The 57,671-nt window shown below is 43.5% G+C and carries 38 protein-coding genes (1 of these 38 running past the window's edge); 19 read left to right on the top strand and 19 right to left on the bottom strand.

Annotated features, from left to right (window positions below):
* The 4 genes in view from lptC to ACQK2H_RS00175 are tightly spaced (at most 31 nt apart) and all read right to left on the bottom strand, a layout consistent with a single transcriptional unit that may run on beyond the window.
* A protein-coding gene (lptC, locus tag ACQK2H_RS00190; protein WP_425389453.1) for an LPS export ABC transporter periplasmic protein LptC crosses the window boundary here: on the bottom strand, positions 1–187 show its 5' portion. Its footprint begins 404 nt before the window's first position; only the first 187 of its 591 coding nucleotides appear in the window; it begins with the start codon at positions 185–187; its stop codon lies beyond the left edge, outside the window.
* 31 nt (positions 188–218) lie between these two features.
* Positions 219–1,535, bottom strand: a complete 1,317-nt coding sequence (locus tag ACQK2H_RS00185) for a hypothetical protein (protein WP_425389452.1) — start codon at positions 1,533–1,535, stop codon at positions 219–221.
* A gap of 13 nt (positions 1,536–1,548) precedes the next feature.
* On the bottom strand, positions 1,549–2,793 hold the full coding sequence (locus ACQK2H_RS00180) for a hypothetical protein (protein WP_425389451.1): 1,245 nt from the start codon (positions 2,791–2,793) through the stop codon (positions 1,549–1,551).
* A 2-nt stretch (positions 2,794–2,795) separates the two neighbouring features.
* Positions 2,796–3,509 (bottom strand): type III pantothenate kinase, encoded by a 714-nt coding sequence (locus ACQK2H_RS00175; protein WP_425389450.1) that lies wholly within the window; start codon positions 3,507–3,509, stop codon positions 2,796–2,798.
* Positions 3,510–3,521: 12 nt separating this feature from the next.
* Between ACQK2H_RS00175 and ACQK2H_RS00170 the strand changes: the two genes are divergently transcribed.
* From ACQK2H_RS00170 to ACQK2H_RS00155, 4 genes are all read left to right on the top strand, one after another.
* Positions 3,522–4,556 (top strand): anhydro-N-acetylmuramic acid kinase, encoded by a 1,035-nt coding sequence (locus ACQK2H_RS00170; protein ID WP_425389449.1) that lies wholly within the window; start codon positions 3,522–3,524, stop codon positions 4,554–4,556.
* A 39-nt stretch (positions 4,557–4,595) separates the two neighbouring features.
* Positions 4,596–5,828, top strand: coding sequence for a Glu/Leu/Phe/Val dehydrogenase dimerization domain-containing protein (locus ACQK2H_RS00165; protein ID WP_425389448.1), 1,233 nt, complete (start codon positions 4,596–4,598; stop codon positions 5,826–5,828).
* Between the two features lie 64 nt (positions 5,829–5,892).
* Entirely contained in the window at positions 5,893–7,377 is a 1,485-nt protein-coding gene (locus tag ACQK2H_RS00160; RefSeq protein ID WP_425389447.1) for a sodium:proton antiporter, read from the top strand.
* A 92-nt stretch (positions 7,378–7,469) separates the two neighbouring features.
* Positions 7,470–8,456 (top strand): TerC family protein, encoded by a 987-nt coding sequence (locus tag ACQK2H_RS00155; protein ID WP_425389446.1) that lies wholly within the window; start codon positions 7,470–7,472, stop codon positions 8,454–8,456.
* 2 nt (positions 8,457–8,458) lie between these two features.
* On the opposite strand, the gene purE is transcribed toward ACQK2H_RS00155, so the two are convergent.
* Both purE and ACQK2H_RS00145 read right to left on the bottom strand, forming a co-directional pair.
* Positions 8,459–8,950, bottom strand: coding sequence for a 5-(carboxyamino)imidazole ribonucleotide mutase (gene purE / locus ACQK2H_RS00150; protein WP_425389445.1), 492 nt, complete (start codon positions 8,948–8,950; stop codon positions 8,459–8,461).
* On the bottom strand, positions 8,950–10,092 hold the full coding sequence (locus ACQK2H_RS00145) for a 5-(carboxyamino)imidazole ribonucleotide synthase (RefSeq protein ID WP_425389444.1): 1,143 nt from the start codon (positions 10,090–10,092) through the stop codon (positions 8,950–8,952). The genes purE and ACQK2H_RS00145 overlap by 1 nt, the downstream gene beginning before the upstream one ends.
* A 64-nt stretch (positions 10,093–10,156) precedes the next feature.
* Between ACQK2H_RS00145 and ACQK2H_RS00140 the strand changes: the two genes are divergently transcribed.
* The gene (locus tag ACQK2H_RS00140; RefSeq protein ID WP_425389443.1) at positions 10,157–10,288 is read left to right on the top strand and encodes a hypothetical protein; all 132 of its coding nucleotides are present in this window, start codon (positions 10,157–10,159) and stop codon (positions 10,286–10,288) included.
* On the opposite strand, the gene ACQK2H_RS00135 is transcribed toward ACQK2H_RS00140, so the two are convergent.
* From ACQK2H_RS00135 to ACQK2H_RS00125, 3 genes are read right to left on the bottom strand one after another with little or no spacing between them, the layout of a single operon-like run.
* Entirely contained in the window at positions 10,271–10,897 is a 627-nt protein-coding gene (locus tag ACQK2H_RS00135) for a DUF2306 domain-containing protein (protein ID WP_425389442.1), read from the bottom strand. The genes ACQK2H_RS00140 and ACQK2H_RS00135 overlap by 18 nt on opposite strands.
* A gap of 2 nt (positions 10,898–10,899) precedes the next feature.
* Positions 10,900–13,284 carry a bifunctional UDP-N-acetylmuramoyl-tripeptide:D-alanyl-D-alanine ligase/alanine racemase gene (locus tag ACQK2H_RS00130; RefSeq protein WP_425389441.1) on the bottom strand — a complete coding sequence of 795 codons (2,385 nt, stop codon included), beginning with the start codon at positions 13,282–13,284 and terminating at the stop codon, positions 10,900–10,902.
* A 3-nt stretch (positions 13,285–13,287) separates the two neighbouring features.
* On the bottom strand, positions 13,288–14,115 hold the full coding sequence (locus tag ACQK2H_RS00125; protein WP_425389440.1) for a GNAT family N-acetyltransferase: 828 nt from the start codon (positions 14,113–14,115) through the stop codon (positions 13,288–13,290).
* Between the two features lie 99 nt (positions 14,116–14,214).
* On the opposite strand from ACQK2H_RS00125, the gene ACQK2H_RS00120 reads away from it, so the two are divergent.
* Both ACQK2H_RS00120 and ppk1 read left to right on the top strand, forming a co-directional pair.
* A complete protein-coding gene (locus tag ACQK2H_RS00120) occupies positions 14,215–15,477 on the top strand; it encodes an adenylate/guanylate cyclase domain-containing protein (RefSeq protein ID WP_425389439.1) in 1,263 nt (420 codons plus the stop codon).
* Between the two features lies 1 nt (position 15,478).
* Entirely contained in the window at positions 15,479–17,467 is a 1,989-nt protein-coding gene (ppk1, locus tag ACQK2H_RS00115) for a polyphosphate kinase 1 (protein ID WP_425389438.1), read from the top strand.
* Here ppk1 and ACQK2H_RS00110 read toward each other — a convergent pair.
* Together ACQK2H_RS00110 and ACQK2H_RS00105 are read right to left on the bottom strand one after the other, a co-directional pair.
* Positions 17,445–18,068, bottom strand: a complete 624-nt coding sequence (locus ACQK2H_RS00110) for a Pycsar system effector family protein (RefSeq protein ID WP_425389437.1) — start codon at positions 18,066–18,068, stop codon at positions 17,445–17,447. The two genes, ppk1 and ACQK2H_RS00110, sit on opposite strands and share 23 nt — an antisense overlap.
* A complete protein-coding gene (locus tag ACQK2H_RS00105; protein ID WP_425389436.1) occupies positions 18,047–18,676 on the bottom strand; it encodes an HD domain-containing protein in 630 nt (209 codons plus the stop codon). Before ACQK2H_RS00105 ends, ACQK2H_RS00110 begins: the two co-directional genes overlap by 22 nt.
* A 62-nt stretch (positions 18,677–18,738) precedes the next feature.
* Here ACQK2H_RS00105 and ACQK2H_RS00100 point away from each other — a divergent pair, with 62 nt between their 5' ends.
* Together ACQK2H_RS00100 and ACQK2H_RS00095 are read left to right on the top strand one after the other, a co-directional pair.
* Entirely contained in the window at positions 18,739–19,662 is a 924-nt protein-coding gene (locus ACQK2H_RS00100) for an SdiA-regulated domain-containing protein (RefSeq protein ID WP_425389435.1), read from the top strand.
* Positions 19,659–23,246, top strand: coding sequence for a metallophosphoesterase (locus ACQK2H_RS00095; RefSeq protein ID WP_425389434.1), 3,588 nt, complete (start codon positions 19,659–19,661; stop codon positions 23,244–23,246). The genes ACQK2H_RS00100 and ACQK2H_RS00095 overlap by 4 nt, the downstream gene beginning before the upstream one ends.
* 68 nt (positions 23,247–23,314) lie before the next feature.
* On the opposite strand, the gene ACQK2H_RS00090 is transcribed toward ACQK2H_RS00095, so the two are convergent.
* Genes ACQK2H_RS00090 through ACQK2H_RS00080 form a run of 3 tightly spaced genes read right to left on the bottom strand, consistent with a single transcriptional unit; the run spans position 23,315 to position 25,034 of the window.
* Positions 23,315–24,250 carry an IS3 family transposase gene (locus ACQK2H_RS00090; RefSeq protein ID WP_425389433.1) on the bottom strand — a complete coding sequence of 312 codons (936 nt, stop codon included), beginning with the start codon at positions 24,248–24,250 and terminating at the stop codon, positions 23,315–23,317.
* Positions 24,247–24,621, bottom strand: coding sequence for a hypothetical protein (locus ACQK2H_RS00085; RefSeq protein WP_425389432.1), 375 nt, complete (start codon positions 24,619–24,621; stop codon positions 24,247–24,249). The genes ACQK2H_RS00090 and ACQK2H_RS00085 overlap by 4 nt, the downstream gene beginning before the upstream one ends.
* A gap of 47 nt (positions 24,622–24,668) precedes the next feature.
* On the bottom strand, positions 24,669–25,034 hold the full coding sequence (locus ACQK2H_RS00080) for a DUF1573 domain-containing protein (protein WP_425389431.1): 366 nt from the start codon (positions 25,032–25,034) through the stop codon (positions 24,669–24,671).
* 128 nt (positions 25,035–25,162) lie between these two features.
* Between ACQK2H_RS00080 and ACQK2H_RS00075 the strand changes: the two genes are divergently transcribed.
* The 4 genes from ACQK2H_RS00075 to ACQK2H_RS00060 all read left to right on the top strand — a co-directional run bounded on the left by ACQK2H_RS00075 (position 25,163) and on the right by ACQK2H_RS00060 (position 28,946).
* Entirely contained in the window at positions 25,163–26,398 is a 1,236-nt protein-coding gene (locus ACQK2H_RS00075; RefSeq protein ID WP_425389430.1) for a sensor histidine kinase, read from the top strand.
* Entirely contained in the window at positions 26,391–27,077 is a 687-nt protein-coding gene (locus ACQK2H_RS00070) for a response regulator transcription factor (protein WP_425389429.1), read from the top strand. Before ACQK2H_RS00075 ends, ACQK2H_RS00070 begins: the two co-directional genes overlap by 8 nt.
* 97 nt (positions 27,078–27,174) lie before the next feature.
* The gene (locus ACQK2H_RS00065; protein WP_425389428.1) at positions 27,175–28,548 is read left to right on the top strand and encodes a PP2C family protein-serine/threonine phosphatase; all 1,374 of its coding nucleotides are present in this window, start codon (positions 27,175–27,177) and stop codon (positions 28,546–28,548) included.
* A gap of 5 nt (positions 28,549–28,553) precedes the next feature.
* Positions 28,554–28,946, top strand: coding sequence for a DUF1987 domain-containing protein (locus tag ACQK2H_RS00060; RefSeq protein WP_425389427.1), 393 nt, complete (start codon positions 28,554–28,556; stop codon positions 28,944–28,946).
* 75 nt (positions 28,947–29,021) lie between these two features.
* Here ACQK2H_RS00060 and ACQK2H_RS00055 read toward each other — a convergent pair whose 3' ends face one another.
* Positions 29,022–29,858 carry a T9SS type A sorting domain-containing protein gene (locus tag ACQK2H_RS00055; RefSeq protein ID WP_425389426.1) on the bottom strand — a complete coding sequence of 279 codons (837 nt, stop codon included), beginning with the start codon at positions 29,856–29,858 and terminating at the stop codon, positions 29,022–29,024.
* Positions 29,859–29,999: 141 nt separating this feature from the next.
* On the opposite strand from ACQK2H_RS00055, the gene ACQK2H_RS00050 reads away from it, so the two are divergent.
* The 3 genes from ACQK2H_RS00050 (at position 30,000) to ACQK2H_RS00040 (ending at position 33,076) form a co-directional block, all read left to right on the top strand.
* The gene (locus ACQK2H_RS00050) at positions 30,000–31,598 is read left to right on the top strand and encodes a sensor histidine kinase (protein ID WP_425389425.1); all 1,599 of its coding nucleotides are present in this window, start codon (positions 30,000–30,002) and stop codon (positions 31,596–31,598) included.
* Entirely contained in the window at positions 31,588–32,280 is a 693-nt protein-coding gene (locus ACQK2H_RS00045; RefSeq protein ID WP_425389424.1) for a response regulator transcription factor, read from the top strand. The genes ACQK2H_RS00050 and ACQK2H_RS00045 overlap by 11 nt, the downstream gene beginning before the upstream one ends.
* Positions 32,281–32,347: 67 nt before the next feature.
* Positions 32,348–33,076 carry a HisA/HisF-related TIM barrel protein gene (locus ACQK2H_RS00040; protein ID WP_425389423.1) on the top strand — a complete coding sequence of 243 codons (729 nt, stop codon included), beginning with the start codon at positions 32,348–32,350 and terminating at the stop codon, positions 33,074–33,076.
* On the opposite strand, the gene ACQK2H_RS00035 is transcribed toward ACQK2H_RS00040, so the two are convergent.
* The 4 genes from ACQK2H_RS00035 to rimP all read right to left on the bottom strand — a co-directional run bounded on the left by ACQK2H_RS00035 (position 33,073) and on the right by rimP (position 38,075).
* Positions 33,073–33,423 (bottom strand): hypothetical protein, encoded by a 351-nt coding sequence (locus ACQK2H_RS00035; protein WP_425389422.1) that lies wholly within the window; start codon positions 33,421–33,423, stop codon positions 33,073–33,075. The two genes, ACQK2H_RS00040 and ACQK2H_RS00035, sit on opposite strands and share 4 nt — an antisense overlap.
* 211 nt (positions 33,424–33,634) lie before the next feature.
* Positions 33,635–36,370, bottom strand: a complete 2,736-nt coding sequence (gene infB / locus ACQK2H_RS00030) for a translation initiation factor IF-2 (protein ID WP_425389421.1) — start codon at positions 36,368–36,370, stop codon at positions 33,635–33,637.
* A 21-nt stretch (positions 36,371–36,391) separates the two neighbouring features.
* Positions 36,392–37,633: a transcription termination factor NusA gene (gene nusA, locus ACQK2H_RS00025; RefSeq protein WP_425389420.1), complete on the bottom strand. Its 1,242-nt coding sequence runs from the start codon at positions 37,631–37,633 to the stop codon at positions 36,392–36,394.
* A 1-nt stretch (position 37,634) separates the two neighbouring features.
* Entirely contained in the window at positions 37,635–38,075 is a 441-nt protein-coding gene (rimP, locus tag ACQK2H_RS00020) for a ribosome maturation factor RimP (RefSeq protein WP_425389419.1), read from the bottom strand.
* A 335-nt stretch (positions 38,076–38,410) separates the two neighbouring features.
* Here rimP and ACQK2H_RS00015 point away from each other — a divergent pair, with 335 nt between their 5' ends.
* The 3 genes from ACQK2H_RS00015 to ACQK2H_RS00005 are packed head-to-tail and all read left to right on the top strand — an operon-like array spanning position 38,411 to position 57,633.
* Positions 38,411–54,685, top strand: a complete 16,275-nt coding sequence (locus ACQK2H_RS00015; RefSeq protein WP_425389418.1) for a beta strand repeat-containing protein — start codon at positions 38,411–38,413, stop codon at positions 54,683–54,685.
* Entirely contained in the window at positions 54,663–57,458 is a 2,796-nt protein-coding gene (locus ACQK2H_RS00010; RefSeq protein ID WP_425389417.1) for a beta strand repeat-containing protein, read from the top strand. The genes ACQK2H_RS00015 and ACQK2H_RS00010 overlap by 23 nt, the downstream gene beginning before the upstream one ends.
* Entirely contained in the window at positions 57,424–57,633 is a 210-nt protein-coding gene (locus ACQK2H_RS00005; protein ID WP_425389416.1) for a hypothetical protein, read from the top strand. Before ACQK2H_RS00010 ends, ACQK2H_RS00005 begins: the two co-directional genes overlap by 35 nt.
* The last annotated feature ends 38 nt before the right edge of the window (positions 57,634–57,671 follow it).

Genomic DNA, 57,671 nt, shown 5'->3' with positions numbered 1-57,671 from the left:
TATTCTGAACGTCTGAATTAAGTTTCATGACCACAATCCCTGAGTCGCTTACAAATGTGATAGAGCTATCCATAGATGAAAGTGGACCTTCGTATAAAGGCGCATCAATCAGATCTTTACGCTGACTGCATGCCAGGAGCACCACCCATAGGATAATAAAGAAAAAGCGACCTTGAAACGCTTTCAAGGTCGCAATTATGTGTATCGTTAGCTTGATATTAGTTTGCAGGTCTTCTTTCAAGTGCAACAGTCACATTGATCCAACATCCGATGGTAATAGACTGACCCTCTTCCATATTTTCATTGAAGATATCCTCAATCGATGGGAACTGAGCTTTTGCAGCAGCCATAGCTTGTGAGTTACCAGCCTTTTTGTATTCATTGTATGCAGCAATAAAAACAGCTCGGTCTTGTACCTGGCTTTTTTCCTCTTTGCAGATGTCGAAACTACTCATATATAAGTCACCAATAAGCTTGTACGCATCTTTATAAGAAGGATCGAATGAAAGTGCTCTTCTAGCACTGTTTCTTGCGGTAGACTTTTGACCATTCTTCATATGAATTCGGGCAATGTTCACGTACATTTCAGCTTTCTCAGAGTTGTCATCAGTCAGTCCAGCCGCTTCCCCGAAATATTCAATTGCTTTTGCATCGTTACCATCTTGTCCGTTTTTCTGTGCCATGAATTTAGCAACACCGTATGTGGGTTCGTTTGCTTGCACAATTCCTGCTGCTTTCAAAGCAAGTGGACTATCTAAACACTTACCTTTCAACATTAGTCCAAAAATCTTTTTAGCCATGTTCAGATCATCGCCATCATCAAGTTTAGGACCTAGTCTCTCCTCTACGAAATCACAGCTAATCTCAACCTTCGTTGCAGTTAAAAGTCTGTCAACTAGATCTGCAGAACTGTCTATTTTTTTGCGTTGAGATTCACTAGCATTCTGTTTTTGCTTAGCCAAAGCTTCGGATATTTCGGAATAAGTATTAATAACTATTTCATCCGTAAGTCTTTTATACAAGTAGTTCTTGTACACCATGTCCATATAAGCAACTAAAGAACCTCTTCTCAGGTCAGAGCCATTCAATTCAAATGCTTCTTTGAAGTATTCATAAACATTGAAGTACTGCTCTTTATCCTTTCTGTAAAAGCTATATGCATATATTGCTTTTCTCTCTTGTATATCTGCTTTGTCTTCCGGATACACTTCCATCCTTTTGTCAAAGAGTCTCAAACCTTTTTGAATGTACTCTTCTTTTTTTGCTGCATCAGTCTCTTTTTCTGCTAATGCTTGATAGATATCCACTCCATTTATATAAATGGAAGGATTAAGGTCTGGAGTGTTTTCAAGGAGCCAATTGAGAGGCGCTAAAGCTGCTTCATAATTTTTGGCCTTTTTGGCATCCGTGTAAAGAACATTCTTTTCTTTGGCTATATCCACCTGCTCTCCCCAGTTCCAGCCATTTTGGGCGTTAGCTCCTATAGCGATTGATAGGAAAAAAGTTAACCCGAGTATTTTAGTAATCGTCTTCATAACTCACATTTTGCTAGTCATACTTTCTTTTTATGAACCATCTGTCGTTAATGGTTGCCCCTATAACAACTTTATAATAGGTTTCCTTAATAAGTCCATTAGATGATTCTCCAAGCTGGCCATATTTAAAGGCAACATCTAAACTTGAAAAGCCACTAACTGGTAAAGAGGCACCAAAATTAATACCAAAATCTATAAGTGCCTGATCATTTACGATATATGGCAATTTCTGATAGTTAAAACCTGCCGCATATTTGATGCGTCTCCAATACGAATTAACGTCATCATAGTCCGGAGTGTACTCTCCCCCCACTGCAATCTTGAATGAATTGTTGTACAATGCAGTAGGACTTCCGGCCTTACTCCATCCACTAAATTCCATATCAGCCCCGATGGTATAGTGGTTTAGCTTCTGATAAGAAACGCCAAAACCAAATGTTTGAGGTAAGTCAAACTGAATACTTTCTGTTCCAACTTCAACAGTTTCCAGCTCAGATCCTGAAGTAGACAAGCGAATCAATGAAAGTTCTGAATTGCCATTGATTGGACTCTTTGGAGAATAGGTAGCCCCAAAATTCAAATATTTTTCTTCGGTCATTTTGTGACGATAGCCCAGGCCAAAAAGAAAATTGAAGTCAGAATATGACTCTAATTCTTCATAAGTAGCAGCACTAAAAGGAACATCTGTGCCACCAATTGAGATAATGGATGTCTTTTTGATAGACCCGAATGTGTAATTCATCTTTAGGCCCACTAACAGCTTTTCTTTTATTCTGAAACCATTCGACCAATAGAAATTGGTCAATCCACCTTCTCCTCTGTTATCGGACACCTGACTAACAGAGCCATTGGTTCCGGGTATTTCTCCCTCCGAAAAAGTATTATAGCTTACTGAGCTGTAGGGAAGTATTCCAAATGAAGACGACCACTTTCCGGCCATGATTGGAAAAGCATAACCCAAGAAACGCAAACCACCATCAGTTCCGCTCCCGGAAATGTCTTCTCCGGAAAAATTTCTTCGGTCTACATTTAAGCCCAGCTGAAATGTGCTAAATGTATTATATACGAGGTTTGCCGGGTTTTGACTATTAATGTGCCAGATGGTTGGAGTGCCTATTCCTATTTCACCTTGCGCCACATTATTAGGCATACCTTGGTGGTTTAAGCTACCAAGGCCCTGAAATGAGTATACTGACTGTGACTGAGCTAACTGCCCAAACAATAAACAACAGGCAATCCCAGCTATTATCCTTTTCATTACTACTGATACTTCCAAATTCGGTATAGACCCTTCTGCACAATTTTTGAGCCAGCAAAGATGTGAGCTTTTAGTTTGGATTCAAAGAAATGAGCGTCTCCGCCTGAGATAATCGTGTTAAGACTTGTGAAATCTTTACTTAATGTCCTTAAAACGCCATTTATTTCATGAATAATCCCCCAAAAAGATCCACTGTAAAGGCATTCTTTTGTTGTTTTTCCCAGGTCGCCGGAGGCTAATGTTTGCCACTCTTCTGAAATATCCGGGAGCTGATCTGTAAAATGAGACATGGCATTCATTCGCATTCTCAACCCGGGGGAAATAATTCCACCCCGAAACACTCCCGTTTTATCTATCAGGTCAATGGTCATGCACGTTCCAAAATCAATGACCAAGTTGTCTTTATCAGGAAACAGTTCATGAGCTCCCACAGCCGCAGCAATTCGATCAGCCCCTAAGGTTTCAGGAGTTTCATAATCTAACCTAATGGGCAAAGGAGTTTTATGGCTTAAAATGATCGTCTCGGGTCTTCCAAGAATATCAGCAGGTAATTTCCTAACCGAGGAAATGATCATAGGAGATGATTCATGTAATGAAGCGAGCTCCTTGAAGTCTGAGACTTTTTCAGTAGTGCTAAATTGACCGTCAATAACTTGCGTTATTTTAATGGAGCTGTTCCCAACATCAACTAATATTACTTCAGTATTATTTGTCACAACGCAAAGGAAATGAAAAAATCCACCTATCGTGTAATCGGTGCTATGGCAGGATCCTCAATGGATGGATTAGATCTTGCTTTGGTTAAGTTTAATTGTGATGAAGTAGGCTGGGGTTTTGAACTGCTTGATGGCACGACGATACCTTATCATAAAGAATTGGAAGAACGTCTGAGTAAATCACCGGTGCTTACTCATCAGGATCAATTAAAGCTGGATGATGATTTTGGGCAGTGGATTTCTAACCAAATTATCACTTTTGGAATTCATCAAGTTGATTTATTGGCTATCCACGGTCACACTGTAATTCATGAACCTAAGAAGGGAATTAGCTGGCAATTGGGCAATGGTGAATTGATCGCAAAAAATACACGAGCAACAACAGTTACTGATTTTAGAGCTGAGGACATAAGATTGGGTGGGCAGGGAGCACCATTGGTGCCTTTCGGTGACTTTCATTTGTTCCCGGATTATGATGCATGTCTTAACCTCGGTGGAATTTGCAATGTTTCCATAAAAAAGAACCAAACGGCCTGGGATATATGTCCATGCAACCAGGTTTTGAATTACTTCTCAAATCAGCTCGGGCAAGAATATGATAAAGATGGTAGGTTAGCTAAAGCGGGAGAGTTTGATCTTGATTTTTATAATCAGTTAACTCAATTAAACTTTTTTTCAGAAGCGCCACCGAAATCATTAGCCAATAATTACCTGAAAGAAGAATTTTTATCATCTATTGATCCCATTCAAGGCTTGCATACCTATAGTCATTTCATTGCCAGGCAGATCAGCAAGGACCTCAAAAACAAGGGAAACAGACTGCTAGTTACCGGAGGCGGGGCATTTAACACTTATTTAATTGACCTTTTGAAGAAAGAGCTTTCTTCTTGGGAGATCATTGTTCCGGATCCAAAACTTGTTGAGTTTAAAGAAGCTATTGTCTTTGCGTTTTTAGGCTTAAAACGGCTGATAGGGGAGGTGAACGTGCTTTCTTCTACTACGGGGGCTTCAGAAGACAGCTCATCTGGTGTGATTCATCTTCCGTAATGATTAGATTTGCGCCCTCAAAATATTCAACAACTCACAATGAAAGAACTCCTTAACAAATTTGAAAATAAGAAACCTGAAATTGTTTTTGAATGGTCAGATCCTGAAACCGATGCTGAAGGCTGGGTTGTCATCAACTCATTAAGAGGTGGAGCTGCCGGTGGTGGTACTCGGATGAGAAAAGGTCTGGATAAGCGGGAAGTTGAATCCCTGGCTAAAACCATGGAAATTAAGTTCACGGTTTCAGGCCCGCAGATCGGTGGAGCAAAATCAGGGATTAATTTCGATCCTAATGACCCACGAAAAGAAGGAGTGCTAAAAAGATGGTACCATGCGGTGTACCCTCTTTTAAAGAACTATTATGGCACAGGTGGTGATCTAAACGTAGATGAGATTCATGAAGTAATTCCAATTACCGAGGACTTTGGTCTTTGGCACCCACAGGAAGGGATAGTAAATGGACATTATAATCCTCGTAAGCCCACAAAAATCCATATGCTAGGCCGCTTAAGACAAGGTGTTTCAAAAGTATTGGAGGATCAGGAATACGTGCCTGACTCGCCGAAGAAATATGTGGTGGCTGACATGATCACCGGATATGGTGTAGCTGAGGCAGTAAGACATTATTATCAGATTTGGGGAGGAGACATCACAGAAAAAAGAGCAATCATCCAGGGATGGGGAAATGTAGGGTCCACTGCTGCACTCTACCTTGCCAAATACGGAGTGAAAATAGTTGGCATCATTGATCGGGTAGGTGGGCTTATAAACCCTGATGGCTACTCGTTGGATGAGATCAAGAAGCTTTTCCATGACAAAGAAGGAAATAAGCTTGTCGCAGATAATCTTATCCCTTTTGAAGAGGTGAATCAGAAAATTTGGGAGATGGGCGCAGAGGTATTTATTCCTGCAGCTGCCTCTAGATTGGTATCAAAGGATCAGGCGGAGGCGATGATTAATAATGACTTGGAAGTTGTGTCTTGTGGTGCTAACGTTCCATTTAATGATACGGAAATTTTCTACGGACCAATTGCGGAATTTGTTGATAAGAAGGTTTCTCTTTTACCGGATTTCATCGCAAACTGTGGCATGGCAAGAACATTTGCATTCTTAATGGATCCAAAAAATGATGATGTGCTTACAGATGCAGATATCTTTAATGACTGCTCTAAAACGATTGGAAATGCCTTACAGGCTGTCCACAAAGAGAATAACACCCGTGTAAACCTTGCTGAAACCGCTTTTACTATTTCATTAAATAAGCTGGTATAAGTTAAAGTAGGTTTGTTTTTCTCTTTGCTAATGATAACTTAGTATTAATCTGTAACGCCTAAGGATGATCCAAAGAATTCTTGTTGCTTGTTTGTTCATGTGCACGATCGCGTTTGCCAACGCAAGCGATAATGTGCCTATACAAGATCAACAGGAAACGCACCAAACATTGGATCATGATACGGGCGATGAAGATGGTCATGCTTCGATAAAGCCTGCTGTTTGGAGTGTGTTGCCGTTCGTTTTGCTACTGCTCATGATAGCAACCGGACCGCTATTCTATCCCCACTTTTGGCATAAGAGCTATCCGGTAATATCTATCATTTTAGCTCTTGTCGTTTGTATTTACTATTTGTTTTTCCTCCATAATCACCACAGTCCGGTTCACTCTACAGCGGAATACGTTCAGTTTATCGCGCTATTAGCAGGGCTCTTTGTGGCTTCAGGAGGGATTTTAATAAAAGTAGACAAGGAAGCCAGGCCGCTTACGAATGTTATCATCCTTGCAATTGGTGCAGTCATTGCTAATATCATTGGGACAACAGGTGCATCCATGCTATTGATCCGTCCTTTCATTCGACTCAACAAAAACAGGATCAAACCATACCACATCGTCTTTTTCATTTTCATTGTTAGTAATGTTGGAGGTTCTTTAACTCCAATAGGAGATCCACCTTTGTTTTTGGGGTTCTTAAAAGGAATACCTTTTGAGTGGACGCTGATTCATAATCTGGTGCCCTGGGCCATTGCATGTATCATCTTGTTGGTTTTCTTCTTTTTGTTTGATGTGAGAAACAAGACCAATTACGCACTTATGAGAGGGGATGAGGAGGAAGAAGAACCACCTACCGGGAAGGTTCAGCTCGTGGGAAAACGTAATTTCCTTTGGTTGGCTATTGTGGTTGGGGCAGTATTCCTTGATCCTAATGTATTTGAATGGGTGCCTGGGATCAACTACATGGGGCAGAAGTTTTCTTATATCAGGGAAATAATCATGCTGTTAGCTGCATTTGGATCGTTTAGATACGCTGACCTTCAGGCAATTCAGGGAAATGAATTCAGCTTTGAGCCTATTCGGGAAGTAGCGTTTCTTTTCATTGGCATCTTCTTTACTATGATGCCGGCACTTGAGTTGGTTAGTGAATTTGCACAATCGCCCGAAGGAGAAAAATTAATTCGTCCAAGTACACTGTACTGGGGAACGGGAATTTTGAGTGGTTTTTTAGATAATGCACCCACCTATGTAAACTTCCTGACGGCCTCCATGGCTAGTGTTGGTGCTGATGTAAATAAAATTCAAGAGGTAATTGCCTTCGCAAACAATGAGTATCCAGACTCACTGCTTGATCTTATGGCCATTTCGCTTGGTGCTGTTTTCTTTGGAGCGTTTACTTATATTGGCAATGGCCCTAATTTCATGGTAAAATCGATTGCAGAGCAAGTAGGTATTAAGATGCCTTCATTCTTTTCTTATATTATTAAATACTCTATTCCGATCCTTTTACCAGTCTTAATTATCATTTGGCTCCTTTTCTTTATGGGGCACTGATGATGGAGGCTTCTATATCGACTAAAATTTTCTTTATTTGTGCTGAATTGCTTAATTTGGAATGCGCCCTCTAAGAATAATCGCCTATAATAATGTTGCTTAATTTATTTACAGGTCAGAACGAGGGACTCCTTTTTGGAGTCTTCGGTGTTATTATTGTTGTCTTTCTGATTGTTGATCTGGGTGTTTTCCATAAAAAACATCAAAAGGTTACTCAAAAAGAGGCACTTCAACAATCAATTTTTTGGGTGCTGGTATCCGTCGGATATGGCACTTTGATTTACTTCTATGGAGAAGGACCAGCCGCCACGTTGGAGTTCTTTTCTGCCTATGTAACAGAAAAAGCGTTATCTGTTGACAATATTTTTGTTATCCTGCTCATCCTGCGCTATTTCAATGTCAAGGAAGAGTACTATCATAACATTCTTTTTTGGGGTATTCTAGGTGCAATAGTTTTTAGAGCGGTCTTCATCTTTGTTGGAGCGTTACTCATTGCGGAGTTCCATTGGATCCTTTATGTGTTTGGTGTATTCTTGGTTTATTCCGGAATCAAGCTGTTTAGTGAAGATGACGACATGGAACTTGAGCCGGAGAAAAACCCGCTTCTCAAAGCTGCCAAGAAAGTGCTTCCTATGAGCACATCAGATAAGGGCGGAAAGTTTTGGTTTAGAGAGAATGGAAAGTTGTTTTTTACTCCGGTATTCCTGGTTATTATTCTTATCGAATCTACCGACTTAATATTTGCAGTTGACTCAATACCAGCGGCTTTTGCCATTACTCAAAATGAGTTTGTGATTTATACATCAAACATTTTTGCTGTGATGGGTCTACGAGCAATGTTCTTCTTGCTAGCAAACGTGCTGGATAAATTCTATCTACTGCAGAAAGGCTTGTCTATTGTGCTAATCTTTATTGGTGCCAAGATGCTGGCTGAGATTTTTGATATCCATGTGCCAATCTACTTATCGTTCAGCGTAATTATTGGGGCACTGGTTTTTGCTATCGTATTGTCATTGATTTTTCCTAAGGATGAAACTCCTGAGGAAATCATTGAAGAAAAACTGCCGGCAGACGAATAGTTCTATTTTTCCAGGCTTTTTACACTATCCATAACTTTATCCCTCAGAGCGTCTTTGTATTTCTGGAGGTTGTCGGCAATTTCACTATCGGTAGTACCTACAATTTCTGCTGCTAATATCCCGGCGTTTTTAGCACCATCCAGGGCCACAGTAGCCACAGGGATACCTCCCGGCATTTGAAGGATTGAAAGGATAGAGTCCCAGCCGTCAATGGAGTTGCTTGACTTTACTGGCACGCCGATAACCGGTAGTGTAGTTAATGAAGCAACCATGCCCGGTAAATGAGCAGCGCCACCAGCTCCTGCAATAATGACTTGCAGCCCTTTGTCTCTCGCACCTTCTGCATATTCTAGCATACGATGAGGGGTTCTGTGAGCAGATACAATCGTTAATTCAAACTCAACTTGTAGTTCACTGAGAATATCAGCTGCTTGTTGCATCACAGGGAGATCAGATTTACTCCCCATTATAATTCCAACTTTAGGTGAAGCCATTATGCTTTTACTTTTAATGTGTTTTTTACTTTTCGTGCCTTATCCTTCAGTTCACCAATATCATCGCTGGTGATTGTCACATGCCCCATCTTTCGGAAAGGCTTGGTCAATTTCTTTCCATAAAGATGCACATAAACACCTTTCATTCCCATGCATGTCTCAAGACCTTCATATTGAGCATTTCCGGTATGTCCATCTTCACCTAACAAATTGACCATTGCTGCCGGTGTGATCAACTCAGTAGACCCTATTGGCATATTCAAAATAGCGCGTAGGTGCTGTTCAAATTGCGAGGTGCGGTTAGCTTCTATGGTATGGTGGCCGGAATTGTGTGTACGTGGCGCTACTTCATTGACTAATATTTCGCCATCTTTAGTTAAGAACATTTCTACCGCTAACAGCCCAACCATGTCTAGTTTCTCAATCACATCTTTAGCAAGATTATATGCTTTTTCCTCGGTCTCGCTTGTGATCTGAGCCGGGGCGAATAAAAATTCCACAAGATTATGCTCGGGGTGATATGAAAGCTCCACTACTGGAAAGCACGACATCTCGCCTCTTTCATTTCTGGCAACAACAACGCTTAACTCTTTCTCAAAATCAATAAGCTTCTCAAGTAAGCCGGGCTTATCAAATGCTTTGCTAAGATCTTCTGATGAGCGAATGATTTGAACGCCTCTACCATCATACCCTTCCGTGCCCAGTTTATTTACAGCAGGAATCATATCTGCATGCTTGGCCACATCCGATGCATTTTCTGTCAGGACGAACTCTGAGGTAGGAATTCTATTGGCTTTATAAAATGTTTTCTGTTTTCTCTTGTCTTGAATTAATTCAATGATCTGAGGTTGTGGGAATATAGTTACCCCTTCCTTCTGGAGTTTTTTTAGTGCAGACACACTCACATTTTCGATTTCAATCGTTATTAAATCGAACTGTTTTCCCCACTCATAGACAAGCTCTTCATCAGTGAGTTTACCTACTGAGAAGTTTTGAACAAGATGGGCACAGGGAGCATTCTCATCCGGATCAAGGATGGAAATATCTAAATTATAATCGATGGCTGACTGGATCATCATGCGGCCAAGCTGACCGCCACCAAGGACGCCAATTTTTAGATCGGTAATGTCTTTTTTAGGCATGCGGCAAAGATAACCCTAGTCGTTAGATAGAGTTAAAGAAATAGAAGACTACATTTAATAGTTTATGGGAAAGAAAAAAACAGATAAGGAGAAAGCAGAGAAAAAAGAGAAATCAAAGAAGAACTCTGAGGAGAAGGAAGAGACTGGTTTTCCTGAAGACGTTGATTTTAAACGATTTTTAGGGTGTGGTGGATAGGTATTTTCGTTGAATGATCCACTCTGCTACAAATAAGTTTGGAACCCAGCAAAACCATGAGATGGCTTGATACGCTTCAGTGTCCGGCACTCCTGCCACAATCATCAACGGCATAAATATCCGCAGTGTAACCGCTCCCAATGTTACTGCAAAGCTTCTGATCATCCATCGTTCATGAGCCTGTATATCACCACCTTTAATGCGATTAAATGCCAGGACGGTAAAGGCAAACCAGCAAAGGGCCATCATGCCAAACCCCAGTATATTATTGAATCCACCATTGGCATAAATGGCCATGTAGAATGCCGCTGGAGAGCTGATCAATACGATTGCAACAATATATAAGTAACCTATGCGCCGATGGATTTGAATGTACTTAGACCTGAAGTTTTTTAAGAACTGTGTCCAGCCAAGCCCCAATGCAATAGCGCCTCCAATGAAATGCATATGAAACGCAACTCTCCAAATAGATGCATCCGCTGCTCCATTGATTTTAAACGAATAAAAATCATCTCTGAAAAAATGAGACAGTGCATAAAGAGATACTCCAATGCAAAAGAATCCGTAGATGCCATTGCGTAGTTTGATGATAGGCTTGGTTTTAGTCATGGTCATTCAGATATAAAGACACGTTTTACACGGTTACTTACATTGGTGAGAATTTCATATGGAATGGTATTGGCCCATTGTGCCAAATCCTGGATTCCCGGGTGCTCACCGAATATAAGGACAGGGTCTCCTTCTTCAACGTTTCCATCGGTGACATCAATCATGGTCATATCCATGCAAATATTGCCGATGGTAGGACATAAGGTCCCATTGACATTCATGGTAGCATTTCCATTTCCAAATACTCTGAGGTAGCCGTCTTCATAACCGATTGGAATGATGGCGATTTTACTATCTCTGGTCACTTTTCCTTTGCGTGAATACCCAACAGTTTCCCCAGCTTTGAGGTGTTGTATTTGTGATACGATCGATTTTAACTGACTGGTATGTTTGAGCTTGAGCTGACCGGTCGGATCAAACCCGTGTAGCCCAATACCCAACCTGACCATATCAAAATGATATTGCGGCCATCGAACGGTACCTGGAGAGTTGCAAGCATGCTTGATGGGTTGATAGCCTAATGTATCGGAGATGCGACGGTAGGCATCCAGAAAAAGATTTGCCTGATTTTCAGTATAGTCATCTTCCTGAATAATATCGGCACTGGAAAAATGAGTAAACACTCCCTCAACTTGTACCTGAGGGTTTGCTTTAAGCAGCTTAAGAAGTTCATCAATTTTATCTGGAGAAAATCCCAACCGATGCATGCCGGTATCAATTTTCAAGTGAATTTTTGGATGATCAGAGGTGTCTTTTAGCATCCTTTTGAAATGGGATATGCTAAATATTTCTGCCTGCAAGTCAAAACGCTCAAATTGTTCAAAGCTTTCAGTATGAGGATTCATGATCATAATTGGAATGTTAATTCCGTTCTTCCTCAATTGAATAGCTTCATCCACATAAGCGACTCCTAACATGTCTACTTGTTGGTGCTGTAGAAAGTTGGCGACTTCTAAAAGACCGCTTCCATATGCATTAGCCTTTACCATCACCATTAATTTAGTTTCCGGTTTTAGTAATGATCGGTACTGGTTTAGGTTATACTGAAGGGATTCAAAGTTCACCTCTAAGACAGTGCCATGGCTGGTAGCTTCTAATCTGGAGACTACTTTTTCCAATTCAAAATTCCGTGCACCTTTTACAACAATCATCTCGTCCTGAAAATCAGGCATGTTTGCAAGTAGGTCTTCAGTGTTTTGAAAGAAAGATGATTCTTTTGAAAAGGTAGTGGCAGAGGCACTAATTCGAGGGCCAACGCCAATCAGTCTATGAATGTTTTTCCGAGCTAGTAAATCGGCGATATCTTGATACAGTACATTATCAGGTTTACCGGAGTGCATCAGATCTGAGAGTATTAGCGTTTTTTTCTCGTTTTCCTTATGAGACTCTAAGTAATCAAGGGCTACTTTAAGTCCGGCTTCATCGTTGTTGTAAGAGTCATCCAGTATGTAACACCCATTGATTCCTTTCTTCAATTCAAGTCGCATTGGGATACCTTCTAGTAGATTGAGCCCCTTTTGAATTTCTTTTTGGGAAAGCCCCAGTTCCAATGAGGTCACAACAGCATGAGTGAGATTTTCGAGTTGTGTAAGTCCGTCAAAATCAATAATAAAGGCAATGTTATTTACGGTTATGGAGCCGTTTTTCCAGGTCACCTGGTAGTTAGATTTATCATTTAAACTCCATGAAACAATCTTTTCGCCCAACTTATCAGCGATCAATCTAAAATGTTCTTGATCACTCCTGCAGACCACTTTTTCGCAATCAGAAAATAGGCTGATCTTTTCTTTAAGCTTATGCTCAATGCTGTCAAACCCATCGTCATGCGCCTGACCAATATTTGTCAATATACCAATGGTAGGTTGGATGATTTTTTGGAGACTCTCCATTTCCCCACTATTAGATATTCCGGCTTCAAAAACACCTACATCATGAGTGTTTCTCATCTCCAAAAGCGATAGCGGTACTCCGATTTGCGAGTTGTAGCTTTTAGGACTTTTTATCACTAAAAATCGCTCGGAAAGGATCGTAGATAGCCACTCTTTTACAGTTGTTTTACCGTTACTTCCGGTTATTGCAATGACAGGAACATCAAATTGAGATCTGTGTTTTAGACCTATCAACTGCAGCGCTTTGACTGAATTCTCTACAATGAAAGTGTTTGCATCCGCAAGCTCAATTGGGCGTTGAAGAATAAAGTTTCTAACCCCCTTCTCCCAGGCATGTTTAGCAAAATCGTGCCCATCTCTCTTGCCTTTTATCGCCACAAATACTTCATGCCTGGCTCCTGTTAAATTTCTGGAATCCATAGAAAATCGACTGATTTCTACATCAGAATAGACATTAAGATCACCAGCTATCGCATGCGGCAGTTGTGAAAAAAGCATCACCTAAATTATCAATTCCATTTCAAACTGGTTCACCTGATTTTGGAATCCGCATTTTTTCAGAAAAGCATCAAAGCCAAATTCATCATCAGGAATATTCATAATAGTAAGTGGTTTTTTGGCTTCAGATTGAGCTTTAAAAAGTAATGCTTCACCTACTCCTTTTTGACGTTGTGATCTGTCTACAGCCATCTGCGAGATTCTTCCCAGATGGGGCTGAAAAATTAGATGTCCTAATACCTTGTCTCCCTCTTTTGCGAGAAGTACAGTTTCAAAGCCTCTTTTTAGGTGTTCAGAACTATCGATGAATGAGGGTTCAAAATCAGAGAACATGAAATTGGCATCAGAGATATCTCCCTGCACAACTTTGATCTCAGAGTGGGTCTTAAATTCCTTTTCTAACTTATAGCAATGAAACCTCCGCTTGAAGGTGAATCCTATTTTTTCATATAGCGACACAGCCTTTTGGTTATTTTCTACCACTTCCAACAAGATACGTGCTAAGAATTGGCTTTGAATTTTGGGAATAAGAAACTCATACATTCGCTCGGCAGTATGCTGATTTCTAAATCCGGGCAGGACTCCAGTACCTCCGTTATAGGCTGTGGGGATATCTTGATAAAAATTGGACGTGTGAAGTATAAACCCAGTCATTTCATCTCCATCAAAGCTACCAGCGGAAATATCCATGTTATATAGTAGCTTCTTGTGAATTCGATATGAGAATTCATCTTTCGTGGGTTGAAATTTCACTGAATTATCAGAAAATGCTATCTTGAATGTATGGTATAGCTTTTCGAAATCTCCTTCTGAAATCAATCGTATATTCATAAACAAATCCACAAAAACGGGAACCAACAGGACCTGAAAATGTCTTATTAGTTGCGGTATTATTAAAATTACACTTATCCAGCCAAAAGAGAAGCGTTCATGCAGCTAGAAGATTTAGAAAAATGCATAGATCTTGAAATCGTAAAGACCGAAAAGAGACGGCTTGAGATTTTTATTGGCATTCTCATCATAGGACTGATTCTGCTGCTAACGAATATTGTTTTCTTTCCTACCACCATCTCAGACACCTTTTTAGATGATCTTAGCATCAAACTTGGCGTCTATACCTCCGCCATATTTGTAGTTATTCTCCTAATATCCAGATGGATGGTTGGTAAGATAGCTCACTGTGAGAAGCCGCTTCCTATTTGGTATAAATACTATTCAGTGATTTCTGATTCTGTGGTGCCTTTCATTTGGTTGTTCTTCATCATCAGGTGGGAAGGAAGTGGTATTTTTCTTGACTCGCCGCTGATTTTCATTTTTGTGCCAATAATCATCGTTTCTGCCCTTTATTTAAATTTTTGGATAAGCTTTTTAAATGGGCTTCTGATCTCAACGATTTATGGAGTGATCATTTATTGGACGTTTGAAAACTATGATACTTCCTCTATGCTTCCGTCGATTGTTTACTATACGAAAGCGATTATGTTTCTATTGGCGGGTACATGTGCCGGACTGGTTGCAAATGAGTTGAGCAAACGATTGACGGTCGCCATTAAAACACAGGAGGAGAGAGACCAGATAGAATCTTTATTTAGCAAACAGGTATCGAAGGAGGTGGTACAGGCGCTTACTGAATCAGGAGGGGCGAGCTTTAAAATAAAAGCCTCTGTACTATTTCTGGACATCAGGGATTTTACAAAAAGGGTACAAACGCTTTCTCCGGAGGAGGTAAACAAATTTCAAAATCGATTTTTCGGACCAATCATGGACTGCATTCACGATAATGATGGTATGATTAATCAGATCATGGGGGATGGACTCATGGCTTCTTTTGCCTCTCAGGATGGAGATACTCCTGAAAATGCTTTTAAGGCAGCCAGGGATATCTTATCGAAAGTGAGTCAAATGAATAAGTCTGACTGGAGCGATGAAATCAAAGTGGGTATAGGTATCCACAATGGAGAAATCATTGCAGGGAATATTGGTAACAGTACCCGACAGCAATTCTCGATTTCAGGAATTCCGGTTATTACTGCGGCGAGACTGGAACAATTGACGAAAGATTATCAGTGTTCTTGGTTAGTTTCATCACATTTTTACAAGGATGTCCAACACCTTGCAAAAAATGGCACCTCATTAGGGGCAGTGAAACTCAAGGGAATAGATCAGGAAATGGAAATCATCAAATTAGCTTAATGTGAAATTATTCGACCGGGACCTAAGTTGGCTTTCATTCAATTATAGAGTCCTGATGGAGGCTATGGATGATTCTGTGCCACTTCTCGAAAGACTGAGATTCATTGCTATATACTCTTCAAATCTGGATGAATTTTTCCGTGTACGGGTGGCCAACATTCGGAATATCAAGCAGATTGATAAAAAGAAAATAAATAAGCGAGTTGATTTTGATGCCAAATTGTTATTGGAGGATATTCACAGAGAGGTAAGTCATCAACTAGGTGAGTATGGCAAGGTTTTAAAGGGAATCATTCAGGAATTCAGCACAAAAGGATATCATATTTGTACAAAGGTCGATGAAATTCCTCAATCGCTACATCCTCAGTTACTTCATTACTTCAAGACAAAAATAGCGGCATATCTCAAGCCAATAGATTTGGCTAGTCGGGAGGAACTATTTCTCGATAATCAAGCCATTTACCTGGTGGTCACGGTTGAATCGGGCAAAATCTTTATTCTGAATATCCCTTCTAATGAGTTAGGCAGATTCTCCAACTATCGGGTTGGTGATGATCATTACCATCTATTTATAGATGATATTATTCGATTGCATCTGGATCTCGTTTTTCCTGATTTCAAAATAACCGGTTCTTATTCAATCAAACTCAACAAGGATGCTGACCTGCAAATAGATGATGAATTTGAAGGCAACCTGGTAAGAAAAATTGAGAAGCAAATCCAAAAAAGGAACCTGGGAATTCCTTCACGTTTTTTATACGATGCAGCAATGGATGATAAATCCTTATCAATCCTGGCAGAGAAACTTCAATTATCACCTGAAGATATGATCACCGGTGGAAGGTATCACAATCTGAATGATTTTTTTGAAATTCAGGTTTCGAATCCAGCGTTTTCATATGATAATCGCTCATCGATTATTGTTCCGGATTTACAAAAAAGCCCATCCGTTTTTAGATGTATTGAAATGCAGGATTTCCTCCTGCACTTTCCATATCAATCGTACGACTACATTCTTCAGTTTTTTAATGAAGCTGCGATAGATCCGGATGTAGAAGAAATCAATGTCACTTTCTATCGAATGGCGAAAAACTCCATGATAGGAGAGGCATTAATTAGTGCAGCCAAGAATGGAAAAAAGGTTGCTGTTTTCATGGAGGTGAAGGCTCGTTTTGATGAAAAAAATAATTTGGACTGGGCTCAGAAAATGAAGGATGCCGGTGTAAAGATCATTTATAGTTTGCCTGGCTTGAAAGTGCATGCTAAAGTGGCTCTGGTAAAGAAGAAGGATAAAATGTATGGTTTTTTCGGAACCGGCAACCTAAACGAAAAAACCTCAGAAATTTACTGTGATCATGGTTTGCTCACTACTCATGAAGCAATGACACAGGAGCTATCCAACTTATTTCAGCACTTGCTGACTAAGTACACACCACCATCATTTGGGCATCTGATCGTTTCACAATTTGGTGCTTTGGAACAGTTTCATTCAAAAATCGATCGTGAAATACGGATGGCAGAGGCTGGTAAGGAGGCCAGAATCATCGTGAAAGTAAACAACTTGCAAGAAGTCTCATTAATTGAAAAGCTATATGAGGCGAGTAAGAAGGGAGTGGATGTAAAGCTTATTGTAAGAAGTATTTGCTGTCTTGTGCCAAACAAAAATTTACAAGTCAAGCGCATCGTTGATCGATACCTTGAACATGGCCGGGTTTTTTATTTCCACAACGATGATAACCCCGAAATATACCTTGGCTCAGCAGACTGGATGAATAGAAACCTGCATCGAAGAATCGAGGTGTGCTACCCGATTTATAGTGATGCCATGAAGCAAGAGATCTTAACCATATTAAAATTTCAGTGGCAAGATGACATAAAGGGAGTGTGGCTCTCGCAGAAGATGAAGAATAAGCGACCGAAAGCTGATCGAAATATTCGTGCCCAGGAGGAAACGTATAATTATCTGCTTAATAAGGATAAGGTGACTTAAAGAACAATTCTGCAACAATGAAGCCCAGAATTGCAAGTACAAAACCAAACATGAAAATGGTATAGCTAATGCGCAGTAACTTGTATTTCTTACCAAGCACTGCACCTAAAAAATAAATGTCCTTGATCATGCTGCCGTACAAGTAATCAGCATCTTTAAGCATTTCTTTCATCCCCCATTTATAATCGTCAAGGCTCATGCGATGAAAATTTCCGAAGAATAGCAAGTTCGCTTTCTTATCGATGATGTCTTCATGTTTGAACTTGCCCTTGGTGACGTTGGGGCGTGTAGCCAACACCGCAAAAACTATTGTAGTAAGGCAAACAAGCGTTAGCATGATTGCCGGTATTGTCATGTGCGGATATTCTTCAAGTTTCCTTATTAGCACCGATACGAGCACTGATAAAATGATGGAGTTAATGGAGATCATGATATTAGCCTTGTTGTCGGCTATGGCACTGAGTTCCATGTGGTTTTTAGAGGTTGTTCGAAACATGGTTTCAATACCCCTGGTAGGTTTAAGCTCCTTTGCTTTTTTTACTTTCTTTTTGAGCTTAGAAACTTTTTCTTCTAGTTCTTCTACTTTTTCGCCTTCTGCCATGATTTTAAGCGATCTCTTACTTTTTTGAGATTTTCTTTAACTGCAAGCTCATAATTCTTTCTTGCATATTCTGTAAAAAAACAATGTTTATCAAGAAACTCTTCATTCATTTGAAACCATTCACTCTCAGGGATCTTGCAGAACTTGGTATTCTCAATTTCCTTGTGGAGTAGGTTGGCCTTGTGAAAATAGTTTTCATCAGCCAGGTGCATTAAGTCTGCATCACACAATACTTTCTCCATGGTATTGGTAGGATTTTGTGGCATTTGAGTTGCCATTATACATCCTATTACCTTCTCCGTTTTTTCTTCAGGGTAGTCGAGTTTATTAAGAAACTCCTTAGCCAAAGAAGCACCATTTTTCTCATGGTTTTCACACCCTTTGGTGTAGCCTATATCATGAAACCAGGCAGCAATCTGAACGATTTCCATTTCTTCATCACTTAGATTCTGGGTAGCAGCTATCTCTTCTGCAGATGCTACTACATCAAGCGTATGATTGATGGAATGATAGGTCATATGATCTGCCAGCTGTTTGGATAGCACTTCAATCACATGATCTTTAACCCTATTTACTATTGAACGCTCAGACATCTTTCCTCCATTCATTCACAAATTAGAACAAAAATTAAGCAAATTAGTGTTGTAGCCTAGACATTTTAGACTAACGAATGACTTTCATAAAGAACATAGCACCAATTTTATTGTTCATTTTCCTGATTTCTTTGAATCAAAGCTGCTCTTCCACGTCATTTGGCAACCATGCGGATAGCCTTTTTCTTGTGGATGACTATGTGGAATTCAACTACAACGTAAAAAGGCCAGTCAAAAAATTCTTTTTGCCGTATGTTTTGGAAGAAGTGTCCGGACTAACCTTTAAGGCTCCCAATAGCCTGCTAGCTGTAGATGATGAATCAGGACGTATGTTTGAATATGATCTTAAACAGAAGGAAATTTCTCACTCAATCGGATTTCACAAAGCAGGTGATTATGAAGGCATTGAAATGGTAGGTGATACAGTATTTGTATTGAAAAGTGATGGTGATATTTTTCAGTTTCCGTATACTCCTGAAAAAGAAGTGGGTTCCAAAAAGCATGAAAACATTTTGAGCTCAAAAAACGACACAGAGGGCTTAGGACACGATCCGAAGAAGAATCAACTATTGATTGCATGCAAAGAGGATGGAGGATTAGGAAAGAAAAAGCTTGAGGGGAGAGGATTTTATGCCTTCAATTTTAAGACAAAAAAAGTGGATTCCTCACCCCTGTTTGTTATCGGTCCAAAAGAGCTGGAGACATTTTGGGAAAAACATAAATCATTCGACTATGAACGAAAACGGATTAAGTTCAAGCCTTCAGCAATAGCAACGCATCCAATCTCGGGAGATTATTACATTTTATCATCAGTCGGAAAAATGCTAGTGGTAGTAAATGATAAAGGCGATTTGAAGGCAACCTATCCAATCTCACCCAGGGTGCTGGGACAGCCGGAGGGCATCTGCTTTTCTCCGAATGGAGACCTCTTTATTAGCAGTGAGGGAGAAGGAGATCGTGGCTACATTCTCAAATTCAAAATGAAACCAAACATCCGATGAGGAACCTGCTTTTCTTAATCATCCTGCTTCCGGGATCACTTTTTAGTCAGAGGATATTCCTAATAGGAGATGCTGGTGAACCTAAATCACCAGACCCGAATCTGGAGCTCTTAAAACAAAAAATGGCATCAGCTACAGACGATGACTTCCTCATTTTCTTAGGTGATAACCTTTATCCAAAAGGACTTCCAGAAAAAGAGCATCCACAAAGAGAAGAAATGGAAGATAAGCTCATTCCTCAGCTTGAAGTCATGAAAGCGTTTCCGGGGAAGGCGTACATCATTCCGGGCAATCATGATTGGGCACAAGGAAGAAAATATGGTTGGGAGCGTGCGTTGAATATGGAGCGTTTTGTTCGTGATTATTTTGATGGGGATAATGTCCTTCTTCCAACCGGAAGTTGTCCGGGTCCCATTGAAATTCCCATGGGTGAAAAATCTACATTGATCATCTTAAACACACAGTATTTTCTACATGGCTGGGATAAGCCGAATGAAGATGATGATTGTGGAAGTAAATCTACCATTGAGGCCCTGGAGGATTTAAAGACGATCATTACAAGAAATGCCGGGAAGCACATTCTGATAGCAGCTCATCATCCGGTTTATACCTATGGGGAGCATCACGGAAACTTTAGCTTTAAAGAGCAGCTAAAACCATTGCCTATATTGGGAAGCCTGCAACCTCTTTTTCGAAGGTTGATCGGTAACATTCAAGACAATACACACCCAAAATATCGTGCAATTATGGGGCAGCTGGTTGCAGCTATGAATGAGGCAGAAGATGTTATTTATGCTTGTGGGCATGAACACTCATTACAGCTTATCCAGAAAGATGGCCATCACTTCATCGTAAGTGGATCCGGATCTAAAATCACCCATGTAAAAAAGGGAGATGGAAGCCTTTTTGCTAAGAAAGAACAAGGTTTTGCCATTTTAAACCTACAACTCTCAGGTACTGCATCGGTTCAATATTGGGGAATCAATGACGGATTGCTTTTTGAAACCGGGTTGTATGAAAAAGAATTGAAAGAAACCCTGGAGGAGCTTCCTCCGCTTGATTTTACAGACAGCACAATCGCAGTAGCTGCCAGTAAAAAGTATGAAGGAGATCGGGGGAGGCATAGGTGGTTGGGCAAAAACTACCGGGAAGTATGGTCTACGCCGGTTGAGGTAGAAGTGTTTGATATTGGCAATGCAAAAGGTGGATTGGAAGTGGTGAAAAAAGGCGGTGGAATGCAAACAAAGTCATTACGGCTAGTTGCTGATGACAAGAAAGAGTATGTATTACGATCCATTGAAAAATATCCTGAAAATGCTATTCCTACAGCCCTTCAAAAAACGTTCGCACAAGACATTGTGGAGGACCAAATATCAGCCTCACATCCCTATGGAGCGTTCATAATTCCATATTTGGCTGAACCTGTAGGTATTTATCATACCAACCCTAAACCTGTGTTTATTCCCAATGATCCCCGTCTTGGACAATTTCAAAACACGTTTGCAGGCACGTTGGCTTTATTTGAGGAGCGACCAAACGAAGCGGCATCCAGAGAACCATATTTTGGAGGAGGAGAAGACATAGATGGTACTGACACGGTAATTGAAAACCTCCGTGAAGACAATGATAATGAGGTGGATCAGGATTTTGTGGTTCGCAATAGAATCTTTGATATGTGGATTGGTGATTGGGATCGTCATGATGATCAATGGAGGTGGGCGCAAATAGATAAAGAGAAAGGGAACATATATCGGCCAATCCCAAGGGATCGAGATCAGGTGTTTTTTGTAAATGAAGGAATCATTCCAACATTAGCAGCAAGAAAATGGGCACTTCCAAAGATCGAAGGATTCGATGAAGAGGTGGATTGGGCACCAGGTATAAGCCAGAATGCGAGATTTTTTGACCGCACTTTTATGAATGAACCTGACTGGAATGACTGGCATGAAGAAATTCAATTTCTAAAGAACCAGCTCACAGATGAGGTAACAGAAAATGCGGTTGCTCAATGGCCGGATCCAATCGAGGAACTCACAGGTGAGCGCATAATCTCAGGACTTAAAGCACGGCGTGAAAATATGGAATCGTATGCCAGGGAGCTTTATCTCTTTTTATCAAGAGAAGTAGACATTACAGGCTCAGACAAACATGAGTATTTCCTTGTGGAGCATTTAAATGAAGACCAAACGAAAGTCACTGTAAGGAAAAGGAAGAAAGACGGAGAACTTGAGCAGGTTATTTACGAAAGGTTATTTCTGGCTGATGAGACAAAGGAAATCAGACTTTATGGCTTTGATGGAGAAGATGTGTTTGAGGTAAAAGGCCCAAAATCCAATATTAAAGTTCGTATCATCGGAGGGACAGACAAAGACCTTATTATCAATGGAAATGCAGATGAGAAACTAAAAAATGTGAAAGTATATGACCGTTATAAAAGCACTCAGGTGCAAGGAAACGCCAGGGGAATCTTAAAGCTGAGCGACAAACCGGGCATCAACAGATACAATCGTAAAGCGTATCAATACGATGTGCTAATGCCACTTATTACAGCCGCCATTAATCCGGATGATGGTATTTTTCTTGGTGGTGGATTTATGTTTACAAAGCATGGCTGGAGAAAAGAGCCTTTTGCTGCTAAGCATACGTTGACGGCAGTTAGAGCCTTTGAGACTAGCTCCTTTCAGATAGACTATTCAGGGGAGTTTACGGATGTGTTTGGGCAGTGGGATCTTACAACTTCTGTATTGTGGCAACAACCTTTCTTTGTTAATAATTTCTTTGGTGTTGGTAATGAGACTGAATTCCAAATGGATCAGTTCATAGCTCCGGATGATGACCCGATTGATTACTACCGAGTTAGAATGGATAGGTTTGATCTGAACATTGGAGTCTCAAAAAATGTAGGAGCCAAAGCAAAATTTTACATTTCTCCTGGCTTTAAGTCTGTAGAAGTAAAAGAAACGGCCAACAGATTCATTACGGAGCAACCAACAAATGAAAACATATTTAGGGAAAACCAGTACGGACGGTTGGTGACAGGAATATCTTTTGATTCCAGAGATAATAAAGTATTGCCCAAAGCAGGAATGACAGCTATGGCAGAGGTTGAGCACCTGGAAGCATTAACCGACTTTTCAAAGAATACCACTAAGATTAATGCCGAGTGGGCTTTTTATTTAACCACTCGTCTACCTTCCAGATTAGTTATTGCAAATAGGTTAGGCATGTCCCATATTATCAATAACGAGTTTGACTTCTTTAATGCGAGTACGCTGGGTGGTCGTTCAAACCTCCGGGGATATAGAAGAACACGATTTTATGGACAATCCTCTCTTTACCACAATCTTGATCTTCGATTAAAGATTGCCTCTTTCCGTAGCTATATCTTTCCTGGTCAGTTTGGGCTGCTTGCATTTCATGATATAGGAAGGGTGTGGGTAGATGGCGAAAACTCGGATGAATGGCATGCCGGTAAAGGATTTGGGATATGGGTCAGCCCACTCAACACAGTTGTTCTTAATTTAAATTATGCTTTCGGAGAGGATGAGAATCTGCCTACTTTTTCAATGAATTTCTTCTTCTAATTGAAAATAAAACCCCCATTAGAGGGGGCTCTTGTATCGTCCTAAAATAAGTTTACAGTTAAACATAGTTAATCCTGACATATGTTGACAGTTTGATTGTAGTCCTGTTTTATGTTGACAGTTGTATTTTTCCAATAATTCTTCCAGAGAGGTTTGGGCTTACTATTTGTAGAGTGAACCTGATCTGGAGTCTTCATACCACAGCTTAGATGAGGTCTTCCTTGATTGTAGCGGTTCACTACACAGCTTAAAAGTTCTCTGGCTTGAGCCATGTTTTCCACTTCATAATGGTTAAGATATTCTTCTTTGAGTATTCCATTGATTCGTTCAGCAATGGCATTTTCTAATGGATCTCCATTTTCAGTCATGCTGATAAGTATACCTCTAGCGGATAACATGTCCACATATTCTTGACTGCAGTACTGGATTCCTCGATCTGAATGGTGGATTAAGCCTCTTAAAGGTTCAGGTTGGCTTTCGATTGCCATGTGTAATGCTCGCTGGTTATTGATGGCTTCCAGATTATCAGATAACTCATAACCTACTATTTTTCGACTGTAAGCATCGGTGATGAGGCAGATGTAATGGAAGCGATCTCTCCACTTCCAATAGGTAATATCACTGACCCATACCTGATTAACGCTTTGAATATCCAGTCCTTTAATCAAGTTAGGATACTTCCTAAACCAGTGCCTGGAGTTGGTCGTCGATACTCGACGTTTTTTTCGCTTAATCAGCAAGTGATGGCTGGAAAGTAGATCAAAAAAAGCATCTCTGCCTATGCGGATACCTAATCGATCAAAATCCGACTGGAGCATATGAAAGAGCTTCCTACCTCCCAAATGTGGGTGTAATGCCCGTTGCTCTAAAACTAACTGAAGTATCTGCTGGTGAGTGGATTCCAATGATCTGCTTCTTGCCTGGTATTGATAGTAGGATTGCCTACTCATACCAAACAGTCCACAAATACAATCCAGCCCCACTGATGGATAGACTTGTTTCATGATTTTGACTGTTTGGTGGACAACTTTTTTCTGATCTTCAATGAAAACTTCTCCTCGGCTATGTCAATCATCTTTGAATAAGCTTCTGACTTTAGCTCAGCTAACTTCAGCGCTTCTTCTAGTTCCTTAATTCTTGCAGATAAATCTTCAGGATGCTCCTGTTTCTTATTTGGTTTGGACATATAGACACGGGCTTTTAATGGCTCCTTCATCCCAAAACTACGCATCCAGTTGGTGATGGCGCTATGACCTCTAATTCCATACTTGCGCTGAGCTGCTTCCTTACTTAGTTTACCTGATAGTACTTCTTGTATTATTCGTAGTTTCTCTGAATCACTCCGATAAATACGGCTTCCTGTTTTTATTCTCATTTTACACTTAAATTGTGTAAACCTATTTCAGGACAAGACATCTTGATTTATTCTACTACTTCGCCTTTAAAATGGAGGTAAGTATACTCTTCAGAGTTAGAAGTCTTTATCCGAATGTTTTTCTTGAATGCACCTAATTTTGCTGATTTGAAATTAGCGGAAATTGAAGCGGACTCACCTGCTTTAATGGCTGTTTCAGGATAGGCGATTTTAGTACACCCACATGATCCTTTTGCTTCAAGAATTCTGATATCCTCGTTGCTGTTATTTGTAAACTCGAAGGTTAACTCAGCCACCTCGTCCTTTGAAACCTGACCCAGGTCAATAGAAGTTGTTTTCCACTTTAAAGGTGTCATGCTCGCAACCACAGCTACTGCGATACCAAGCATTAAAATTGATGTTGCTTTTTTCATAGTATTATTTTTTTGATTGATCCAAAGCTGTGGATGAGTCTTCCAAAACATTGTTAATGACATCATAATGATTGTTAATGAGTTGTTAAACCGTGATTTCTGCCGTTCAATGTGGTTACTTTTGGAAAATGAAGAATGCTCACATTCGTGTGCTCATTGTCCTTGCAGTTCTTGCTTTAGTAGGAATAGTAGGCACCCAGGTATTTTGGCTGAACCGGGCCATAGCACAGCAGGATCAGGTATTTAATCACAATGTCCATGTGGCACTTCGCAATGTGGTGGAATCCTTGTGTGAAGCAAATGGAAAAGATTTTCCAACAGTAAACCCAATCGAGCAAGTTTCAGGCAATTACTTCATTGTTCGCACCAATGATAAAATTGACCTTGCAAACCTGGAGTATTTAATATCTGCAGAAATAAAGAAACGTGCTATCTCTCAGGACTTTGAATATGGCGTTTATGATTGTGCCAATGATCAAATGGTTTATGCTGAGAATGTCAGTCTTCAAGACGGAGATACTCAGGAAGTGATTCCTGTTTTGAAGAATGATGAGTATTATTTCGGAGTTTACTTCCCCGATAAATCGAGGACACTTTTTGCGGGATTTGATCTATGGAAATTTACAGCTGCTATTTCGCTGGTGGTAATCATCTTTTTTGGATACGCGCTTTTTGTAATTCTACGGCAAAAACGGTTAAGTGAGGTTCAAAGAGATTTTATCAATAATGTAAGTCATGAGCTCAAAACGCCACTATCCACACTATCATTAGCTTCATCTACCTTGAAAAATCGTGCAGAAACTGACAATGAGCGCTACGTCAACATAATACATCAGGAAGTATCTCGGCTTCAACGCAATGTAGAAGATATCCTACATGCTTCTTTGTTGGAGACCAATTTGAAGGTAGAGAAGGAACCAGTAGATGTTTCAGGTCTTTTATCCGAAATATTAGCGGAGGCCAGAGAGAAGTATTCAGTAGAGATGGTGGAATGGAAACTCACCGGAGATTCGTCTTTGAATATTCACACGAATAAGGAGCTACTAAAAAATGCTGTTTGGAACCTGATTGATAATTCAGTCAAGTATGGGGGAAAGGAGATTATTGTGCAGTTAAAGCAAGATCAAAAAAGTACTACCATCTCAATAACTGACGATGGAGTGGGCATCTCTCCTGCTGAGCAGAAAAAGGTGTTTAAGAAATTTTACCGGATTCCGGATGTACATAACCAGCATAATCAAAAAGGATTTGGCTTGGGCCTACATATTGTAGCAACACAAATCAAGAAGCTAGGTGGCAAAGTTGAACTTGATTCTACCCCCTTGGAGGGAAGTACCTTTAAACTAGTGATTCCAAATGGCTAAAATTCTATTGGCTGAAGATGATTCCAACCTTGGGTTTATGATTGAGGATAACCTCACTTCATGCGGGCATGAAGTTTCATGGTGTGAAAATGGAGTTGAGGCACTAAATCAATTTGAGAAAAGCGCTTTTGAAATATGCATTTTAGATGTAATGATGCCTAAAATGGATGGATTTGAGCTGGCCTCAAACATTCGAGAGAAAAATGAATTTATTCCTATCATTTTTCTTACGGCCAAGTCACAGGAGGAAGACCGATTGGTAGGTTTTGAAATAGGAGGTGATGACTATGTCACCAAACCCTTTTCTATAAAGGAGCTTGAATATCGAATCAATGTTTTTTTAAGAAGAAATGCCGGTCAGGACATAGAGCAATCGCCAAAAATCATCAGTTTTGGTAAGTCTCAGTTTGATGAAAAAAACCTCGTTTATCAATTTGAAGATGAAAAGAAGTCACTGACTCAAATGGAAGGTAATTTGTTGGGCCTTCTTCTTGGCAATAGAAATGAGCTTGTTAAAAGAGAAGAGATACTCGAAAAAATTTGGGGAGAGAATGATTACTTCAAAGGCAGAAGCTTGGACGTTTTTATTACCCGATTAAGGAAATACCTAAAAGATGATGATACACTCGAAATCCGCAATCATCACGGCGTGGGATTCAGTTTAATGGTAAACTCATAAATCCAACCCGGGTATTCCTTTCGTAGGTTAAGTTGATTCAATAGCGAGTCAGTCTATTAACCAACATCCTAAGGGTATTATGAGCCAATCTAGAATTATGCAACAACGCGCCGAAGAGGTCCAGTGGGAGGGTGCGTTGAAGCGATCCACAGTAAAGTACCATATTGCCGGAGCATGGGTTGCTGTTATATTCAACCTGGTATTTGGCGCCACTGACTATATCAATGTCAATCATCACTTTGAAGTATTCTTCATCTTTCGGTTAGCAGTATCCTCGATTACAGCCATCTTGTTAGTCTTCCGCAAGCCACTGAATATTTCTGATGTTTTCCTAGTGTTTGTTCCTGTATTATTAATATCTGTCCAAAACGCCTTTATGTGGAGTTTGATGGATGTAGATCATTTCCAAAAACATACACTCGCTTACATCGCTCTTTTCATTGGCGCAGGCATGCTTGTATTGTGGAAAATTTACTGGTCAATCATTGTTGTTGTTCTCTCAATCGCAGCGAACATCTTCTTTCTTGTTAGAAATAGTACACTTTCGGTTGAGGAAATATTAGCCAGCGGAGGCTTACTCACCGGTACAGTAATGATTTTCTCGATCATCCTTATCCAAACCCGCTATAACCTTACAAAGAGAGAGATTATTGCGCGCCTGTCATTGGAAAAGTCAAATCAGAAACTCAATGAACAGAAAAAGATCATTGAGTCAAAAAATAAAGACATCACCTCTAGTATTCGATATGCCAAAAAAATACAAGATGCGATACTCCCATCAGAACAATTTATCAAAAGGTATTTACCAAACTCCTTCGTATTCTACAGGCCAAGGGATATTGTGAGTGGTGATTTTTATTGGTTCAAACATGTCAATGATGTTTCCTATATAGCAGCAGTTGATTGCACTGGCCATGGTGTGCCTGGAGCCTTTATGAGCATGATCGGGAATACGATCCTAAATAAGATTGTACCGGATTATCAATCCAGGCCGGATCATATTTTGAACGCGATGAGAAAAGAAGTGATAAACACGCTGGAGCAAGGGAGTGATTCTCAGCAAGATGGTATGGATATCGCTTTTTGCTCCATAAATCACCGAACGAAAGAGCTACAATATGCTGGGGCATTTAACCCGCTATGTCTTATTAGAGATGGAGAGCTAATGGAGATTAAAGCTGACAGAATGCCGATAGGCTCCTACTTTGGAAAAATAGATAAGCATTATACCAATCATTCGCTTGAGCTGAAAGCAGGTGACACTTTCTATTTGTATAGCGATGGATTTCAAGATCAAATAGGTGGCGAGAATGTGCGTAAGTATTCATCAAAGCGATTCAAACAATACCTGACCTCCATTCACAAAGAAAAACCAAACATGCAATTAAATATGCTGGAGGAAGAAATCGAGATGTGGAGAGGGGATGAAGAGCAGCTTGATGACATGCTTGTAATGGGTGTTAAAGTTTAAGAATTATGAAAGAATCATTTATTAGAAAACCGACAAAAACAACTCCAGGAGCTGGAGTTAATTATGAAAAAGGAAAAGTAGTGTTGAAAGGGAGATCATCACCTGAAAACACAATGGAATTTTTCGAACCCTTTCTAAAGGCTATTTCATCATTGGCCAAAGCGAAATGTGAGAAGGTAACCGCTAGCTTTCGTCTGGTTTATTTTAACACCAGTTCAGCGAGATGTATCTACTTAACCATAAAGGAATTGAAGAAACTTGAATTGCAAGGGAAGACAGTTGGAATCAATTGGTTTGCAGAGGAAGAAGATGAAGATATGATCGAAACAGGCCTGGATTTTCAGGATATGGTCGGAATGGATTTCAAAATTTTGAAGTTTTCCAGAGAAAATGAGTGATGGCGTAAAAAAGAAGCTGCCTCTAGTTAATAGGATCTATTAGACAGCCTCTTTAAATTAAACCACTTTTAAACGTTAATTGATTACGATTTTCTTGGTAAGTCTTTTTCTGCCCTGGCTGATTTCAAGCAAGTAAACACCTTCTTTTTGACCGGACAGGTCTATGATTTCAGAATAGGTGCCGCCAAATCGCTCGAAACTCCGGTTGAATACCTCTTTGCCTTCAAGATTAGAAACCTTGATGCTCAGGTCTGCTTCGTCCGGCACACTAAATCGCACCTTAAATCGACCATTGGAAGATGGGTTTGGGAAAAAACTAAGATCTTCTAAATCAAGGAGATTACTCTCATCCACTTTGCCTTTCTTACCAAACTCATCTTCAACATCCGTAATTTTAATCCGTTTGATTGCGAACACTTGTACATGTCTTTTATCATCATCAGACTGAAAGCGATTGAGCATTTCTTCCATGTCTATCCCCAATTTTTTCATGTGTTCTCGATACGCTTCCATGTCCATGTCATCTAAATGGAGATTAAAAAATCCATCCACTGAATCACCATCAAAATGCCTGAAAAAGAAGTTGCCCGCGTCATCTTCCTCGTCTCCAAAATATTTAAAGAAGCTATGCCCTTGGTCTTTCAGCTGATCCAGATGTAAAAAAACATCTTCGTCTCTATCATGATCAAACCAAAAGTTGAAGTCTTGATTATCGCCTGCGAACTCCCTATAGTTCGGATCAGCATACATTTCTTCGGTGCTGTTATATTCACCTTTAAATGTTTTCTTCTCACCATTTATTTCCTTGGTGATTTCAACTACAATTTTACCGTCTTCATCTTGCTGACTGAAGCCAGCAAAATTCAGAAAAGCCATAACGGCTATTGATAGAAATATAGACTTTGCTTTCATTATATTTTGAGTTTTGTTTTTAACCTAATCACTAATCGAAAGTACGGGAAGGGAAGCTATCTGTCTGTTAATCAGTCGTTAATCCTTGTTAAAAATGGTTAAAGATGAACTGTGGTGATCGCATCATCGTATTTTTGAGGTATGCAGCGAAAGACTCTTAGATGGATAATTGGCCTTATGGGCCTGGCGATGATTGGATTGATTTCTTTCCAGCTCTATTGGATAGATTCACTGGTTTCAGCAAATGAGGAGCGATTCAGAAAGGATGTGCTGGATGCATTGAATACAGTCGCAAATAAGCTGGAAAAGCAGGAAACGTACGCGGCACTTCAAAAACTGAATTACGTAAACTCTCCTCTTTACAATGATGACCAAATCCATTTAAGGAGCACCCAAAACAATGAGGCTATTAAGGCTGGAAATAATGGAAGGATTGTAGAACGGGGGAATCAGCAAATATTCTATTTTGCTGACACTGTCAACGAAGGCGGGTTTGAGTTCGTGGTTAATTTTTCTAGTGTAGCAGATCGGTTCTTTTTCGAAAACTCACCACCACCTCCGGGCACTCCCAATGAAATGATAGCGGAGAGAGACGTTAAAATTCAAGAGCTGGAAAGTAAGCTCGCAAGGGTCTCCAGAAAGTACGAATTAACATTCGATGTGGTCAAGGATTTAATGGGACCGAATAAAAGCATTACCTCGAGATTTAACCCACAACAGCTTGATTCACTGTTAAAAAATGAGCTCGATAGTAAAGGAATTGATATTGATTACGAATATGGCGTATTGCAACCACACAATGATAGATTCTTGCTATTGACCAGTGCTCAGAAGAAGCAAGATTTAGAAAAGAGTGAACTCAAAGCGTCGTTATTCCCAAATGATATTTTCGGAAACGATAGCATGCTTATTATCAATTTCCCGGATAAAGAGGGCTACCTCATGAGTAAAGTGTGGTCTGCAATGGTTAGTTCAGGCTTCTTAGTGATGGTGATTCTGTTTTGTTTCGGATATAGTATCCGGACGATCGTTCGTCAGAAGAAACTTTCAGAGATGAAGAATGACTTCATCAATAACATGACGCATGAGCTAAAAACACCAATCTCCACCGTATCATTGGCAGTTGAGGCCTTGAATGATAAAGATATTGAACAGAGCTCGCTTAGAAATAAGTATATAAAAGTCATTGGAGAGGAAAACAAGCGATTAGGGGATCAGGTAGAAAAAGTATTACAAATCGCAGCAATTGATCGCAAGGACTACAATCTAAAGCACGAATTGTTGAGAATGAGTGATATGGTGAAGAGTGCGGCAGAACATATTGCCATGCAGGTAGAGCAGAGAGGGGGAAGATTGAATATGATTGAAAAAGCTGAAAAAGATAAGGTGCAAGGCGATGAAATTCATCTTACCAATATCATTTTGAATTTATTGGACAATGCCAATAAGTACTCACCGGAGGCGCCTAACATTACCCTTAGAACCGCATCTGACGATGAAGACTTTATCCTTTCCATTCACGATAAAGGTATTGGGATGACACGTGAGCAACAAAAGCATATTTTCGAAAAATTTTATCGCGTCCCAACCGGAAACCTTCACAATGTAAAGGGTTTTGGGCTTGGCCTGGCTTATGTTCAGCGCATTGTAGAAGCACATGGTGGGAAAATCTACGTCGACAGTGAGCCGGGAAAAGGAAGCAAATTTTCAATCACATTACCTTTAGCGAATGAAGCCTAAATTATTAATTGTAGAGGATGACCCAAATTTGGGAGAAATACTAAGTGAGTACCTTGGCTTAAAAGGGTTTGACACAACCTTGAAAAGAGATGGCGAAGAGGGAGGTATTGCTTTTAAAAAGGATCCATATGATCTGTGTATACTTGATTTAATGATGCCCAAAAAAGATGGGTTTACATTGGCAAAAGAGATCAGGGAATATGATGAGGAAACACCCATTATCTTTTTGACAGCCAAGTCAATGAAGCAGGATATTATCAAAGGGTTCACCATTGGTGCCGATGATTATATGACGAAACCATTCAGTATGGAGGAGCTGCTTCTTAGGATTCAGGCGGTTCTTAAGAGATCATCAAAGAAGGAGGAAGAGGATGTATTCCCAAACCCATTCGAAATTGCTGGTTTAACCTACTATTATCAGGAAAACAGGTTGATTACACCTAAAAGAGAGATAAACCTCACTACAAAAGAAAACGAGTTACTGAAGATTTTTTTCCAGAATGTAAACAAAACTGTTGAGCGTAGCATTGCACTTAAGAAAATCTGGAAAGATGATAGTTACTTCAATGCCCGCAGTATGGATGTTTACATTGCTAAAATCAGAAAGTATCTTCAAGATGAACCTAGTCTTAAGATATTAACAATTCACGGTGAAGGTTTCAAATTAGTAGAGGTAAATTGAATCATTTCTCCTTGAGATTCTGTATCTTTAAAAGAAGAGCGATTCATTAGAACCAATCATTCCTATTATGTTACTTGTACCATCAATATCAGTTATTGAAGGCAGGACTATTCGACTCACTAAAGGCGATTATTCCAGCGAAAAAGTCTATAATGACACACCCATTGATGTGGCAAAACAGTTTGAAGACCATGGAATTAGCCGTATTCATTTGATTGATCTGGATGGTGCTCGTAGAGGCACTTCTGTGAATTATGATATACTTCACATGGTCTCAGCATATACTGATCTTAAAATCAATTTTACGGGTGGTTTGCATACAGACGGGGATGTGTTAAAAGCATTTGAATATGGTGCAGAAAGTGTTACTGCAGCTTCTGTGGCAGTTTCTAACAAGGAGCAGTTTGCGAATTGGCTTATGTCTTATGGCAGGGAAAAGATAGCTCTTGCGGCGGATAGTTTGAAAGGAAAGATCAGAATAAAAGGCTGGCAAAAAGCTACCTCTAAAGATCTTTTTGATCACATCGCATACTTCTATGATAGAGGCCTGAAATACCTAAAAACCACCGACATCTCTAAAGATGGAGCCATGGAAGGTCCATCGTTTGATCTTTATAAAAAGCTTCTAAAGGAATTCCCGAATCTCTGCATCTTCGCTAGTGGTGGAGTAAGAGAAATGGACGATATTAAAAAACTTCGAGATCTGGGTCTTTATGGAGTGATTTTCGGAAAAGCTTTTTATGAAGGTAATATTTCTCTGGACGACATTGATGATTATCAATCTGTCGTTGCTTAAGGAGACTCCTCTGTATCGTATTTGAATTTATACAGGAAGTAAAAGATAAAATTGTATTTGCTTACTGAATCATCCTGTAGGGAATCTGCTTTCTCTGGAGTTCTTTCAACTGGCTTAACTTCATCGTTTTCCTGCAATTGTGATTCTTCCTGTCCTTCTGCAATCGATGAGGTGTTTGTCAGCTGACCATCAGGGCGCATCATGGTTTGGTCGTTTTTTCGCCTGCCCTCCTGATCTTGTTCTTGAGTCCTGTCTGGAGATTTAGTAGTTATACCAGTATTAGCAACACCATAATGAAAGGTGAATACAAAAATTAGCGTGGATAATATTGATATGTTTTTCTTCAAGATTAAGATCTTAAACAACAAAGTAACGAAATATTTGATGGAAGGTTTAGCTTTTTTACAAAACTTAACTATGATGTTGTATTCTACGGTGATTTTATGTGAACGTAGAGTGAAGAACGGCAAAATATCAATGCCTGAATTATTTTGGGCATCAAAAAAGCTCATCCGAAGTAGATGAGCTTTCAAATATGGTTATTTAGCTTCTTGCTTCTTAAAGCGTTCGCTTAACTTCTTTTACTTCAAAGCCTTCGATGATATCTCCTACTTTGATGTCATTGAAATTCTTAATACTTAGACCACACTCATAGCCGCTTTTCACTTCAGAAACATCTTCCTTGAATCGCTTAAGCTGGTTAATCTCTCCGGTGTACACTACAATACCATCACGAACCAATCTCACTTTGTTGGATCGTTTCACAATACCGTCAGTTACATAACACCCCGCTACTGTACCAACTTTAGAGATTTTGAATACGTCTCGAACTTCGATATTACCGGTAATTACTTCTTCACTGGTAGGCTCAAGCATTCCCTCCATTGCATCTTTAACATCATTGATGGCGTCATAGATAATAGAGTAAAGCCTGATCTCGATTTCTTCAGTTTCTGCAAGCTTTCTGGCACCTCCCGAAGGTCTTACCTGGAAACCAACAATTACCGCATCAGATGCTGATGCTAGTAGTACGTCAGACTCAGAGATTTGTCCTACTGCTTTATGAAGAATATTTACTTGAACTTCTTCTGTAGATAGTTTGAGGAGTGAATCTGCCAATGCTTCAATAGAACCATCCACATCACCTTTAACAATTACATTTAGTTCTTTAAAGCTTCCAATCGCTAATCTTCTACCGATCTCGTCAAGCGTAATGTGCTTTTTAGTTCTGATAGATTGCTCTCTTAGAATTTGCTCACGCTTGTTAGCTACTTCTCTGGCCTCTCTGTCACTTTCCATGACGTTGAATTTGTCACCTGCCTGTGGAGCGCCATCTAGACCTAACATCAAGACTGGTGTTGACGGCCCTGCTTCTTCTAATTTATTTCCACGGTGATCAAACATTGCTTTTACCTTACCAAAATACGGACCTGCAAGCAATACATCACCTACTCTAAGAGTTCCTGCTTGTACCATTATCGTAGAAACATATCCTCGACCTTTATCAAGTGAGGCTTCCACAACTGATCCCACAGCTGCTTTTTCCGGATTTGCTTTTAGCTCAAGCAATTCAGCTTCAAGAAGTACTTTATCTAAAAGCTCGTCAATTCCTTCTCCGGTTTTTGCAGATACGTGCTGACATTGGTATTTACCACCCCAATCTTCAACAAGGATGTTGATATTGGAAAGGTCTTCTTTAATCTTATCAGGATTAGCGTTTGGCTTATCTACTTTGTTGATCGCAATTACAATTGGAACACCGGCTACCTGAGCATGATTGATTGCTTCTTTGGTTTGAGGCATCACAGAGTCATCCGCTGCTACTACGATGATTGCCACGTCGGTAATTTTGGCACCCCGAGCCCTCATCGCTGTAAATGCTTCGTGACCAGGTGTATCCAGGAAGGCTACCCTCTTACCACTATTGGTCATTACGTCATAAGCACCAATGTGCTGTGTAATTCCCCCAGCTTCTCCTTCAGTAACTTTAGATTCTCTAATGTAATCAAGAAGGGAAGTTTTACCGTGATCTACGTGACCCATGATGGTCACAATAGGTGCTCGGTCTACTAGTTTGCTTTCATCATCTTCCTCTTCAACAATGTCGGTTTCTTCCTTAGCTTCAGCAAAGTCTACTTCATAACCAAACTCATCTGCAATGACAGTAATTGTTTCTGCATCCAATCGTTGATTGATAGACACAAACATACCAAGTGACATACATGCTGAAATCACATCATTAGCAGAAACATCCATTAATGATGCAAGATCACTTGCTGAGATGTATTCGGTTACTTTTAGTGTTTTTGAAGCTTCCTCTGCCTGTAATTGTCTTTCTTCCTCTTCCTCAGCACGAGCAGATCGTTTGTCTTTTCTGTATTTGGATCGTTGCGATCCTCCTTTGCCACTGCCGCCACTAAGCTTCGCTAGTGTTGCTTTAATCTTATCCTGAATTTCCTTATCGGAAAGCTCTTCCGTTTTTCTTCCTGATTGAGTTCGGCTGCCTCTGTCTCCTCTTCCACGCTGCTGCTGGCCGCCACCACCACCGGATTGAATTCTTTTTCTCGGTCTTTTTTTCCTGTCTTGTTTAGAGTCAGAGGATGCTACTGGCTTAGGTTTATCCTTAGGCAGTTCTATTTTATCTAGAACCTTTAGCCCTCTTAGTGAATCAGCTTTTCCTTTGATAACCTCTTTTTGTGGCTCTGGTTTTTCCTCCTTCTCTTCTTCTTTGGCCTTAGGCTCTTCTTTTTCCTTTTCTTTTGGAGCCTCTTCTTTCTTAGCTTCCTCTTCCTTAACCTCTTTCTCTGGTGCTTTTTCTTCGGCTTTCGGTTTAGTTTCCTCTACCTCTTTTGCCTCTACCTTTTTGGTTTCTTTTACTTCTTCTTTCTTAGGCTCTTCCTTGGCTTCTTCCTCTTTCTTCTTATTTAGATCGATTTTACCTACAACCTTAGGGCCGTCCAGCTTGGTTTTAGCTGATATTTTTTCCGGTTTAGGTTCTGAGCCAACATTATCCTTAATGAGTATACGCTCATCCTCAGATTTTTCCTGAGCGGAAGATTTTTCCGCATCAATAACCATATTGTCGGTCTTGCCTCCAATAGTTAATTCTGATGCTTCTTCTTTATCGTGAGCAGAATCCGCAAACTCACGCGCAAGCATATTATACTGATCCTGTGGAATTTTAGAATTTGGATTGGAGTCCACTTTGTGACCCTTCTCCTTCAAAAATTCAAGGATAGTATTTTTACCTACGTTTAGCTTTCTTGCTACTTGACTTAATCTGTATTCTGCCATATAAACCTCTCAAAGTTAAGTTTATTCGAATTCCTGGCTCAGAACTCGAATCACTTCATGTACTGTTTCTTCTTCTAAATCCGTCCTTCTTACCAAATCATCAGAGCTTAACTTCAATACGCTTTTTGCTGTATCAAGCCCTACTCTTTTTAATTCATCGATAACCCAATCTTCCAGTTCATCAGTAAATTCATCCAGATCTACATCTTCTTCTGAAGCTTCATCAAGCTCTCTGAAAACATCGATCTCCATACCCACTAATTTACTAGCCAATTTGATGTTTTGACCACCTTTTCCAATTGCCAAAGATACCTGATCTGGTTTGAGATAAACAGATACTCGTTCTTTATCCTCACTTATTTTCATGCTGGTGATCTTCGCAGGGCTTAAAGCTCTTGCCAGATAAAGCTCTAGATTGTCTGTGAAATTGATCACGTCAATGTTTTCATTTTGAAGCTCACGAACGATCGAGTGAATCCTTGATCCTTTCATACCCACACATGCTCCCACAGGATCTATTCTGTCATCATATGACTCTACTGCAACTTTTGCTCTTTCACCAGGCTCTCTCACCACATTTTTAATGGTAATAAGACCGTCATATACTTCTGGCACTTCAGCCTCAAAAAGTCTTTCAAGGAAGACCGGAGATGTTCTGGAAAGAATAATTTTTGGGTTACCATTAACCATTTCAGCTCTGTGAACAATGGCTCGTACGGTATCTCCTTTTCTATATCTGTCTTTTGGAATTTGCTCGCTTTTTGGAACAGTTAGTTCGTTACCTTCACCATCAGTTAACAATACTTCACGACCTAAAACCTGATAAACTTCACCCTGAATAATTTCCCCAACAAGATCCTTATACTTTTGAAATAAGATATCTTTTTCAAGATCCTTTATCTTCTGAATAAGAGTTTGTCTTGCCGTCATCACAGCTCTTCGCCCAAAGTCCTCGAGCTTGATCTCTTCCGCCACTTCTTCACCAATTTCAAAATCCGGCTCGATCTGCCGTGCTTCGGTCAGACTGATTTTATCATGATCCCAAATATCTTCAGAGTTATCATCCACAATTTCTCTAAATCTCCATATCTCGAGATCCCCATTATCGGCATTTATAACAATGTCGAAATTGTCATCTGTTTCGTATTTTTTTCGAATCATCGTTCTGAATACATCTTCCAGAATTCTGATCATAGTAGGGCGGTCAATGTTTTTGCCTCTGGCAAAATCCGCAAACGAATCAATTAATACTGACGCTTCCATCTTACTTGAATGATACTTTTACTTTTGATTGTCTTATATCTTTTATCTGAAGGGATCTTTCTGTTTTGTTTTTTATCAAAATCTCTTCGTCTTTCACGGCGATTAACTCACCTTCAACTTTCTCTCCGTCAACCATTTCAATGTTTAGGCTCCTTCCGATATTCTTAGAATACTGCCTGATCATTGACAGGGGAAAGTCTAATCCCGGAGAGGAAACTTCCAATGTGTATTTACCCTCCATGATTTCATGCTCTTCCAGTTCATTGCCAATGTACCTGCTTATCTTACTACATTGATCTATAGAAATTCCATTATTACCATCTACAAAAACAAGAAGCTTTTGATTTCCCTGGTTTCCTTTGATCTTCACATCAACAAGAAACAGTTCCTTCTCGTCTTCAATCGCACTTTTTGCTATCGATTTTATTTGTTCTTCTAACACACCTATATCAATGAAAAGAGGGGACTGATGTCCCCTCTTTCGGAATTCTAACTATTTCTATACTGCAAAGGTAGAAAACTAAAGTTTAAATTCTGCATTTGGGCCAAAATTTCTCCTATTTCCAAATAAGAGATACCATTAAAAATAGAAATTGAGCAGTTCGTCTAAAGTTCGATGGTTAACAGGCTGGTTTTTTGGAAATTATGTAGTCTTGCGATAACTTTTACAGTCAGTTATTGAAGTAGTCTCACCACCCTATTTTTTTAACCGTTAAAATCAAAATTTGACGTAAGAAATTACGCCTGCCTTAGTCCCTTAAAATTGTCCCCAGAGTTATGAAAAATTTAAAGTTTGCAGCGTCCACTGCTTTTATCTTTTTCTGTGCCTTATCGCATGGTCAGGATAATTCAGTCGGAATAAACACCAACAATCCAAATGCCAATGCGGTATTGGAACTTGTTTCTCCTAATTCAAATCAGGGATTCCTGGTGCCACGTGTCACTACCGCACAGAGGCTTAGCATGAGTGGCTCTTTGGGTAATCAGGATATTGGTTTGATGGTTTTCGACACCAGTGAGCGATCATTCTATTTCTGGTCTGAAGGAGTTTGGAAGGCCGGACTAGGGATATTGACGACTATTAATGCTGGTGGGGACCTGACTGGTAGTTATCCAAATCCGACAATCAAATTGGGGGCAGTTGTCGAAGATAAAATCGCTGATGGGGCAGTGACAACACCTAAGTTACAGAATAGTAGTGTCACGACTGAAAAAATTGATAATAGTGCTGTGACTACTGATAAAATTGCAAATCTGGCTGTGACCGGGGAAAAGCTAGAGAATATTTCATCAATAACAGCAGGTACATATGGAACAGACGCTTTTAACGTCTTGCAACTTACGGTCGATCAAAAGGGAAGAGTTACGGGGATATCAGAAGTCATAATCCAAATTGGTACGGCAAACATCATCAACGGCTCAATCCTGAATGAAGATATAGCCAATGGGACTATTACGATCTCGAAAATCAATACAGAAGGGAATTCAAATGTTGTTCTTACGGTAGATGCTTCAGGAAATCCCGTTTGGACCAGCAGGTCAGAGTTTACCTCTTCCGCTCTTGCCCAAGACAATATTTACATCGGAAATAGCTCTGGAGTCGCTCAAGGGTTGCCTGTTTCGGGTGATATTACCGCAACAAACAATGGCTCGTCTGCAGATATTCAAATCAATACAGGGGCTGTAACAACAGATGAAATTCTTGACAACACAATTGTTTCAGATGATATAGCTACTGATGGAGTAGGCAAGGAAGAAATAGCACCAAATTCAGTTGGGACTAGTGAGTTAATTGATGGCGAAGTAGTCAATAGCAAAATTGCTGATGATGCGATAACTACCGAGAAAATACAAGATGGTGAAGTTAATACCCAGGACATAGCGACAGCTGCTGTCACTGAAAATGAAATAGCGGATAATGCAGTGACCACCAACAAGATAGCAGATGATAATGTAACACGAGATGATATCAATGCAGATGTTGCAGGTTTAGGGTTGATACAAAATGCCAATGGAAGCCTTGAAATCAACAATGGAAATGGCTTGCAAATAAGCAATGATTCACTTTATGTTGATTTAGGAGGTTTGGCCGGCGAAGGCCTCATTGAAGATGCAACCAACGGCGAACTTGACATCAATGTAGATGACGTTACTCTCGAAACAAGCTCAGATATACTGCAGGTCAAAGACTCTGGAATCACAAATGATAAAATTGCTGGGCAGGCTGTTACACAAGACAAGATCTTACCATCAAACACGAATGCACTACTGATTTCAGATAATACACCATCTGCTTCGTGGTTTTCTCCTGGTAATGATAAAGTAATTGTTACTGGACCTTCAGGAGAAATCACTTCAAAAGATGCTGTTGATTTTATCGATAGTGATTTAGATTTTGGTAATATTTATTTGGGAAATGCATCTGATGTTGCTCAACCATTTTTTGTTGGAAATGCCAACTACATTCCAATTGGAAATGGGAACACACTGACTTCAGCTCCTGTTACCGGGGATATTTCAATCGCTATCTCAGGACCTAATGCAGTAACCACTATTCAGGATAATGCTGTTGATGGAACTGACCTTGACTTGACTTCCAATTTTACGGTTCCTGGTAGCGGTCGTTTCATTTTAAATAATACAGGAGGTTTTGAAGTTTCTGGATTTTCTTTTTTGAATGGGCCTGTTAATCTAGGAGATAGTCCCGCTGATCAAATAACTTCAATTGGAAATCTTGACGCAAATAGAGGTTTAGATGTTACAGGTGCTGCCCTAACTACCAATCAAGCAATAACTCAATCAGGGACCAGTCAGGTTACATTCGGGGGAAATGTCGATGCAAATAACGGCATAGATGTAACGGGAATTCTGCGAGCAAATGACAATACGCTAATTGGATCTAGCGATACAGACGACTTAATAATAAATGCTGAAATTCAGGGAGCAACACCATTTATTCTGGAGGGTGTAACCGATAACAATTTTGAGACACGTATTGCTGTTGTCGACCCAACTGCTGATCGAACAATTAGTTTGCCTAATGCATCAGGAACCGTCGTTCTTTCAGGTGCTGGAACATTACAAAATAACCTTGCATTAAGCAGTGATGCCAATGGTCAAATTGTCAACGCAGTTGATGGTCAACCATTTAATGTAAACTCAAACGACATCAACATCGGTGATGATATAGCGGATCAGACGGATTTTATTGGCAATGTGGACGCGAACAATGGCTTGGATGTAGACGGGGGCACGTTTACGATTGCGAATGGAGTAAATACGACGGTAGGCGATGGCACGATTACGACGGGCGCAGGTCAGGTAGACTTTGGAGGCAATGTGGACGCGAATGCGGGCTTGGATGTAACAGGCTTATTGCAGGCGGACGATAATGTGACCTTAGGAGCCACGAATGCGGATGCTTTAGTAGTGAATGCGAATGCGGACTTCAACGATGTGGTGAATGTAGATGGGAACACGACGTTGAACAGCAACGTAACGATCGCCGATGGAGCTACATCTACGACGATCAACAACGATGACATTAATATCGGAAATGCGGCAGACGATGCGATAGACCTTCAGGGCGCGACGGGGATAACGGGCAACAGTTTAACGGTAGGCACGACGGTAACGAATTTAAACAGTGGGACGACCAATGTATCGGATGGAGCGACACTAAATGTGAACTCGGATGCGGTGAATATAGGCGATGAGGATACGGATGTGATAGGTATCCAGGGCGCGACGACCCTTACGGGTAACAGTACAGCATTAAATGCGACAAGTACGACGATCAACAGTGGGTTGATCGGGGTTGGTACAGATGACACGGACGATGTAAGTATCAATGCGGAGATCCAGGGCGCAACCCCTTTGATATTAGAGGGCGGCACGGACGACACGTTTGAGACGCGCATTGCGGTGACGAATCCAACGGCAGATCGTACGATCACCTTACCGGATGCGGATGGTACGGTGGTATTGCAGGGGAACACGAACTACACGGGCGACTTAGCGTTGACCACCGATGTGAATGGAGATATTGTTGAAGCGGTAGACGGTCAAGACTTCAATGTAAACTCCGATGTAATCAACCTTGGGAATGCGGGTACGGATCAGGTAGATGTTGCAGGGAACCTGGACGCGAATGCGGGCTTGGATGTAGACGGGGGCACGTTCACGATTGCGAATGGAGTAAATACGACGGTAGGCGATGGCACGATTACGACGGGCGCAGGTCAGGTAGACTTTGGAGGCAATGTGGACGCGAATGCGGGCTTGGATGTAACAGGCTTATTGCAGGCGGACGATAATGTGACCTTAGGAGCCACGAATGCGGATGCTTTAGTAGTGAATGCGAATGCGGACTTCAACGATGTGGTGAATGTAGATGGAGCTACTACACTCAACGATGATCTTACGGTATCCACCGATGCTACGACCACCACGATCAACTCGAACACGATTGATATAGGTAATGCGGCAGGAGATGCGATCGATCTAACGGGCGCGACGAATATTAACGGGGGCAATCTGACGGTAGCGACGGGCTCTTCAGCGACGTTCAATGATGCGGTGACTTTGGGTGATGGTGAATCAGATGCAGTAGCGATCAATGGCACGTTGCAGGAAGGAACGTTGGTAGCGGGTCAGAATGCGGTTGTTTTTGATGGTTCGACGGCAGATGCTACGAACCGCACGACTTTTGAGATCGAAGATCCAACGGCAGCCCGCACGATCACGTTCCCGGATGCAGATGGTACGGTGGTATTGCAGGGGAACACGAACTACACGGGCGACTTAGCGTTGACCACCGATGTGAATGGAGATATTGTTGAAGCGGTAGACGGTCAAGACTTCAATGTAAACTCCGATGTAATCAACCTTGGGAATGCGGGTACGGATCAGGTAGATGTTGCAGGGAACCTGGACGCGAACAATGGCTTGGATGTAGACGGGGGCACGTTCACGATTGCGAATGGAGTAAATACGACGGTAGGCGATGGCACGATTACGACGGGCGCAGGTCAGGTAGACTTTGGAGGCAATGTGGACGCGAATGCGGGCTTGGATGTGACGGGCTTATTGCAGGCGGACGATAATGTGACCTTAGGAGCCACGAATGCGGATGCTTTAGTAGTCAATGCGAATGCGGACTTCAACGATGTGGTGAATGTAGATGGAGCTACTACACTCAACGATGATCTTACGGTATCCACCGATGCTACGACCACCACGATCAACTCGAACACGATTGATATAGGTAATGCGGCAGGAGATGCGATCGATCTAACGGGCGCGACGAATATTAACGGGGGCAATCTGACGGTAGCGACGGGCTCTTCAGCGACGTTCAATGATGGGGTGACTTTGGGTGATGGTGAATCAGATGCAGTAGCGATCAATGGCACGTTGCAGGAAGGAACGTTGGTAGCGGGTCAGAATGCGGTTGTTTTTGATGGTTCGACGGCAGATGCTACGAACCGCACGACTTTTGAGATCGAAGATCCAACGGCAGCCCGCACGATCACGTTCCCGGATGCAGATGGTACGGTGGTATTGCAGGGGAACACGAACTACACGGGCGACTTAGCGTTGACCACCGATGTGAATGGAGATATTGTTGAAGCGGTAGACGGTCAAGCCTTCAATGTAAACTCCGATGTAATCAACCTTGGGAATGCGGGTACGGATCAGGTAGATGTTGCAGGGAACCTGGACGCGAATGCGGGCTTGGATGTAGACGGGGGCACGTTCACGATTGCGAATGGAGTAAATACGACGGTAGGCGATGGCACGATTACGACGGGCGCAGGTCAGGTAGACTTTGGAGGCAATGTGGACGCGAATGCGGGCTTGGATGTGACGGGCTTATTGCAGGCGGACGATAATGTGACCTTAGGAGCCACGAATGCGGATGCTTTAGTAGTGAATGCGAATGCGGACTTCAACGATGTGGTGAATGTAGATGGGAACACGACGTTGAACAGCAACGTAACGATCGCCGATGGAGCTACATCTACGACGATCAACAACGATGACATTAATATCGGAAATGCGGCAGACGATGCGATAGACCTTCAGGGCGCGACGGGGATAACGGGCAACAGTTTAACGGTAGGCACGACGGTAACGAATTTAAACAGTGGGACGACCAATGTATCGGATGGAGCGACACTAAATGTGAACTCGGATGCGGTGAATATAGGCGATGAGGATACGGATGTTATAGGTATCCAGGGCGCGACGACCCTTACGGGTAACAGTACAGCATTAAATGCGACAAGTACGACGATCAACAGTGGGTTGATCGGGGTTGGTACAGATGACACGGACGATGTAAGTATCAATGCGGAGATCCAGGGCGCAACCCCTTTGATATTAGAGGGCGGGACGGACGACACGTTTGAGACGCGCATTGCGGTGACGAATCCAACGGCAGATCGTACGATCACCTTACCGGATGCGGATGGTACGGTGGTGTTGCAGGGGAACACGAACTACACGGGCGACTTAGCGTTGACCACCGATGTGAATGGAGATATTGTTGAAGCGGTAGACGGTCAAGCCTTCAATGTAAACTCCGATGTAATCAACCTTGGGAATGCGGGTACGGATCAGGTAGATGTTGCAGGGAACCTGGACGCGAATGCGGGCTTGGATGTAGACGGGGGCACGTTCACGATTGCGAATGGAGTAAATACGACGGTAGGCGATGGCACGATTACGACGGGCGCAGGTCAGGTAGACTTTGGAGGCAATGTGGACGCGAATGCGGGCTTGGATGTGACGGGCTTATTGCAGGCGGACGATAATGTGACCTTAGGAGCCACGAATGCGGATGCTTTAGTAGTGAATGCGAATGCGGACTTCAACGATGTGGTGAATGTAGATGGGAACACGACGTTGAACAGCAACGTAACGATCGCCGATGGAGCTACATCTACGACGATCAACAACGATGACATTAATATCGGAAATGCGGCAGACGATGCGATAGACCTTCAGGGCGCGACGGGGATAACGGGCAACAGTTTAACGGTAGGCACGACGGTAACGAATTTAAACAGTGGGACGACCAATGTATCGGATGGAGTGACACTAAATGTGAACTCGGATGCGGTGAATATAGGCGATGAGGATACGGATGTTATAGGTATCCAGGGCGCGACGACCCTTACGGGTAACAGTACAGCATTAAATGCGACAAGTACGACGATCAACAGTGGGTTGATCGGGGTTGGTACAGATGACACGGACGATGTAAGTATCAATGCGGAGATCCAGGGCGCAACCCCTTTGATATTAGAGGGCGGGACGGACGACACGTTTGAGACGCGCATTGCGGTGACGAATCCAACGGCAGATCGTACGATCACCTTACCGGATGCGGATGGTACGGTGGTGTTGCAGGGGAACACGAACTACACGGGCGACTTAGCGTTGACCACCGATGTGAATGGAGATATTGTTGAAGCGGTAGACGGTCAAGCCTTCAATGTAAACTCCGATGTAATCAACCTTGGGAATGCGGGTACGGATCAGGTAGATGTTGCAGGGAACCTGGACGCGAATGCGGGCTTGGATGTAGACGGGGGCACGTTCACGATTGCGAATGGAGTAAATACGACGGTAGGCGATGGCACGATTACGACGGGCGCAGGTCAGGTAGACTTTGGAGGCAATGTGGACGCGAATGCGGGCTTGGATGTGACGGGCTTATTGCAGGCGGACGATAATGTGACCTTAGGAGCCACGAATGCGGATGCTTTAGTAGTGAATGCGAATGCGGACTTCAACGATGTGGTGAATGTAGATGGGAACACGACGTTGAACAGCAACGTAACGATCGCCGATGGAGCTACATCTACGACGATCAACAACGATGACATTAATATCGGAAATGCGGCAGACGATGCGATAGACCTTCAGGGCGCGACGGGGATAACGGGCAACAGTTTAACGGTAGGCACGACGGTAACGAATTTAAACAGTGGGACGACCAATGTATCGGATGGAGCGACACTAAATGTGAACTCGGATGCGGTGAATATAGGCGATGAGGATACGGATGTTATAGGTATCCAGGGCGCGACGACCCTTACGGGTAACAGTACAGCATTAAATGCGACAAGTACGACGATCAACAGTGGGTTGATCGGGGTTGGTACAGATGACACGGACGATGTAAGTATCAATGCGGAGATCCAGGGCGCAACCCCTTTGATATTAGAGGGCGGGACGGACGACACGTTTGAGACGCGCATTGCGGTGACGAATCCAACGGCAGATCGTACGATCACCTTACCGGATGCGGATGGTACGGTGGTGTTGCAGGGGAACACGAACTACACGGGCGACTTAGCGTTGACCACCGATGTGAATGGAGATATTGTTGAAGCGGTAGACGGTCAAGCCTTCAATGTAAACTCCGATGTAATCAACCTTGGGAATGCGGGTACGGATCAGGTAGATGTTGCAGGGAACCTGGACGCGAATGCGGGCTTGGATGTAGACGGGGGCACGTTCACGATTGCGAATGGAGTAAATACGACGGTAGGCGATGGCACGATTACGACGGGCGCAGGTCAGGTAGACTTTGGAGGCAATGTGGACGCGAATGCGGGCTTGGATGTGACGGGCTTATTGCAGGCGGACGATAATGTGACCTTAGGAGCCACGAATGCGGATGCTTTAGTAGTGAATGCGAATGCGGACTTCAACGATGTGGTGAATGTAGATGGGAACACGACGTTGAACAGCAACGTAACGATCGCCGATGGAGCTACATCTACGACGATCAACAACGATGACATTAATATCGGAAATGCGGCAGACGATGCGATAGACCTTCAGGGCGCGACGGGGATAACGGGCAACAGTTTAACGGTAGGCACGACGGTAACGAATTTAAACAGTGGGACGACCAATGTATCGGATGGAGCGACACTAAATGTGAACTCGGATGCGGTGAATATAGGCGATGAGGATACGGATGTTATAGGTATCCAGGGCGCGACGACCCTTACGGGTAACAGTACAGCATTAAATGCGACAAGTACGACGATCAACAGTGGGTTGATCGGGGTTGGTACAGATGACACGGACGATGTAAGTATCAATGCGGAGATCCAGGGCGCAACCCCTTTGATATTAGAGGGCGGGACGGACGACACGTTTGAGACGCGCATTGCGGTGACGAATCCAACGGCAGATCGTACGATCACCTTACCGGATGCGGATGGTACGGTGGTGTTGCAGGGGAACACGAACTACACGGGCGACTTAGCGTTGACCACCGATGTGAATGGAGATATTGTTGAAGCGGTAGACGGTCAAGCCTTCAATGTAAACTCCGATGTAATCAACCTTGGGAATGCGGGTACGGATCAGGTAGATGTTGCAGGGAACCTGGACGCGAATGCGGGCTTGGATGTAGACGGGGGCACGTTCACGATTGCGAATGGAGTAAATACGACGGTAGGCGATGGCACGATTACGACGGGCGCAGGTCAGGTAGACTTTGGAGGCAATGTGGACGCGAATGCGGGCTTGGATGTGACGGGCTTATTGCAGGCGGACGATAATGTGACCTTAGGAGCCACGAATGCGGATGCTTTAGTAGTGAATGCGAATGCGGACTTCAACGATGTGGTGAATGTAGATGGGAACACGACGTTGAACAGCAACGTAACGATCGCCGATGGAGCTACATCTACGACGATCAACAACGATGACATTAATATCGGAAATGCGGCAGACGATGCGATAGACCTTCAGGGCGCGACGGGGATAACGGGCAACAGTTTAACGGTAGGCACGACGGTAACGAATTTAAACAGTGGGACGACCAATGTATCGGATGGAGCGACACTAAATGTGAACTCGGATGCGGTGAATATAGGCGATGAGGATACGGATGTTATAGGTATCCAGGGCGCGACGACCCTTACGGGTAACAGTACAGCATTAAATGCGACAAGTACGACGATCAACAGTGGGTTGATCGGGGTTGGTACAGATGACACGGACGATGTAAGTATCAATGCGGAGATCCAGGGCGCAACCCCTTTGATATTAGAGGGCGGGACGGACGACACGTTTGAGACGCGCATTGCGGTGACGAATCCAACGGCAGATCGTACGATCACCTTACCGGATGCGGATGGTACGGTGGTGTTGCAGGGGAACACGAACTACACGGGCGACTTAGCGTTGACCACCGATGTGAATGGAGATATTGTTGAAGCGGTAGACGGTCAAGCCTTCAATGTAAACTCCGATGTAATCAACCTTGGGAATGCGGGTACGGATCAGGTAGATGTTGCAGGGAACCTGGACGCGAATGCGGGCTTGGATGTAGACGGGGGCACGTTCACGATTGCGAATGGAGTAAATACGACGGTAGGCGATGGCACGATTACGACGGGCGCAGGTCAGGTAGACTTTGGAGGCAATGTGGACGCGAATGCGGGCTTGGATGTGACGGGCTTATTGCAGGCGGACGATAATGTGACCTTAGGAGCCACGAATGCGGATGCTTTAGTAGTGAATGCGAATGCGGACTTCAACGATGTGGTGAATGTAGATGGGAACACGACGTTGAACAGCAACGTAACGATCGCCGATGGAGCTACATCTACGACGATCAACAACGATGACATTAATATCGGAAATGCGGCAGACGATGCGATAGACCTTCAGGGCGCGACGGGGATAACGGGCAACAGTTTAACGGTAGGCACGACGGTAACGAATTTAAACAGTGGGACGACCAATGTATCGGATGGAGTGACACTAAATGTGAACTCGGATGCGGTGAATATAGGCGATGAGGATACGGATGTTATAGGTATCCAGGGCGCGACGACCCTTACGGGTAACAGTACAGCATTAAATGCGACAAGTACGACGATCAACAGTGGGTTGATCGGGGTTGGTACAGATGACACGGACGATGTAAGTATCAATGCGGAGATCCAGGGCGCAACCCCTTTGATATTAGAGGGCGGGACGGACGACACGTTTGAGACGCGCATTGCGGTGACGAATCCAACGGCAGATCGTACGATCACCTTACCGGATGCGGATGGTACGGTGGTGTTGCAGGGGAACACGAACTACACGGGCGACTTAGCGTTGACCACCGATGTGAATGGAGATATTGTTGAAGCGGTAGACGGTCAAGCCTTCAATGTAAACTCCGATGTAATCAACCTTGGGAATGCGGGTACGGATCAGGTAGATGTTGCAGGGAACCTGGACGCGAATGCGGGCTTGGATGTAGACGGGGGCACGTTCACGATTGCGAATGGAGTAAATACGACGGTAGGCGATGGCACGATTACGACGGGCGCAGGTCAGGTAGACTTTGGAGGCAATGTGGACGCGAATGCGGGCTTGGATGTGACGGGCTTATTGCAGGCGGACGATAATGTGACCTTAGGAGCCACGAATGCGGATGCTTTAGTAGTGAATGCGAATGCGGACTTCAACGATGTGGTGAATGTAGATGGGAACACGACGTTGAACAGCAACGTAACGATCGCCGATGGAGCTACATCTACGACGATCAACAACGATGACATTAATATCGGAAATGCGGCAGACGATGCGATAGACCTTCAGGGCGCGACGGGGATAACGGGCAACAGTTTAACGGTAGGCACGACGGTAACGAATTTAAACAGTGGGACGACCAATGTATCGGATGGAGCGACACTAAATGTGAACTCGGATGCGGTGAATATAGGCGATGAGGATACGGATGTTATAGGTATCCAGGGCGCGACGACCCTTACGGGTAACAGTACAGCATTAAATGCGACAAGTACGACGATCAACAGTGGGTTGATCGGGGTTGGTACAGATGACACGGACGATGTAAGTATCAATGCGGAGATCCAGGGCGCAACCCCTTTGATATTAGAGGGCGGGACGGACGACACGTTTGAGACGCGCATTGCGGTGACGAATCCAACGGCAGATCGTACGATCACCTTACCGGATGCGGATGGTACGGTGGTGTTGCAGGGGAACACGAACTACACGGGCGACTTAGCGTTGACCACCGATGTGAATGGAGATATTGTTGAAGCGGTAGACGGTCAAGCCTTCAATGTAAACTCCGATGTAATCAACCTTGGGAATGCGGGTACGGATCAGGTAGATGTTGCAGGGAACCTGGACGCGAATGCGGGCTTGGATGTAGACGGGGGCACGTTCACGATTGCGAATGGAGTAAATACGACGGTAGGCGATGGCACGATTACGACGGGCGCAGGTCAGGTAGACTTTGGAGGCAATGTGGACGCGAATGCGGGCTTGGATGTGACGGGCTTATTGCAGGCGGACGATAATGTGACCTTAGGAGCCACGAATGCGGATGCTTTAGTAGTGAATGCGAATGCGGACTTCAACGATGTGGTGAATGTAGATGGGAACACGACGTTGAACAGCAACGTAACGATCGCCGATGGAGCTACATCTACGACGATCAACAACGATGACATTAATATCGGAAATGCGGCAGACGATGCGATAGACCTTCAGGGCGCGACGGGGATAACGGGCAACAGTTTAACGGTAGGCACGACGGTAACGAATTTAAACAGTGGGACGACCAATGTATCGGATGGAGCGACACTAAATGTGAACTCGGATGCGGTGAATATAGGCGATGAGGATACGGATGTTATAGGTATCCAGGGCGCGACGACCCTTACGGGTAACAGTACAGCATTAAATGCGACAAGTACGACGATCAACAGTGGGTTGATCGGGGTTGGTACAGATGACACGGACGATGTAAGTATCAATGCGGAGATCCAGGGCGCAACCCCTTTGATATTAGAGGGCGGGACGGACGACACGTTTGAGACGCGCATTGCGGTGACGAATCCAACGGCAGATCGTACGATCACCTTACCGGATGCGGATGGTACGGTGGTGTTGCAGGGGAACACGAACTACACGGGCGACTTAGCGTTGACCACCGATGTGAATGGAGATATTGTTGAAGCGGTAGACGGTCAAGCCTTCAATGTAAACTCCGATGTAATCAACCTTGGGAATGCGGGTACGGATCAGGTAGATGTTGCAGGGAACCTGGACGCGAATGCGGGCTTGGATGTAGACGGGGGCACGTTCACGATTGCGAATGGAGTAAATACGACGGTAGGCGATGGCACGATTACGACGGGCGCAGGTCAGGTAGACTTTGGAGGCAATGTGGACGCGAATGCGGGCTTGGATGTGACGGGCTTATTGCAGGCGGACGATAATGTGACCTTAGGAGCCACGAATGCGGATGCTTTAGTAGTGAATGCGAATGCGGACTTCAACGATGTGGTGAATGTAGATGGGAACACGACGTTGAACAGCAACGTAACGATCGCCGATGGAGCTACATCTACGACGATCAACAACGATGACATTAATATCGGAAATGCGGCAGACGATGCGATAGACCTTCAGGGCGCGACGGGGATAACGGGCAACAGTTTAACGGTAGGCACGACGGTAACGAATTTAAACAGTGGGACGACCAATGTATCGGATGGAGCGACACTAAATGTGAACTCGGATGCGGTGAATATAGGCGATGAGGATACGGATGTTATAGGTATCCAGGGCGCGACGACCCTTACGGGTAACAGTACAGCATTAAATGCGACAAGTACGACGATCAACAGTGGGTTGATCGGGGTTGGTACAGATGACACGGACGATGTAAGTATCAATGCGGAGATCCAGGGCGCAACCCCTTTGATATTAGAGGGCGGGACGGACGACACGTTTGAGACGCGCATTGCGGTGACGAATCCAACGGCAGATCGTACGATCACCTTACCGGATGCGGATGGTACGGTGGTGTTGCAGGGGAACACGAACTACACGGGCGACTTAGCGTTGACCACCGATGTGAATGGAGATATTGTTGAAGCGGTAGACGGTCAAGCCTTCAATGTAAACTCCGATGTAATCAACCTTGGGAATGCGGGTACGGATCAGGTAGATGTTGCAGGGAACCTGGACGCGAATGCGGGCTTGGATGTAGACGGGGGCACGTTCACGATTGCGAATGGAGTAAATACGACGGTAGGCGATGGCACGATTACGACGGGCGCAGGTCAGGTAGACTTTGGAGGCAATGTGGACGCGAATGCGGGCTTGGATGTGACGGGCTTATTGCAGGCGGACGATAATGTGACCTTAGGAGCCACGAATGCGGATGCTTTAGTAGTGAATGCGAATGCGGACTTCAACGATGTGGTGAATGTAGATGGGAACACGACGTTGAACAGCAACGTAACGATCGCCGATGGAGCTACATCTACGACGATCAACAACGATGACATTAATATCGGAAATGCGGCAGACGATGCGATAGACCTTCAGGGCGCGACGGGGATAACGGGCAACAGTTTAACGGTAGGCACGACGGTAACGAATTTAAACAGTGGGACGACCAATGTATCGGATGGAGCGACACTAAATGTGAACTCGGATGCGGTGAATATAGGCGATGAGGATACGGATGTTATAGGTATCCAGGGCGCGACGACCCTTACGGGTAACAGTACAGCATTAAATGCGACAAGTACGACGATCAACAGTGGGTTGATCGGGGTTGGTACAGATGACACGGACGATGTAAGTATCAATGCGGAGATCCAGGGCGCAACCCCTTTGATATTAGAGGGCGGGACGGACGACACGTTTGAGACGCGCATTGCGGTGACGAATCCAACGGCAGATCGTACGATCACCTTACCGGATGCGGATGGTACGGTGGTGTTGCAGGGGAACACGAACTACACGGGCGACTTAGCGTTGACCACCGATGTGAATGGAGATATTGTTGAAGCGGTAGACGGTCAAGCCTTCAATGTAAACTCCGATGTAATCAACCTTGGGAATGCGGGTACGGATCAGGTAGATGTTGCAGGGAACCTGGACGCGAATGCGGGCTTGGATGTAGACGGGGGCACGTTCACGATTGCGAATGGAGTAAATACGACGGTAGGCGATGGCACGATTACGACGGGCGCAGGTCAGGTAGACTTTGGAGGCAATGTGGACGCGAATGCGGGCTTGGATGTGACGGGCTTATTGCAGGCGGACGATAATGTGACCTTAGGAGCCACGAATGCGGATGCTTTAGTAGTGAATGCGAATGCGGACTTCAACGATGTGGTGAATGTAGATGGGAACACGACGTTGAACAGCAACGTAACGATCGCCGATGGAGCTACATCTACGACGATCAACAACGATGACATTAATATCGGAAATGCGGCAGACGATGCGATAGACCTTCAGGGCGCGACGGGGATAACGGGCAACAGTTTAACGGTAGGCACGACGGTAACGAATTTAAACAGTGGGACGACCAATGTATCGGATGGAGCGACACTAAATGTGAACTCGGATGCGGTGAATATAGGCGATGAGGATACGGATGTTATAGGTATCCAGGGCGCGACGACCCTTACGGGTAACAGTACAGCATTAAATGCGACAAGTACGACGATCAACAGTGGGTTGATCGGGGTTGGTACAGATGACACGGACGATGTAAGTATCAATGCGGAGATCCAGGGCGCAACCCCTTTGATATTAGAGGGCGGGACGGACGACACGTTTGAGACGCGCATTGCGGTGACGAATCCAACGGCAGATCGTACGATCACCTTACCGGATGCGGATGGTACGGTGGTGTTGCAGGGGAACACGAACTACACGGGCGACTTAGCGTTGACCACCGATGTGAATGGAGATATTGTTGAAGCGGTAGACGGTCAAGCCTTCAATGTAAACTCCGATGTAATCAACCTTGGGAATGCGGGTACGGATCAGGTAGATGTTGCAGGGAACCTGGACGCGAATGCGGGCTTGGATGTAGACGGGGGCACGTTCACGATTGCGAATGGAGTAAATACGACGGTAGGCGATGGCACGATTACGACGGGCGCAGGTCAGGTAGACTTTGGAGGCAATGTGGACGCGAATGCGGGCTTGGATGTGACGGGCTTATTGCAGGCGGACGATAATGTGACCTTAGGAGCCACGAATGCGGATGCTTTAGTAGTGAATGCGAATGCGGACTTCAACGATGTGGTGAATGTAGATGGGAACACGACGTTGAACAGCAACGTAACGATCGCCGATGGAGCTACATCTACGACGATCAACAACGATGACATTAATATCGGAAATGCGGCAGACGATGCGATAGACCTTCAGGGCGCGACGGGGATAACGGGCAACAGTTTAACGGTAGGCACGACGGTAACGAATTTAAACAGTGGGACGACCAATGTATCGGATGGAGCGACACTAAATGTGAACTCGGATGCGGTGAATATAGGCGATGAGGATACGGATGTTATAGGTATCCAGGGCGCGACGACCCTTACGGGTAACAGTACAGCATTAAATGCGACAAGTACGACGATCAACAGTGGGTTGATCGGGGTTGGTACAGATGACACGGACGATGTAAGTATCAATGCGGAGATCCAGGGCGCAACCCCTTTGATATTAGAGGGCGGGACGGACGACACGTTTGAGACGCGCATTGCGGTGACGAATCCAACGGCAGATCGTACGATCACCTTACCGGATGCGGATGGTACGGTGGTGTTGCAGGGGAACACGAACTACACGGGCGACTTAGCGTTGACCACCGATGTGAATGGAGATATTGTTGAAGCGGTAGACGGTCAAGCCTTCAATGTAAACTCCGATGTAATCAACCTTGGGAATGCGGGTACGGATCAGGTAGATGTTGCAGGGAACCTGGACGCGAATGCGGGCTTGGATGTAGACGGGGGCACGTTCACGATTGCGAATGGAGTAAATACGACGGTAGGCGATGGCACGATTACGACGGGCGCAGGTCAGGTAGACTTTGGAGGCAATGTGGACGCGAATGCGGGCTTGGATGTGACGGGCTTATTGCAGGCGGACGATAATGTGACCTTAGGAGCCACGAATGCGGATGCTTTAGTAGTGAATGCGAATGCGGACTATCAACAACGATGACATTAATATCGGAAATGCGGCAGACGATGCGATAGACCTTCAGGGCGCGACGGGGATAACGGGCAACAGTTTAACGGTAGGCACGACGGTAACGAATTTAAACAGTGGGACGACCAATGTATCGGATGGAGCGACACTAAATGTGAACTCGGATGCGGTGAATATAGGCGATGAGGATACGGATGTTATAGGTATCCAGGGCGCGACGACCCTTACGGGTAACAGTACAGCATTAAATGCGACAAGTACGACGATCAACAGTGGGTTGATCGGGGTTGGTACAGATGACACGGACGATGTAAGTATCAATGCGGAGATCCAGGGCGCAACCCCTTTGATATTAGAGGGCGGGACGGACGACACGTTTGAGACGCGCATTGCGGTGACGAATCCAACGGCAGATCGTACGATCACCTTACCGGATGCGGATGGTACGGTGGTGTTGCAGGGGAACACGAACTACACGGGCGACTTAGCGTTGACCACCGATGTGAATGGAGATATTGTTGAAGCGGTAGACGGTCAAGCCTTCAATGTAAACTCCGATGTAATCAACCTTGGGAATGCGGGTACGGATCAGGTAGATGTTGCAGGGAACCTGGACGCGAATGCGGGCTTGGATGTAGACGGGGGCACGTTCACGATTGCGAATGGAGTAAATACGACGGTAGGCGATGGCACGATTACGACGGGCGCAGGTCAGGTAGACTTTGGAGGCAATGTGGACGCGAATGCGGGCTTGGATGTGACGGGCTTATTGCAGGCGGACGATAATGTGACCTTAGGAGCCACGAATGCGGATGCTTTAGTAGTGAATGCGAATGCGGACTTCAACGATGTGGTGAATGTAGATGGGAACACGACGTTGAACAGCAACGTAACGATCGCCGATGGAGCTACATCTACGACGATCAACAACGATGACATTAATATCGGAAATGCGGCAGACGATGCGATAGACCTTCAGGGCGCGACGGGGATAACGGGCAACAGTTTAACGGTAGGCACGACGGTAACGAATTTAAACAGTGGGACGACCAATGTATCGGATGGAGCGACACTAAATGTGAACTCGGATGCGGTGAATATAGGCGATGAGGATACGGATGTTATAGGTATCCAGGGCGCGACGACCCTTACGGGTAACAGTACAGCATTAAATGCGACAAGTACGACGATCAACAGTGGGTTGATCGGGGTTGGTACAGATGACACGGACGATGTAAGTATCAATGCGGAGATCCAGGGCGCAACCCCTTTGATATTAGAGGGCGGGACGGACGACACGTTTGAGACGCGCATTGCGGTGACGAATCCAACGGCAGATCGTACGATCACCTTACCGGATGCGGATGGTACGGTGGTGTTGCAGGGGAACACGAACTACACGGGCGACTTAGCGTTGACCACCGATGTGAATGGAGATATTGTTGAAGCGGTAGACGGTCAAGCCTTCAATGTAAACTCCGATGTAATCAACCTTGGGAATGCGGGTACGGATCAGGTAGATGTTGCAGGGAACCTGGACGCGAATGCGGGCTTGGATGTAGACGGGGGCACGTTCACGATTGCGAATGGAGTAAATACGACGGTAGGCGATGGCACGATTACGACGGGCGCAGGTCAGGTAGACTTTGGAGGCAATGTGGACGCGAATGCGGGCTTGGATGTGACGGGCTTATTGCAGGCGGACGATAATGTGACCTTAGGAGCCACGAATGCGGATGCTTTAGTAGTGAATGCGAATGCGGACTTCAACGATGTGGTGAATGTAGATGGGAACACGACGTTGAACAGCAACGTAACGATCGCCGATGGAGCTACATCTACGACGATCAACAACGATGACATTAATATCGGAAATGCGGCAGACGATGCGATAGACCTTCAGGGCGCGACGGGGATAACGGGCAACAGTTTAACGGTAGGCACGACGGTAACGAATTTAAACAGTGGGACGACCAATGTATCGGATGGAGCGACACTAAATGTGAACTCGGATGCGGTGAATATAGGCGATGAGGATACGGATGTTATAGGTATCCAGGGCGCGACGACCCTTACGGGTAACAGTACAGCATTAAATGCGACAAGTACGACGATCAACAGTGGGTTGATCGGGGTTGGTACAGATGACACGGACGATGTAAGTATCAATGCGGAGATCCAGGGCGCAACCCCTTTGATATTAGAGGGCGGGACGGACGACACGTTTGAGACGCGCATTGCGGTGACGAATCCAACGGCAGATCGTACGATCACCTTACCGGATGCGGATGGTACGGTGGTGTTGCAGGGGAACACGAACTACACGGGCGACTTAGCGTTGACCACCGATGTGAATGGAGATATTGTTGAAGCGGTAGACGGTCAAGCCTTCAATGTAAACTCCGATGTAATCAACCTTGGGAATGCGGGTACGGATCAGGTAGATGTTGCAGGGAACCTGGACGCGAATGCGGGCTTGGATGTAGACGGGGGCACGTTCACGATTGCGAATGGAGTAAATACGACGGTAGGCGATGGCACGATTACGACGGGCGCAGGTCAGGTAGACTTTGGAGGCAATGTGGACGCGAATGCGGGCTTGGATGTGACGGGCTTATTGCAGGCGGACGATAATGTGACCTTAGGAGCCACGAATGCGGATGCTTTAGTAGTGAATGCGAATGCGGACTTCAACGATGTGGTGAATGTAGATGGGAACACGACGTTGAACAGCAACGTAACGATCGCCGATGGGAGCTACATCTACGACGATCAACAACGATGACATTAATATCGGAAATGCGGCAGACGATGCGATAGACCTTCAGGGCGCGACGGGGATAACGGGCAACAGTTTAACGGTAGGCACGACGGTAACGAATTTAAACAGTGGGACGACCAATGTATCGGATGGAGCGACACTAAATGTGAACTCGGATGCGGTGGAATATAGGCGATGAGGATACGGATGTTATAGGTATCCAGGGCGCGACGACCC

Source organism: Ekhidna sp. (assembly GCF_965228795.1).
GTDB lineage: Bacteria > Bacteroidota > Bacteroidia > Cytophagales > Cyclobacteriaceae > Ekhidna.
The sequence above is the reverse complement of the archived record's forward strand: the minus strand, read 5'-3'. Positions and strand labels throughout refer to the sequence as shown.

What these genes read in the sequence shown, in the direction of transcription:
- ACQK2H_RS00185 (WP_425389452.1), bottom strand. Translation starts at nt 1,535, where the DNA reads ATGAAGACGATTACTAAAATACTCGGGTTAACTTTTTTCCTATCAATC.
- ACQK2H_RS00180 (WP_425389451.1), bottom strand. Translation starts at nt 2,793, where the DNA reads ATGAAAAGGATAATAGCTGGGATTGCCTGTTGTTTATTGTTTGGGCAG.
- ACQK2H_RS00170 (WP_425389449.1), top strand. Translation starts at nt 3,522, where the DNA reads ATGAAAAAATCCACCTATCGTGTAATCGGTGCTATGGCAGGATCCTCA.
- ACQK2H_RS00165 (WP_425389448.1), top strand. Translation starts at nt 4,596, where the DNA reads ATGAAAGAACTCCTTAACAAATTTGAAAATAAGAAACCTGAAATTGTT.
- ACQK2H_RS00160 (WP_425389447.1), top strand. Translation starts at nt 5,893, where the DNA reads ATGATCCAAAGAATTCTTGTTGCTTGTTTGTTCATGTGCACGATCGCG.
- ACQK2H_RS00155 (WP_425389446.1), top strand. Translation starts at nt 7,470, where the DNA reads ATGTTGCTTAATTTATTTACAGGTCAGAACGAGGGACTCCTTTTTGGA.
- purE (WP_425389445.1), bottom strand. Translation starts at nt 8,950, where the DNA reads ATGGCTTCACCTAAAGTTGGAATTATAATGGGGAGTAAATCTGATCTC.
- ACQK2H_RS00145 (WP_425389444.1), bottom strand. Translation starts at nt 10,092, where the DNA reads ATGCCTAAAAAAGACATTACCGATCTAAAAATTGGCGTCCTTGGTGGC.
- ACQK2H_RS00140 (WP_425389443.1), top strand. Translation starts at nt 10,157, where the DNA reads ATGGGAAAGAAAAAAACAGATAAGGAGAAAGCAGAGAAAAAAGAGAAA.
- ACQK2H_RS00135 (WP_425389442.1), bottom strand. Translation starts at nt 10,897, where the DNA reads ATGACTAAAACCAAGCCTATCATCAAACTACGCAATGGCATCTACGGA.
- ACQK2H_RS00130 (WP_425389441.1), bottom strand. Translation starts at nt 13,284, where the DNA reads ATGCTTTTTTCACAACTGCCGCATGCGATAGCTGGTGATCTTAATGTC.
- ACQK2H_RS00125 (WP_425389440.1), bottom strand. Translation starts at nt 14,115, where the DNA reads ATGAATATACGATTGATTTCAGAAGGAGATTTCGAAAAGCTATACCAT.
- ACQK2H_RS00120 (WP_425389439.1), top strand. Translation starts at nt 14,215, where the DNA reads ATGCAGCTAGAAGATTTAGAAAAATGCATAGATCTTGAAATCGTAAAG.
- ACQK2H_RS00110 (WP_425389437.1), bottom strand. Translation starts at nt 18,068, where the DNA reads ATGGCAGAAGGCGAAAAAGTAGAAGAACTAGAAGAAAAAGTTTCTAAG.
- ACQK2H_RS00105 (WP_425389436.1), bottom strand. Translation starts at nt 18,676, where the DNA reads ATGAATGGAGGAAAGATGTCTGAGCGTTCAATAGTAAATAGGGTTAAA.
- ACQK2H_RS00100 (WP_425389435.1), top strand. Translation starts at nt 18,739, where the DNA reads ATGACTTTCATAAAGAACATAGCACCAATTTTATTGTTCATTTTCCTG.
- ACQK2H_RS00095 (WP_425389434.1), top strand. Translation starts at nt 19,659, where the DNA reads ATGAGGAACCTGCTTTTCTTAATCATCCTGCTTCCGGGATCACTTTTT.
- ACQK2H_RS00090 (WP_425389433.1), bottom strand. Translation starts at nt 24,250, where the DNA reads ATGAAACAAGTCTATCCATCAGTGGGGCTGGATTGTATTTGTGGACTG.
- ACQK2H_RS00085 (WP_425389432.1), bottom strand. Translation starts at nt 24,621, where the DNA reads ATGAGAATAAAAACAGGAAGCCGTATTTATCGGAGTGATTCAGAGAAA.
- ACQK2H_RS00080 (WP_425389431.1), bottom strand. Translation starts at nt 25,034, where the DNA reads ATGAAAAAAGCAACATCAATTTTAATGCTTGGTATCGCAGTAGCTGTG.
- ACQK2H_RS00075 (WP_425389430.1), top strand. Translation starts at nt 25,163, where the DNA reads ATGAAGAATGCTCACATTCGTGTGCTCATTGTCCTTGCAGTTCTTGCT.
- ACQK2H_RS00070 (WP_425389429.1), top strand. Translation starts at nt 26,391, where the DNA reads ATGGCTAAAATTCTATTGGCTGAAGATGATTCCAACCTTGGGTTTATG.
- ACQK2H_RS00065 (WP_425389428.1), top strand. Translation starts at nt 27,175, where the DNA reads ATGCAACAACGCGCCGAAGAGGTCCAGTGGGAGGGTGCGTTGAAGCGA.
- ACQK2H_RS00060 (WP_425389427.1), top strand. Translation starts at nt 28,554, where the DNA reads ATGAAAGAATCATTTATTAGAAAACCGACAAAAACAACTCCAGGAGCT.
- ACQK2H_RS00055 (WP_425389426.1), bottom strand. Translation starts at nt 29,858, where the DNA reads ATGAAAGCAAAGTCTATATTTCTATCAATAGCCGTTATGGCTTTTCTG.
- ACQK2H_RS00050 (WP_425389425.1), top strand. Translation starts at nt 30,000, where the DNA reads ATGCAGCGAAAGACTCTTAGATGGATAATTGGCCTTATGGGCCTGGCG.
- ACQK2H_RS00045 (WP_425389424.1), top strand. Translation starts at nt 31,588, where the DNA reads ATGAAGCCTAAATTATTAATTGTAGAGGATGACCCAAATTTGGGAGAA.
- ACQK2H_RS00040 (WP_425389423.1), top strand. Translation starts at nt 32,348, where the DNA reads ATGTTACTTGTACCATCAATATCAGTTATTGAAGGCAGGACTATTCGA.
- infB (WP_425389421.1), bottom strand. Translation starts at nt 36,370, where the DNA reads ATGGCAGAATACAGATTAAGTCAAGTAGCAAGAAAGCTAAACGTAGGT.
- nusA (WP_425389420.1), bottom strand. Translation starts at nt 37,633, where the DNA reads ATGGAAGCGTCAGTATTAATTGATTCGTTTGCGGATTTTGCCAGAGGC.
- ACQK2H_RS00015 (WP_425389418.1), top strand. Translation starts at nt 38,411, where the DNA reads ATGAAAAATTTAAAGTTTGCAGCGTCCACTGCTTTTATCTTTTTCTGT.
- ACQK2H_RS00010 (WP_425389417.1), top strand. Translation starts at nt 54,663, where the DNA reads ATGCGGACTATCAACAACGATGACATTAATATCGGAAATGCGGCAGAC.
- ACQK2H_RS00005 (WP_425389416.1), top strand. Translation starts at nt 57,424, where the DNA reads ATGGGAGCTACATCTACGACGATCAACAACGATGACATTAATATCGGA.